Here is a 56335-nt window from a genome sequence, read left to right on the forward strand (position 1 = left end):
CAGGTGACGGCGCAGCTCGGCTTACGCTTCCTCGAGGACAAGCTGACCGTCGGCGGCGAAGTGCAGTATAACGGCAAGCCGAAGGGCAATGCGGTGGCCAAGGATTATACGCTGGTCAATGCCTTCGCCAGCTACCAGGCGACGGACAGTCTCAAGCTCGACTTCCGCGCCGACAATCTGTTCGACGTCAAATACACCAACCCGCTCAACGGAAGCACGACAGCCGTCCTCTACGAACCCGGCGTCACGCTGAAGCTCGCGGCAACCATGCGCTTCGGGGGCTGAGCGAGACATGAAACGCTTGACGGCATCCTTTCGTCTGCTGACCTCGACGTTCGCGATGTCGCTTGCGACGGTGCCGGCGTGGGCCCAGTCCGCGCCGGCCCTCAGCCTCGAGCTCAACGCCGCGCAGCCTTCGGAAAAAGGTTGCCGGCTGACCTTCGTCGTCAACAATGCGCTCGGCGCGGATCTCTCCAAGGCGGGTTTCGAGATCGCGCTGTTCAACGAGGCCGGCGTCGTCGACCGGCTCACCGTGCTGGATTTCAAGGACCTGCCCGCCGGCAAGACCAAGGTCACGCGCTTCGACCTCGCCGGCGCCGACTGCGGCAAGCTCGGCCGCGTGCTGATCAACAGCGCGACCGAATGCGCCGGCGCTGGCGTCGATCCGGCGGCCTGCATGCGCGCGTTGAAGACATCGACCAGGACCGGCATCGCTTTCGGAGTTTGACAAGCAGTGGGCTTCGAGCCGGCACGGACCGCCTTTGCACTATTCACGGCCGGCATGGACCTGGGGCTGCTTGCGGCAACCGATCTTGATTTGACAAGGACGCGTCGCTTGCCGCAGGTCTCCCCGCGAGCCATGCAGGACATCGCCCCCCTCCCCGACGCCGACAGCGAACCGGCGATCCAGTCGCCCGAGCCGCTCGCGCAGGATCGGCGGTCGGCGCACGACCGCAAATGGCCGGTGGCGATTGTCGTCTCCGGCTTGCTCCATGCCGCCGCCGCGGCGGCGTTTTTCATCGCGCCCGCCGGAACATTCGACCCCCTGGACGCGATCCAGGCCGAGGGCAGCAGCCAGTCAGGCGCCGACGCCCAGGGCAGCGCCCTCAATGACGCGACGCCCGGCGCGGTGGATGTAACCTTGGTGGCGGATCCGCAGCCGGTGAAGCGCCAAGCTATCCAGCCCACTCCGCCGGCCGAAGCGCCGCAACCGGCCAGCCAACCTGTAACGCCTCAGCCTCCGGCTGAAGCCGCCCAGGAGCCCGCTTCCACGCCCGATATCCTAACGGCCGCCACAGCGCGCCAAGACGATCAGAGCGTGCCCATGGCCGGCGAACCGGCGCCTGCGACCGAGCCGCAAAGCGCTGCCGCGTCGCCTGCCGAACCCGAACACCCACCGGCCCCGGCGGCAACGTCGGGCGCACCGGCAGGATCGGGCCAACCCGTTGAGACGCGCGGCACGGAAACAGCGGATGGCGACGCGCGCGATGCGCCGACCATCGCCAGCAGGGGTAAGATGAAGGCCGGCGCCGGCAATGCCCTGGAATCCCGCTACAGCGGCGAAATTCAAAAGAGGCTCGCCCGCGCCAACCGCCGCATTTCGAAATCGGTCCAGGCAAAGGCCCGCAACAATGCCAGGGTGGTGTTTGTCGTCATGGCCGACGGCAGCATCAGCGACCTGCAGCTCGCCGAAAGTTCCGGCTCCGCCGAGCTCGATCAATTCGCTTTGACGCTGGTGCGCAAGCAGGCACCGTTCCCTCCCATTCCACCCGAGACAGGAAGATCAAGTTGGGTGTTCAAAGCGCGGATCGGTCCCTTCTGAAGTCTCGGTTGAAGCCATCCTGAACGCCACAATTCATGCAATTCGAAAGGAAACCAATGTACATCGCCATGAATCGCTTCAAGGTCCAGAACGGCTCGGAAGAAGCCTTCGAGGATGTCTGGAAAAACCGCGATTCCAGCCTCTCGGAAATGAAGGGTTTCAGGGAATTCCACCTGCTGCGCGGGCCGGTCAACGAGACCGAGGGCTATACGCTGTTTGCCTCGCATACGGTCTGGGCAAGCCAGGAGGATTTCGTCGCCTGGACGAAGTCGGAAAACTTCCGCGCCGCCCATCGCAACGCCGGCGGCTCGAAGGTTCATTACCTCGGCCACCCGCAGTTCGAAGGCTTTTCGGTCGTCGAAGGCGCTTAGTTTATCTCTGCTGACCAGTAAGGGCGTGTTGAGATTCAGGTCAGGCCGAGTCGAAAACGGTGGCTTCCGAGAACCGGAGCGGAGCGTACTTAAAGTACGTGAGCACCGGAAGCGCAGGACGCCATCGTTTGCAGGCCGGCCTCACCTGAATATCGATACGCCCTATGCTGCAGCCAGCAGGCTGGCGTTCCCTCCTGCCGCCGTCGTGTCGACGCAGACCGCGCGCTCATGCGCGTAGGCGGCCGGGTTGAGCACCTCGCTGACCAGCGGCACGATCGGCCCGGCGCGGTCGGCGATCACCTTGCGCACGATGCGCGCCGCTTCCGGCGTCCCGGAAAAGGCGACGACATCGACGCGCAGCGAGCGCGCCTCGACCGGATCAGGCCGGCCGTCGATGGCTGCCAGCGGCAGGCCCTTGCCGGTCAGCGCCGAGAGTGCTGCCGGCGCGCCCGGCGCCACGGCAAGCACCGCATTGCCGGCCGCGAGCGCCTGGATCGTCTGGGCAAGTAGCGTCTCGGTGTCGGGGCCCAGGCACAACACCCGGCCGCGCGGCGCCAGCGACAAAGTGTTGGCTTCGCCGGTCGGTCCGGGCAGGTCGACCTGGCCGAAATCGAGGCTGGCAGCCGCGGCGATCGCCGCCGCGCCCTTGCCGCGCAGATGCTTCCTCAGGATAGCGACGCGGTCCGGCCGTGTCGACCAGCCGCCCAGCGCCGGATCCGGCAGATTGTCGGCAAGCTCGGTCGCGGTCACCTTGTGGCCATCGGCAACCTCGGTGCCGGCCTCCGGCCCCTTGCGGAAGCGGCGCAGGTAATGCGGTCCGCCTGCCTTCGGCCCAGTGCCCGACAACCCCTCGCCGCCGAAAGGCTGCGAGCCGACGACGGCGCCGATCTGGTTGCGGTTGACATAGATGTTGCCGGCATGGATGCCGTCGACGAAATGCTGGACGCGTCCCTCGATGCGCGTGTGCAGGCCGAAGGTGAGGCCGTAGCCCTTGCGATTGATGGCGGCGATCACCTGGTCGATCTCGTCGGCGTCGAAGGTCGCGACATGCAGCACCGGGCCGAACACCTCGCGCTCCATCTCCTCGATGCCTTTGACGCGGAAGACATGCGGCGCGACGAAACGGCCGGTGGCCGGAGCTTCGATCCTGGCGATCAGCCGGCCTTCCAGCCCCTTCTTCTTGCAATAGTCGCTGATCGAAGCCTGCGCCTCGTCATCGATGACCGGGCCGACATCGGTTGAGATGGCCCAGGGATTGCCGACGTTGAGCGCCTCCATCGCGCCCTTCAGCATCTCCAGCATCTTCTTCTCGACGTCCTTCTGGACGTAGAGCACGCGCAGCGCCGAGCAGCGCTGGCCGGCGCTCTGGAAAGCGGACGCCAGGATGTCGCGCACCGCCTGCTCCGGCAGCGCGGTGGAATCGACGATCATCGCATTCAAGCCGCCGGTCTCGGCGATCAGCATCGCATCGGGAGCCGCGGTCTCGGCCAGCTGCTTCTCGATCAGCTTGGCGACCTCGGTCGAACCAGTGAAGCAAACGCCTGCGATGCGCGGGTCGGCGGTGAGCGGCGCGCCGACCGTGGGGCCATCGCCCGGCAGAAGCTGGATGACGTCCTCCGGAACGCCTGCCTCGCGCAGCATCTCGACGGCGCGGAAGGCGATCAGCGGCGTCTGCTCGGCGGGCTTGGCGATGACCGAATTGCCGGTGACCAAAGCCGCCGCGATCTGGCCGGTGAAGATCGCCAGCGGGAAATTCCACGGCGAGATGCAGACGATCGCGCCGCGCGCCTCGGTGCCGGCTTCCGCATTCGCCGCCTCGGCCGCGTAGTAGCGGAGGAAGTCGACCGCCTCACGCACTTCCGCCACGCCATCGGCCAGCGACTTGCCGGCCTCGCGGGTGGCGAGAGCGAAGAACTCGGCTGCATTGGCCTCGTAGAGATCGGCGGCGCGGTTGAGGATCGCGGCGCGCTCGGCAACCGGGCGCTTCGCCCAGGCGGCTTGCGCGTCGACGGCGATGCGCACGGCGGTCGCCACTTGCTTGGCCGCCCCCTCATGCACGGTGCCGACGATCTCGTCGGGCTTGGCCGGATTGACGATCTGGCGCTGCTTGCCGTAGCCGGCGGCGCGCGTGATCGGCTTGGCATGCCAGCGGTCCGCTCCGGCAAATTCCGCCCTCGCCTTGTCGATGGCTGCGAGCGTCACCGGATCGGTGATGTCGAAGCCTTTGGAGTTGCGGCGCCCGGCGCCGAAGATCGCGGCGGGCCGCGCGATCGCCGGATTGGCCGCGGGCCCTTGCGTCTCGACAACCGCGAGCGGATCGCGCGCGATCTCCTCCGGCTCGACTTCCTCGTCGGTCAGTTGGTGCACGAAGGAGGAGTTGGCGCCGTTCTCCAGCAAACGCCGGACCAGATAAGCGAGCAGGTCGGAATGCGCGCCGACCGGCGCATAGATGCGGCACCGCGTGCCTTCGGCCTTGCGCACCGTCTCATGCAGCGCCTCGCCCATGCCGTGCAGGCGCTGGAACTCGAAGCTGTCGCGGTCCTTCGCCATCGACAGGATCGCAGCGACCGTGTGCGCGTTGTGCGTGGCGAATTGCGGATAGATGCGGTCGGTCATCGACAAAAGCTTCTTCGCGCAGGCCAGATACGAAACGTCGGTGTTGGCCTTGCGGGTGAAGACCGGATAGCCGGTAAGACCCAGCGTCTGCGCCCGCTTGATCTCGGTGTCCCAATAGGCACCCTTGACCAGCCGCACCATGATCCTGCGGTCGTATTTCTTCGCCAGCGCATAAAGCCAGTCGATGGCGAAAGCCGCGCGCGGGCCATAGGCTTGGACGACGACGCCGAAGCCGTCCCAGCCGGCAAGTTCCGGCTCGGCCAGCACGCGTTCGATGACATCGAGCGACAGGTCGAGGCGGTCGGCCTCCTCGGCATCGATGTTGAGGCCCATGCGCGAGTGCCGGGCGGCAAGGGCCAACGACAGAAGACGCTCGGCCATCACCGGCAGCATGGTCTCGCGCTGCGCCACCTCGTAGCGCGGGTGCAGCGCCGAGAGCTTGACCGAAATGCCGTGATTGTAGCGGATGTCGGGGCCGTTCGACCCGGCATCGAGCGACGAGATCGCATCCGCATAGGCGCGGTGGTAGCGCAGCGCGTCGGCCTCGGTGCGGGCCGCCTCGCCAAGCATGTCGAAGGAATAGAGATAGCCCTTCTGCGTCATCGGCCGGCCGCGTTTGACGGCCTCGGCGATGGTGCGGCCGAGCACGAACTGCTCGCCCATCTCGCGCATCGCCGCGGCGACCGCCTTGCGGATCACCGGCTCGCCGAGCCTGCGCACCATGGCGCGCAGCGTGCCTTCGATGCCGCCCTCGCCTTCGTCGAGCACGCGGCCGGTGAGCATCAGCGCCCAGGTCGAGGCGTTGACGAAGATCGAGCTTGAGCCGCCCGAATGCGCCGACCAGTCATGCGGCGCGATCTTGTCGGCGATGAGATCGTCCATCGTCTCCGTGTCGGGCACGCGCAGCAGCGCTTCGGCCAGGCACATCAGCGCCACGCCTTCCTTGGTCGACAGGCCGTAGGCCGAGAGGAAGACCTCCATTAGCCTGGGATCGGTCGAGCCGCGCACCGCGCGCACCAGATCGGCCGCGCGCGCCGAGATCGCCTTGCGCTCCTCGGCCGACAACCCCGCCGTCGCCGACAGGCGCTTCACCGCCTCGTCTTCGTCGGGCAAATAATTGGCGCGGATCTGCTGGCGGATGGCGTCGAGCGGCATATCGGGTCCATGAAAGCGAGCGTGAGCGAACGGTCAGGCGGTCGCCGGACCGAATGGCGCAAAGCTAGCACAGCTTCGGATTCCAGTCGGTCCAAAGAAATCGACATGGCGGGCCAATTGAACTATCATAGAAGCTGAATTCCTATCATTTCGGCTGCCAAATCGATGATCGAAGATCAATTGGACCGCATCGACCGCAACATCCTGGCCGCGCTCGGGCGCGACGGGAGGCTTTCCATGTCGGAACTGGCTTTGAAGGTCGGCCTGTCGAAGACGCCGGTGCAGGCGCGCGTGAAACGATTGGAGAAGGACGGCTACATCAGAGGCTACCGCGCCATCATCGATCGCGAACGCATGGGCGAAGGCCATGTCGCCTTCGTCCAGGTAAAGCTGTCGGACACGCGCTCGGCGGCATTGGACGCCTTCAACCGCGCGGTTCAGGGCGTGCCGGAGATCGAGCAGTGCCACATGATGGCCTCGAGCTTCGACTATCTGCTGAAGGTCCGCACCACCGACATCGCCGCCTACCGCCGCGTGCTCGGCGAGCGCATCTCCGCACTGCCCCACGTCGCCCAGACCTCCACCTTCGTGGCGATGGAGACGGTGAAGGACAGGTAGCTAGTCGGACAGCGTCTTCAAAAACGCCACCAGCGCCGCGCGCTCGCGATCGGAGAGGTCGAGCGGGTGCACTTCCGATACACCTTCAACGCTGGGCGGCGCCTTCGAATAATGTGCAACCACCTCGTCGAGCGTCGAGAATTGGCCGGCATGCATGTAAGGCGGGCGATCCGCCGCGCCCCTGAGCGACGGCGTCTTGTAGGCGCGCATGATTTGCGGACCATCCTTGACCATGAAGCGCAGCTCGCGGCAGGCGCTCTCGTCGCCGTCGCGGAATTTGCCGAGGCAGTTGAACGGGTCGGCCTGAACTTGGGCCACCGCATCGACCCGGCCGCGATCCGGCGGCAAGCCGTCGACCGGCGGTACGCCGGTGTTGTGGAAGGCGCCGTCGGTGAAGCGCGGACCATTGTGGCAGGTCACGCAATTGGCCTTGCCGATGAAGAGCTTCAGCCCGAGGATTTCTTCCGGCGAGAGAGCCGCGTCCCCTTCCGGCTTGGCGCCGGTCGCCAGATCGATGGCGAATCGGTCGAAGCGCGTCTGCTCGGGCTCGATCGATCGCTCGAAGGCGGCGATCGCCTTGCCGATATTGGCATAGACGCGGTTGATATCGTCCTGCTGAGAGGCGGGCATCGCGTTCCACGCCGCCTTCTCGGCGTCGCTGCCGAGCGGGCTGGCATTGGCCGGCGCGGTGGAAAGATCGGGCAGCCGCCCAAAAATGCGCTCGTAGCGCTCGCCGAACCGCTTCTTGATGTAGTGCGCGAAGGCTGCCCGGTTGCCGGCCTGCTCCAGCGGGTTTTCGAGCGGCGTCAGCGCCTGCGCCCACAGGCTGTCGCGCCTGCCGTCCCAGAAGAACCACGGATTGCGCGCCACTCCTGCCAGCGGCATGGTGCGCCGGTTGGTACGGCCGACGCCGACCGCCTGCGGCAGGTCGTCCTGGAACTGCCGGTCGATCTTGTGGCAGGTCGAGCACGACACCGTGCCGCCACGGCTCATGCCGGCATCGAAGAACAGCGTCGAGCCGAGCGCGGCAGCCGCCGGCACATCCGCATACTGGTTCGTGGTGTCGGGTTTCAATGACGGCAGCGTATTCAGCGCCAGTGAGGCGATGGTCTTCTTCTCGGCGTCGCTGAACTGCGGCTCGCCGCAGCCACCCAGCAAGGCGAGAGCAGCCAAAGCCACAAGGCATGCAACGCTCATCAGACGCCTCATCGCCCGCTCACAGCACGATGTTGAAGACGACGGAATCGGAACCCGCTGCCGCCGAGATACCGAAGTGCAGCTGCCACCAGCCGCTCATCGTGAATTTCACGCCGTCGATGCGGTAGCGCCCCTCGCCAAGATAATCGGTCGCCTGCGGACTGGTCGGCAGGCCATGATTGTGCTGCGGCATCCCGCCGGAAACGGTGATCGCCGCCCCCTCCACCGGCGCGCCGGCGGCGGTCTTCAGCGTCAGCAGCCAGGATTGCAGCTCGCCCTGCCGGATGACGCCGCGCTCCGGCTCGAAGCTCGCGACGAACAGCCCGTTCGCCGTCTTCTTGGAGCGCGACAGGTCCGGACCGGACGCCGAATGCGGCAGCGTCAGATAGACGACGGCCACGATGCCGACCAGCAACGCGGCCAGGCCGAGCCCCGCAAGGATGTAACGCCATATCGATGCCAAACCCGTTCCTCTTCGGCTGCTAACGTCGCGGGCCGCTCGCCGCGTCCCGCCCTGCCTGTGGGAAATCGTTTCTGGCGCAAAATTCGCCGGCAGCCAAGCATGGCGCTGCCGGCCGCAAAAAGCTACAGCAACAAGACCTTAAGAAGGATAGAACCCACATGGCCGCCAAGGGTATCGCGTCGATCGGCGAATGCATGATCGAATTGTCGGGACAGACCGGCGACAGCTGGCGCATGGGCTTTGCCGGCGACACCTTCAACACGCTGTGGGCATTGCACGCGCTGAGCCCGGAGCGCCCCGCGACCTATGTCTCGGCTTTCGGCGACGATCCCTTCTCGCGCGACCAGATCGCCTTCTTCGGCCAGAACGGCATCGGCATCGGCAACAGTCCGGTCATTGCCGGCGCGCGCCCAGGCCTTTACGCCATCACGCTCACCGGAGCCGAACGCGCCTTCACCTATTGGCGAAGCGACGCGGCCGCGCGCCATCTCGCCTCCGAACCGGCGGCGCTGGCGAAAAGCCTTCAAAACCAGGCGCTTGTCTATTTTTCCGGAATCACCCTGGCAATTCTGGACGAGGCCGCGCGGAAAACTTTGCTGACGGCCATAGTTGCGGCCCGGGCCGCCGGCTCGCTCGTCGCCTTCGACCCGAATTACCGGCCGCGTCTGTGGCCGAGCCGCGAGGCAGCCCAGGCCGCTATCCTGGAGGCGCTTGCCGTGGCCGACATCGCGCTGCCGACCTTTCCGGACGAGCAGATGCTGTTCGGGGATCCGACGCCGCAGGCAACCGCGAAGCGCCTTGGCAAGCTGACTGGCGAGGTCGTGGTCAAGAATGGCGAGCAGCCGGCCCTGATCGCGTTGAACGGCGCTTCGCAAACCGTGGACGCGGTGCACGTGGCCGCCCCGGTCGACACCACGGGGGCCGGCGATTCCTTCAACGGCGGCTATCTCGCCGCGCGGCTTGCCGGCCACGCGCCTGCCGACGCGGTGCGCCGCGCGCATAAAGTGGCCGCCGCGGTCGTGCAGGTTCGCGGCGCGCTTGCTCCATTCGCGACGTTGAGGGCAGTATTCGAGAGTTAAGCGCCGTCGAAGCTTTAGCGCACATTACTTCAATATCGAAAAACCTTAAGGCAAACGGAAGCGGTATTCCGTCACCTGATGATAGATCTGCCCGGGCCACAGCGTCGCCTGCGGGAAATAGGGCCGGTTCGGCGCGTCCGGCCAGGTCTGCGCTTCGAGGCAGAGGCCTGAAAACGCCTTGTAGTGGCGGCCGTCGAGCCCCGGCGATGTCGGCGCGACGAACTGGCCGCTATAGAGCTGCAGTCCAGGCTCGGTGGTCCAGACTTCCATCTCGACGCCGGAATTGGCGCCTTGCACCCAGGCAGCCTGGTGCAGCGGTCCACGGCTGGAGGCGAGGCAGTAATTCAGGTCGTATTGAAGCTGCTCGCCTTCCATTTCCATGCGCAGCGCCCGCGCCTGCCGGAAATCGAAAGGCGTGCCGTCGACCGGCTTCACGACACCTGTCGGGATCATCTCGTCATCGACGGGCGTGTAGGCGCCGGCGTTGAGCATCAGCCGATGGTCGAGGATGTCGCCAGCGCCGCCATCGTCGAGGTTGAAATAGGAGTGTTGCGCCAGATTGCAGAGCGTCGGCTCCTCGCAAGTCGCGGTCAGTTCCATGCTGAGCGTGCCGGGGATCTTCAGCCGGTAGGTGCAGGTGACGTCGAGCGCGCCGGGAAAACCCATCGCGCCGTCGGGATCGTGCAGTGTCAGCGTCACGAAATCGCGGCCATGCAGCGAGACGGTCCATGGCCGGTGGAAATAGCCTTCCGAACCGCCATGCAGCGTGTGCTTGCCGAGAAAATTCTGCTCGGTCTGGTAGCGCTGGCCGGCAATGGTGAAACGGCCGCCGCCGATGCGGTTGGCGAAGCGGCCGACCACGGCGCCGAAGAAGGCGCGGTCGGTCTCGTAAGGTTCGAAGCGGTCGTAGCCCAGCACCAGCGGCGCGTCGTGGCCGTTCAGTCGAAGATCCTGGACGATCGCGCCCAGTCCGATGATGTTGGCGGTCAAGCCGCCGCCCCGGATCGTGAATCGGCGTACGGCCTCGCCCGCCTGCGTCGTGCCGAAGACCTCGCCGTCCTTCATCGCCATGCCCGAAAATGTAAGTTGTCGATTAATGGATTTAGGCCGGCTATGGATGATCCGGCAAGGGCAGGCTCAGCCAATTCCAGGTGTCTGACTGTTTTTCGACCGGGATTTCGCTGAACCAAACGGATAAAGCCGCCCATCGTTTCAGTGAGACGACGGACGGCTCTTCAAAACCTATCCAGTACGGCCGATCGATATCAGAGCCCCAGGCCACCGAAGCAGGCATATTTGGTGTCGAGATAGTCCTCGATGCCCTGATGCCCGCCTTCGCGGCCGAGACCCGATTCCTTGACGCCGCCGAACGGCGCCTCCGGCGTGGTGATCAGGCCTTCATTGACGCCGACCATGCCGTATTTCAGACCTTCCATGACCCGGAAGGCGCGGCCAAGATTGCCGGTGTAGAAATAAGCGGCGAGGCCGAATTCGGTGTCATTGGCCAAGGCCACCGCCTCTTCCTCGGTCTCGAACTTGAACACGGGCGCGATCGGTCCAAAAATCTCTTCCTTCATGAATCGCATGTTCGGCGTGGCGCCGGAGATGACCGTCGGCTGGAAGAACGAGCCGCCAAGCGCATGGCGCTTGCCGCCGGCGACGACTTTGCCGCCCTTGGACGTGGCGTCGGCGATGAATTCCTCGACCTTCTCGACCGCCTTCTCGTCGATCAGCGGTCCCTGCTGCACGCCTTCCTCCAGGCCCGAGCCGACCTTGAGGTTGTTGCTGGCGGCGGCGAGCTTCTTGACGAACTGGTCATAGATGCCTGCCTGGACGAGGAAGCGGTTGGTGCACACGCAGGTCTGGCCGGAATTGCGGTATTTCGCGGTGATGGCGCCGGCCACCGCGCGGTCGACATCAGCGTCGTCGAAGACCAGGAACGGCGCGTTGCCGCCGAGCTCCATCGACACTTTCTTGACCGTCGCCGCGGATTTCTGGATCAGGATCTTGCCGACCTCGGTCGAGCCGGTGAAGGTGATCTTCTTGACCAGCGGATTGGTGCAGAGCTCGTCGCCGATCTCGCCGGCCGAGCCGGTGACGACGTTGACGACGCCCTTCGGGAAGCCGACTTCTTCGGCGAGCGCGCCCCAGGCGAGGCCGGAATAAGGCGTCTGCGAGGCGGGCTTCACCACCGCGGTGCAGCCGGCGGCCAAGGCCGGGCCGATCTTGCGGGCGAGCATCGAGGACGGGAAATTCCACGGCGTGATGGCGGCGATGACGCCGACCGGCTCCTTGGTCACCAGGATGCGGCGGTCGCCCCATGGCGAGGGCACGATGTCGCCATAGACGCGGCGGCCTTCCTCGGCGAACCACAGGATATAGGCCGCGGACGAGCCGATCTCGCCCTTGGATTCGGTGAGCGACTTGCCCTGCTCGATGGTCAGCAGCTCGGCCAGCACGTCCTGATTGTCCATCATCGCGTCATGCAGCTTGCGCAACAGCTTCGAGCGCTCGAGCGCGGTGGTCTTGCGCCAGCTCTTGAAGGCTTCCTCGGCGGCTTCGATGGCGCGGCGGGTCTCGGCCTTGCCGGCCTTCGGCACGGTGCCGATCTTCAGGCCCGTCGCCGGATTGTTGACGTCGATCGTCTGGCCGCTGTCGGCCTGCACCCATTCACCATTGATGAGATTGGCCTGGCGCATGATATGGCTGGTTTTCTGAAGCATGATCTGGCCTCCGTTCGGCGCGCTGATCGGCCGTTTTTCTGGATATCCGTTGAAGCGTGCTTCAAGAGCCGCACGCCGGCGCATTGCTCTTACCTAGGGAAAGGCAGGCAAGCAATCACAAGATGGCATATAGGGGTTGGGCCAGCAAAGGCGAGCCGCGTTCGACGGCGTTATCCGAAGACGTGAATGACCACCGTCAGCCAGAACGACGTGGTCAGCACCGCGCTTGCGGTGGCGAGGGTCATCTGGTTCGAGGCCAGCGCCTGGCCGGTGTTGAACTGGACGGCGATCAGGTAGGAATTGATGCCCGACGGCAGCGCCGCAACGACGACCGCGACCTTGGAGGTCAGCGGCGGCAGGCCGAGCAGCCACACAAAGGCCAGCACCAGCGCCGGCATCAGGAACAGCTTCAGCACCGACAGCGTCAGCGCCGGTCTGATATTGCCGGAGACGCCGAAGCGGCGCAGGCTGAGCCCCATGGCGAACAGCGCCACGGGACCGGCCGTGTCGGCAAGCGTGTCGACCAGCCGCTCGACGAGGTCCGGCAGCGCCGCGCCGGTGAGGCGCCAGGCGAGCCCTGCCAGGATGCCGATGATCAGCGGATTGATGAACAGTCGCCTGAGGAAGCTTTTGACGACACGCAGCGGATGCACCGTCTCGCCGCTGCCGCGTCCGAACATCTCGAACAGCACGATCGAGGCCATCATCATGATCGGAAGGTGGACCGAGACCAGCAGCGACAGCACCTCGAAGCCGCTGACGCCGAATATGCCGAGGATGAACGGCGCGCCGAGCAGCACGACATTAGAATAGGCTGAGGAAACGCCGCCGACGATGCCCGCGCGGGCATCTCGCCCGAAGACGCGTGTCATCACCAGATGGCCCGCGGCCCAGGTGATGGCGACGGCGGCGAAATAGGCGCCCCACAGCGACCATGGCGCCACACCGTGGAAATCCGATTTAACCATGGTCTGGAACAGGAGCAGCGGCATTGCCACGTTGACGGCGAATTCGGAAATCCCCTCTCCGCTCGCCGGCTTCAGATAGCCGGTGAGCCCAGCCAGATAGCCGAGCGCCACGAGGCTGAAGACGAAGAGGACGGTTTCGGTGAGCGGAGTCATTTTGCGGGCGCAGACATCTCTTCCGTGATAGGCGAGCCCCGACCGCCGTGCAATTGGCACGGCGCGCCTATCTCCGACGCCTCTGCTTGTTTTCCGGACGGCTTTGCGATCCCTATATGCCGATCACGGCCTCGGCCCGCCCGGGCCGCCATAGGACTTCCGATGCTGCGACTTGTTCTGGCGCTTTTTCTCCTGGCTGTTCCGAGCCTTGCCCACGCGACCGATGCCGGCTGGGCGCTGCTGCGCGACGGTGGCCATGTCGTGCTGCTTCGCCATGCCTTCGTCACCGGGGCGACCGACCCGGCGAATTTCGACATCGGCAATTGCGCCACGCAGCTCAATTTGTCGGAGCGCGGCAAGCAGCAGGCAAGCCGCATCGGCGCGCTGTTCGCGGCGCGCGCGGCGCCCATCGACCATGTCCTCTCCAGCCGCTACTGCCGCTGCCTCGACACCGCCCGCATCGCTTTCGAATCCGAGCCGCAGCCTTTCGCGCCGCTCGACCTGCTGAAGACCGACCCGGCTGAGAAAGCCGCCCAGATGGCGGCAATCATGAAGGAGATCCGCGGCTATTCGGGCTCGGACAATCTGGTGCTGGTCACGCATCTCGAAGACATCGAGGCGCTCACCGGCGTGGCGCCGCGCGAGGGCGAGGCTGTGGTCGTGGCGCCTGACGGCGACGGCCTCAAGGTGCTGGGGCGCGTGACTTTCTAAGCCGTTGCGCCGGCCGGTGTTGCCGAAATACAACTCCCGGAAGAAGCCGCAAATTTGCCGCGACAATGCCGCTTGCGACAACCCGTCGCAGGGTCTATAGGCGCGCTCCCGGTCACGAAACCGAAGCGAGCACAACGGTTGGAGCTTACGTCTCCGCCCGCGCAGGCGGCTTTGCCGCGCTGTGTACGGCGCCGTTTCGGGGATAGGGATTGCGGGTGTAGCTCAGAGGTTAGAGCGCCGGATTTGGGTCCGGAGGTCAAGGGTTCGAGTCCCTTCATCCCACCACGGATAGCTCAGGTTGGGTAGAGCATCAGACTGATAATCTGACGGTCGAAGGTTCGAATCCTTCTCCATTGGCCTCGAAAGCCAGCACCCTCTCACGGTGTTATTCGAAAATCGGTCCGGGGACCGGAATGCGAGGACTTCACGGACGGCAGGGCTTCGGCCTCGCCGGGCGGCGACGTCCTGCGCCATCGGCGCGCGGCCAGGCCCGCGGTGACGATCAAGGCGCGGCGCGGCCGGCAAGGGAAGCTTCGGCTTCCGGCGCCCGCTTCGCCGCCCCGCGATCCGCTCCCGAAGGCCCGCTTCGCGCGGATGCCACTGGTCTCCGGATCATTCGTGCCCGGGAACATGAAGTACGACGACGTGAAACGAAAAACGAAAAGGATGATCGACGCATGACGTGACGCCTCGCATGGGGCCATGCCCGACAGGAGTAAGACAATGAAGACCATTCTCGAAAAGGCTCTTGGACGCCAGCGCGTCCTCGTAAAGGAAAATGAGCGTGCCGTCGCCCTCTACAAGGGCGAGATCCAGGCGATCCTGATGCCGGGCGAACATTGGCTCGCCAACCGGCGCGGAAACCTGGAAATCTCCAGGCACGACCTGAAGAACCCGGAATTCGTTTCGGCTTACGAGAAGGCATTGTTCGACAAGCTCCCGGACGTGGCCGCGCGTCACTTCACCGTCGTCCGCACCGGACGCATGGAGATCGCCGTGGTCGAGCGTGACGGCGCGCTGCATTCTGTGCTGTCGCCGGACCGCAAGCTGGTGCTGTGGACGGATGCCGGTCCGTGGAAGATCACGACCGTCGACACGGCGGCCGATCTCGCCATCGATCCGGCGCTGATGCGCCGGCTCGGCCAGGCCCGGAAGACGGAACACATGTTCCTCAACCCGGTCGTGGACGGCCAGGTCGGGCTGCTCTTCGTGGATGGTGTGCTCGTCCGCACGCTCGAAGCGGGCGTGCACGCCTTCTGGAATGTCGGCCGCATGGTCCAGGTGAAGGTCGTCGACATCAAGCGCCAGTCGCTCGATGTCGCCGGGCAGGAAGTGCTGACCAGGGATCGCGTGACGATCCGCGTCAACATCGCCGCAGAATACCGGGTCGTCGACCCGGTCCAGGCGGTGAGCACGGTGAAGGACTTCTCGGAAGCCCTCTACCGCGCCCTGCAGTATGCCTTCCGCAAGACGCTTGGCGCGCTCACGCTCGACCAGATCCTCGATAAGAAGGTCACGGTCGACGAGGATGCGGCGGCCAAGGTGCGCGACGACATGGCCGCGATCGGCGTCGAGGTCAGCGACATCGCTCTCAAGGATGTGATCCTGCCGGGCGACATGCGCGAGATCCTCAACCAGGTGGTTTCGGCCGAGAAGCAGGCCGAGGCCAACGTCATCCGCCGCCGCGAGGAGACGAACGCCACGCGTTCGCTGCTCAACACGGCCAAGGTGATGGCCGAGAACCCGGTGATGCTGCGGCTGAAGGAGCTCGAGGCTCTGGAGGCCATCGCCGGCAAGGTCGAGCGGCTCACCGTCCATAACGGGACGGGCGGGCTGCTCAACGATCTGGTCAAGCTCCGCGACTGATGCATGTCGCCAAGCTGACGCAGCGTAAAATGGGAAGGGCCGCCGGTTCGAACGGCGGCCCTTCTTGCGTTCCCAAAGCCGGCGTCTCATCTGCTCCCGGCGCATCAGGCCTTTTCCTGCCGGGAAAAACCGATTAGACAGCGCCCAAAGCAAGATGCGGTCAGATTCCGCCTGCAACCCGAAGGAAGAGCCCTTGTCCACCACGTTCGAGAAAGTCGCCAAGATCATTGCCGATACCAGCGAGATCGATATCGACACCATCACGCCCGAGAGCCACACCATCGACGATCTCGGCATCGACAGCCTCGATTTCCTCGACATCGTCTTTGCCATCGACAAGGAATTCGGCATCAAGGTGCCGCTGGAAAAGTGGACGCAGGAGGTCAATGACGGCAAGGCCTCGACCGACGACTATTTCGTCATGAAGAACCTGTGCGCCAAGATCGACGCGCTGGTCGCGGCCAAGGCCGCCTGATGCCCGCAGAGCGCGCGAACTTGACGCGCTCCGCGCATGACCCCGAAATCGGCATCGATTTTCGGAAAGGATCATGCGCAAAATCAAAAAGCCAGCTGACCCACAACAGCCGCCCATGAGTTCCCACGACGTCGTCATCACCGGCATCGGCCTTGTCTCCTCGCTGGGAGAGGGGCCGGACGCCCATTGGCAAAAGCTTACGCAGCCTGGGTTCCAGCCGGTGCTCGATGCCGAGCGTTTCGCCCCCTATACCATTCATCCCCTGCCCGAGATCGACTGGAACCTGCAGATCGCCAAGCGCGGCGACCAGCGCCAGATGGAAACCTGGCAGCGTCTCGGCACCTATGCCGCCGGCCTGGCGCTGGACGATGCCGGCATCAAGGGCAATGACGAGCTCTGCACCACCATGGACATGGTTGTGGCGGCCGGCGGCGGCGAGCGCGACGAGGCCGTCGACGCCGCGATCCTTGCGGCTTCCGAAACCCGCAACGACCGCGACGTGCTGCTCAACGAGAAGCTGACGACGGAACTGCGGCCGACTTTGTTCCTTGCCCAGCTTTCCAACCTGCTCGCCGGCAACATCTCGATCGTCCACAAGGTCACCGGTTCCTCCCGCACCTTCATGGGCGAGGAAGGCGCCGGCGTCTCGGCCGTCGAGACGGCAGCCGCCCGCATCGGCTCGGGACAGTCGACCCATGTTCTGGTTGGCGGCGCCTTCCAGACCGAGCATTCCGACATGCTGCTGGGCTACGAGCTTGCCGGCTACCTGCATCGCGGCCTGTGGAAGCCGGTCTGGCAGCGCCAGGGCTCCGAGGGCGGCGGCGTGGTCACCGGTTCGGGCGGCGCTTTCCTGGTGCTGGAGCAGCGCGAGCACGCGAAAAGCCGCGGCCGAAGGATCTATGCCGAGCTCGGTCCCATCGTGTCCGGCCGCGCCCGACGCCGCCTGGGCGAGTTGGATGCCGAGATCGTAGCCCTGCTGAAGCAGGCCGAATTGCCCGCCGGCGAACTGCTGACGATATCCGGCGCTTCGGGCGCCCATGCAGCCACGGCCGCGGAGAAAGCGGCGCTCGACGCCAATCCGGCGCTCGCCGTGCGCGGCTTCTCGACCCTGACCGGCCATATGAAGGAGGCCCAGTTCCCCTTCGCCGTGGCGCTAGCGGCCATGGCGATCGACCGCAAGGCCGGTTACCCTGTTTTCGATGCCACAGCCGAGAAGCAGTTCGACGGTGCGCCGAAGGCAGTCCTTGCAACGGCGATCGGCTATCACCAATTCGAGGGCATGGGGCTGATCAAAGCGGCCTGAGGTACTATCGAGGCTGTCAGGACAAAACATGGCCAATCTCAAAGACCATATGGGCAGGCCGGTCGTGGCCGTCACCGGTATCGGCGTCGTGACGTCGCTGGGCGTCGGCAAGACCGACAACTGGGCGGCGCTGACGTCCGGCAAATCCGGCATCCATCCGATCACCCGCTTTCCGGTCGACCACCTCAACACCCGCATTTCCGGCATGGTCGACTTCCTGCCGTCGAGCTCGAAGGGCGCAAGCCACCTCACTTACGAGCTGGCGGAGACCGCGGCCCAGGAAGCCGTGTCGGAAGCAGGGCTCGATTCCGGCGATTTCGGCGGCCCGCTGTTCCTCGCCTCGCCGCCGGTCGAGCTCGACTGGGCCGACCGTTTCTCGCTCTACAATTCCGACAAGAAGGATGGCGGTTCCGAGAGATTGCTGCGCGTCGCTCGCGCGTTGAAGGAGCTCGACATCTTCGAAACCACTCAGTTCGGCTCGATCGCCGACCGCCTGGCCGACCGCTTCGGCACGCGCGGCCTGCCGATAACGCTCTCGACCGCATGCGCTTCAGGCGCTACCGCCATCCAGCTCGGCGTCGAGGCGATCCGGCGCGGCGAATGCGACAAGGCGCTGTCGATCGGCGCCGACGGCTCGGCCACAGCCGAGGCGCTGATCCGCTTCTCGCTGCTTTCTGCCCTTTCCACCCATAACGACATCCCGGAAAAGGCGTCGAAACCCTTCTCCAAGGATCGCGATGGCTTCGTGCTCGCCGAGGGATCGGGCGCGCTGGTGCTGGAATCGCTGGAAGCCGCCCTGGCCCGCGGCGCGACGATCCTCGGCATCATGCGCGGCTGCGGCGAAAAGGCGGACGATTTCCACCGTACCCGCTCCAAGCCCGATGCGTCGCCGGCGATCGCGGCGGTGCGCGCCGTCCTTGCCGATGCGGGCATGAGCGAGGACGAGATCGAATATGTCAACGCGCACGGCACCTCGACGCCGGAAAACGACAAGATGGAGCATCTGTCGCTGTCCACCGTGTTCGGCGAGCGTATCGGCTCGATGCCGGTCTCGTCGAACAAGTCGATGATCGGCCACACGCTGTCGGCCGCCGGCGCGGTCGAGGCCGCCTTCTCGCTGATGACCATGCGCGAAAGCGTCATCCCGCCGACCATCAATTACGACAATCCGGATCCGGCTATCGTCCTCGACGTCGTGCCGAACAAGAAGCGCAACGCCGAGGTCGGCACGGTTTTGTCGAACTCTTTCGGCTTCGGCGGCCAGAACACCTGCCTTGTCATGGCGCGGGAACCGGTCTAAGCGGACGTTTTCCCGCTTTTGACAACTGACAGGCCCTATGCGCGCATTGCAACTTATCGAGGATCGCCGTCTCGAAACGGTGGACCTGCCGCCTCCCCCGCCGCCTTCGCTCGGCGAAGTGACGCTGCGCATCAAGGCAGTAGCGCTCAACCATATCGACGTCTGGGGCTGGCGCGGCATGGCTTTTGCCAAGCGCAAGCTGCCGCTGGTCGTCGGCGCCGAAGCTTCCGGCGAGGTCGAGGCGGTCGGCCCAGGAGTCTCCAACCTGCTGCCGGGGCAGTTGGTGTCGATCTACGGCGCGCGCACCTGCGGCCTGTGCCGCGCCTGCCGCGAAGGCCGCGACAATCTCTGCGAGCACGTTTCCGGCGTCCACGGCTTCCATCTTGATGGCTTCGCCCAGGAAAAGATCAACCTGCGGGCGCGCCTGCTGGTACCCGCTCCTCCCGGCGTCACCGAGATCGGCGCGGCGGTCGCGCCCGTGACTTTCGGCACGGTCGAGCACATGCTGTTCGACAACGCCAAGCTGGAACCCGGCGAGACCATCCTCGTCCATGCCGGCGGCTCCGGCATCGGCACCGCTGCCATCCAGTTGGCCAAGAAGATGGGCTGCACGGTCATCACCACGGTCGGCTCGAACGACAAGATCGACAAGGCGAAGGCGCTCGGCGCCGACCATGTCATCAACTACCGCGAGGACCGCTTCGAGGGCGTCGTGCGCAAGCTGACGAAGAAGAAGGGCGTCGACGTCGTCTTCGAGCATGTCGGCGCCGACACTTTCGCCGGCTCGATGCTGTCCCTGAAGCGCGGCGGGCGTCTCGTCACCTGCGGTTCGACCTCGGGCGTGTCGACCCAGGTCAACCTGATGCAGCTTTTCCAGCAGCAGCTGAAGCTGCTCGGTTCCTTCGGCTGCCGCATGGAGAACATGGCCAACGCCATGCAGAAGATGGCCGCCGGTCTTGTCGCCCCCGTCATCGATACCGAGGTGGGTTTCGACGACATCGATGCGGCACTGAAGCGCATGGAAGGCCGCGACGTCTTCGGCAAGATCATCCTGCGCGTTTCCTAACACAGTTCCAGGAAAAGCGGATGGTCGGCAACGCGCTCAGGAAAGCCCGCCGGGACTTCATGTTCCGCTACGGCCTGCGGCTGCGCCAGATGGAGCACTGGCTGGTCGCCAGGCTCGCCATGGTGTTGCTCTGGCTGCTGCGCCTGTTGCCGCCGGACAGCGCCCTCAACTTCGCCGACCGCGCCGCCCGCCGGGTCGGTCCGCTGGTCGGGCGCCACCGGGTCGCGGTCAACAATCTGCGCCTGGCCTATCCGCAGAAGAGCGACGCCGAAATCGAGGCCATCGCGCGCGACATGTGGGGCAACATGGCCCGTCTCGCGGCCGAATACATCTTCCTCGATGCATTGTTCGACTTCGACCCGGACGCTTCGGGACCGGGCCGGGTCGAGGTTCGCGGCATCGAGCATTTCGTCGCGATCGCCGGCGAGAAGAAGCCGCACATCCTCTTCACCGGCCATCTCGGCAATTTCGAGCTGCTGCCGGTGGCCGCGGCCACGTTCGGCATGAACATCACGGCGCTGTTTCGCCCGCCGAACAATCCTTATCTTGCCGACTACATCCATTCGACGCGCCGCTCCTCGATGGGCGCGCTGCTGCCCTCCGCCGCCGGTGCCTCCTTCGCCCTCGCCGCCATCCTGGAAAAGGGCGGCAATATCGGCGTGCTGGTCGATCAGAAATTCTCAGGCGGCGTCGAGACGACTTTCTTTGGCCGCCCGTGCCAGACCAACCCGATGCTTGGCATGCTGGCCCGCCACTACGACTGCGATGTCTACCCCGCCCGCTGCGTCAGGCTGCCGGGCAACCGCTTTCGTCTGGAGATCGAGGACAAGCTGGCCCTGCCGCGCACCGCAGACGGCAGCGTCGATGTCGACGCCACCACCCAGCTGCTCACCGATGTGGTCGAGCGCTGGGTGCGTGAGGACCCAGGACAGTGGATGTGGTTCCACAAGCGCTGGGAAATCAGCGGCCGCCGCCGCAAGCGCGCAAAGGCGAAGGCGGCAGCTGGCCAATAACTGGCCGGCATTATCGCAATCAGTTGGTCACGACGATCCGCGTGTTGCCGAAGCCGGCTTCCTTGACCATCGCGTAGAAGGTCGCGGCGTTGGCCGGATGCAGGCGCACGCAGCCATGCGACGCCGGGCGCCCGAGATGTCTCACCGCTCCGGTGCCGTGAATGGCGTAGCCGCCGTGGAAGAACACGGAATACGGCATCGGCGAGTTGTCATACTTGCGCGAATACCACATCCGGGCAGTCCATTGCGGCCGGTAGCTGCCGCGCGGCGTGAAATAGCCAGGTCGCGCCGTCGACACGCTCCAGCGGTAGAGCACCTGGCCATATTTGCTGACGGTCATGGTCTGCGACGAGACGTCGATATTGGCGACCAGGTTGGCTGCCCGGCTTGCGACGGACATGCCGAACAACGCTGTCGCCAGCACGGTTGCCATGAGAACGAACTTTTTCATGCGATCAAACCCCTTTGATTGCCCCTGCCATTGACGCGGTTTTTCCATCTTTTTGCCGGCAGATGCGTTAAGTACCACACACTCCTTGACGAATCCGCCAATCCAATCCGATGAATTTGAACGATTTTCCCGGCATAGTTGCCGCCTCGACACGCACCCTCTGAGGTTTAAGCCTGGCCTTGGGCCATGCCCGGATCGTCCTGTGGCAATGAGCGACTCGTTGCTTGCAAAAGTGCTGCGTTCCTTCTTCAATCCACCGAATGAGTGAACGACTTCGCATGAATGAGCGACTTCTCGGGGCGGTCGAGGACCGGGCCGACGACCTGGTTGCCCTGACCGCGGACCTGATCCGCTTCCCGACCGTCAATCCGCCCGGCGAAGCCTACCGGCCATGCGCCGAGTTCCTGGGCGCCCGCTTGAAGAAACTCGGCTTCGAAACCGAATTCATCCGCGCCGAGGGCGCGCCCGGCGACAGCGACCGCTATCCCCGCGTCAACGTAGTCGCCCGCTTCGACGGCCGCTCGCCCGGCCCCTGCGTGCATTTCAACTCGCATATCGACGTGGTCGAGGCGGGCGACGGCTGGACCGTCGATCCCTTTGCCGGCGTGGTGAAGGACGGCAGGGTCTATGGCCGCGGCGCCTGCGACATGAAGGGCGGCCTGGCGGCCTCCATCATCGCCGTCGAAGCCTTCATGGAAGCCTATCCGGATTTCCCCGGCGCCATCGAGATCTCGGGCACGGCTGACGAGGAATCGGGCGGCTTCGGCGGCGTCGCCCATCTGGCAAGGCTCGGCTATTTCTCCAAGCCGAAGGTCGACCACGTCATCATCCCGGAGCCCTTGAACAAGGATCGCATCTGCCTTGGCCATCGCGGCGTCTGGTGGGCCGAGATCGAGACCAAGGGCGAGATCGCGCATGGCTCGATGCCGTTCCTCGGCGACAATGCGGTGCGCCATATGGGCGCCGTGCTGCAGGCCTTCGAGGAGGAACTATTCCCGGCGCTCGACCGCAAGATGACGCGCATGCCGGTGGTGCCGGAAGGCGCCCGGCGCTCGACCATGAACATTAATTCCATCCATGGCGGCCAGACCGAGGATTTCCGGCCGGGGCTTCCCTCGCCCAACGTGCCGGATTGGTGCCGGCTCACCATAGACCGGCGCTTCCTGCTCGAAGAGGACATCGCCACCGTCAAGGGCGAGGTCACCGGCATCCTCGAGCGGCTGAAACGCGAGCGCAAGAAATTCGACTACGAGATCCGCGACCTGATGGAGGTGCTGCCGCTGATGACCGAGCGCGACGCGCCAGTGGTGAAGGCCGTCGCGAAAGGCATCATGGAGGTGTTCGACCGCGAACCCGACTATGTGATCTCGCCCGGCACCTACGACCAGAAGCATGTCGCGCGCCTCGGCCACCTCTACGACTGCATCGCCTATGGCCCAGGCATTCTCGACCTCGCGCATAGGCCGGACGAATGGGTGGGCATCGCCGACATGGTGGAATCGGCCAAGGTGATGGCGATCGGGCTCAATGTGCTCTTGCGCGGCACGACCGGCTAATGGGCAAAAACATTCCGCCTGGCGCCGCCCGGCAGCACGAAACGCAATTTACTCGCGCGCCAAATCACGCTTCTATCCGCCAGCTTGAGCAAGTTTGAGCAATGGGAGTTCAGCGATGAGACTGTGGAAGACCATCCTGGCCGCGGCTGTGCTGTCGCTTGCCGCCGCCACCTCGGCCTTTGCCGCGCGCACCGACCTCACGCTCGGCATCGTGCTCGAGCCGCCACATCTCGATCCAACCGCCGGCGCGGCCGCGGCCATCGGCGAAGTCACCTATGCCAATGTCTTTGAAGGGTTGACCCGCATCGACGACAACGGCCAGGTTCAGCCCGCTCTCGCCGAGAGCTGGGCAGTCTCCGACGACGGCAAGGCCTACACGTTCAAGCTGCATTCCGGCGTGAAGTTCCACGATGGCTCGGCCTTCAGCGCCGACGACGTGAAATTCTCGCTGGATCGTGCGCGTGCCAAGGATTCGCTCAATCCGCAAAAGCAGCTCTTTGCCCACATCACCGATGTCACGGTGGTCGATCCGGCGACCGTCAAGGTCACTCTCGACGGGCCGCAGGGCAGCTTCCTTTACGACATGGGCCAGGTTGCGGCGGTGATCGTGGCGAAGGGGTCGGCCGACGGCAACAAGGACAAGCCGATCGGCACCGGTCCCTTCAAGCTCGATCACTGGGCCAAGGGTTCCGAGATCACGCTCGTCAAGAACCCGGACTACTGGGGTACAGCCGCCGCGCTCGACAAGGCGACATTCCGTATCGTCCCCGACGTGGCCGCGGCCGTCCCCGCCTTGCTCTCGGGCGACATCCAGGCTTTCGCCAACATGCCCGCGCAGGACGCGCTCGGGCAGATCCAGTCCGACCCGCGCTTCAGTGTCGTGATCGGTTCGACCGAGGGCGAGACGATCCTGTCGATCAACAACAAGAAGCCCCCCTTCGACAAGCTCGCAGTGCGGCAGGCGCTTGCCTCGGCGATCGATCGCAATGCCATCATCGCAGCCGCCTCGAACGGTCTTGGAAAGCCGATCGGCTCTCATTTCTCGCCAGGCGACGCGGGCTATGTCGATCTCACCGGCGTCTACCCGCACGACATCGCCAAGGCCAAGGAGTATCTGAAGGAAGCAGGGCTGGAGAACGGCTTCTCGGCCACGATCAAGCTGCCGCCTGTGCCCTACGCACGCGACGGCGGCCAGGTGATTCAGTCCCAGCTGAAGGAGATCGGGATCGATCTGCAGATCATCCCGGTCGAATGGGCGGAGTGGCTGAGCCAGGTCTTCACCAACAAGGACTACGACCTGACGATCGTTTCCCATGTCGAGCCCAATGACATCGATATCTATTCGCGGCCCGGCTACTATTTCCAGTATGACAACCCGAAGTTCAACGATGTGATCAAGGCGCTTGGCAGCACGGTCGACAAGGACAAGAGGCTGGAGCTGCTGGGCGAAGCGCAGAAGATTCTCGCCCACGACGTGCCCGCCGTCTACCTGTTCGAGCTGCCCAAGATTGGCGTCTGGGACGCCAAGCTGCAGGGCATGTGGACGAACTGGCCGATCGAGGCGGATGATCTCACCAAGGTGAAGTGGACGGATTGAGCCCGGCGCGATCACCGGATCGCTTCCCATGACCGCCTACCTCCTGAAACGCCTCATCATCGCAGCCCTAACCCTGGTGCTGGCCTCGATGGTGGTGTTCGCCGTCATGGAGGTCCTGCCCGGCGATCCGGCGCGCCTGATGCTGGGCCTCAATGCCGGCGCCGACCAGGTGGAGTTGCTGCGCAACCAGATGGGGCTGAACGCGCCGCTGCTGCTGCGCTACCTGCACTGGGCGGGCGGCTTGCTCAGCCTCGATTTCGGCCGCTCCTACACCTATTCGGTGCCCGTCATCGACCTGGTGCGTGAACGCATCGCCGTCTCCCTGCCCCTGGCGCTGATCGCGCTGGCGCTCTCGACCATCATCGCCATTCCGGTCGGCGTGTTCTCGGCCAGCCGCCAGGGCCAAGCCGGCGATACGCTGGCCATGGGCGCGGCCCAGCTCGGCGTCGCGGTGCCGAATTTCTGGTTCGCGCTGATGCTGATCTATCTCTTCGCCGTCTGGCTGCGGCTCGTGCCGGCCGGCGGCTTCCCCGGTTGGGGCGCCGGTGCCTGGACGGCGTTGAAATCCCTGATCCTGCCGGCCGTGGCCCTCGCGCTGCCGCAGGCGGCGATCCTGGGGCGCGTCGCCCGCTCTGCGCTGGTCGAGGTCCTGAACGAGGATTATATCCGCACCGCGCGCGCCAAAGGCCTGCCATACCGCGCCGTGCTCTGGCGCCACGCGCTGCGCAATGCCATGATCCCGGTGCTCACAATCCTCGGCCTGCAATTCGCCTTCCTGCTTGCCGGCACCATCATCATCGAGAATGTCTTCTACCTGCCCGGCCTCGGCCGGCTGATCTTCCAGGCCATCACCCAGCGCGACCTGATCGTGGTCGAGAGCATTGTCATGCTTCTGGTCGCCGCCGTGATCCTGATCAACCTCCTCGTCGATTTCTCCTACGCCATCGTCGACCCGCGCCTCAGAGGCCGGCAATGACCATGCGCGTCGACCTTCCCGAGGAAACCCTTGCCGGCGTGCTGGCCAGGGCCTTCGGCAACCGCTCTTTCCTGATCGGTCTGGTCATCACGTTGCTAATTCTGGCTGTCGCGCTCGTCTCCTTCGTCTGGACGCCTTACGACGTCACCAGGTTGGTGATCGCCGACAAGGCCCAGGCGCCCTCCTGGGCGCATTGGTTCGGCACCGACCATTTCGGCCGCGACATCCTGTCGATGGTCATGGTCGGCGCCCGCAATTCGATCGCAGTGGCGCTGGTCGCGGTCGGCATCGGCATGGGCATCGGCGTGCCGCTCGGCGCTCTGGCCGCCGCGCGGGGCGGACTGGCCGACGAGGCGCTGATGCGCGTCAACGACGTCGTCTTCGCCTTTCCTGCCCTGCTTTCGGCGATCATGATCACCGCGATCTTCGGCCCCGGCGCCGTCAACGCCATCATCGCCATCGGCATCTTCAACATACCTGTCTTCGCGCGCGTCGCCCGCGCCGGCGCACTGGCGATCTGGGCGCGCGAGTTCATCCTCGCCGCGCGGGCCGCCGGCAAGGGCATGACGCGCATCACCGTCGAGCACATCCTGCCCAACATCGCGACGCTGCTGCTCGTCCAGGGCACCATCCAGTTCGCGCTCGGCATCCTCGCCGAAGCCGGGCTTTCCTATGTCGGCCTGGGCGCGCAACCGCCGATGCCGAGCTGGGGCCGCATGCTGTTCGACGCCCAGACGCGCATGGTGACCGCGCCCTGGATGGCGATCTTTCCCGGCATGGCGATCGTCATTACCGTGCTCGGGCTGAACCTTCTCGGCGACGGCATCGCCGACATCCTCGATCCGAAATCGCGGCGGCGCCGATGAGCCTGCTCGAGATCGAGAACCTGTCGCTTACGATCGGCGCCACGCCGATCCTCAAAGGCGTCGAACTGACGGTCGCGCCCGGCGAAGTCGTCGGCCTTGTCGGCGAATCCGGCTCCGGCAAGTCAATGACGGCGCTGACAATCATGCAGCTCCTCCCTCATCTGGCGCGCGCCGAGGGTCGCGTGACCTTCGACGGCATCGACATCCTCGGCGCCACCGAAGACCAGATGTGCGCCTTGCGCGGCGACGATATCGGCATGGTTTTCCAGGAGCCGATGACGGCGCTCAATCCGGTCAAGACGATCGGCGAGCAGGTCGCCGAAGGCATCCGCTGGCACACGAAGACGAGCCGCGCCGAGGCCGAGGATCGCGCGCGAAAAATCCTCGACCGCGTCGGGCTGCCGGAAGCCAAATTCCCGCTGTCGCGCTATCCGCACGAACTGTCCGGCGGCCAGCGGCAGCGCGTCGTCATCGCCATTGCCTGCGCGCTGAAGCCAAAGCTCCTGATCGCCGACGAGCCGACGACGGCGCTCGACGTGGTGCTGCAGGCTCAGATCCTCGACCTGTTGCGCGATCTGGTCCGCGAGAACCGGATGGGATTGCTGCTCATCTCGCATGACCTCGCGGTGGTGACCGAGATGGCCGATCGCCTGACCATCCTGCGCCATGGCGAGGTGACGGAAGCCGGCGACACGGCACGCACGCTATCTGAGCAGCAGCATCCCTATACGCGCGAGCTGGCGCTCGCCTCCATGCATGTGCCGGCGCGGCCGAAACCGCATCTTGCCGGCTCGGCAAGACCCTTGCTCGAAGTCGAAGGCGTCGGCCGGGACTATCCGGGCCGGCGCACATCCCTGTTCCGGCCGGCGCAGCCGATCCGCGCCGTCGACAATGTCTCGCTCACCATTGAGCCCGCGCAATCCGTGGCGCTCGTCGGCCGCTCGGGCTGCGGCAAGTCCACGCTTGCCCGCATGATCCTCGCCTTGGACAAGCCGACGGCGGGCACGATCCGCTTTCGCGGCGAGGCCATCACCGGAAAAGCGGAGGCCGAGCTGAAGCCGGCCCGGCGCGACATGCAGGTCGTGTTCCAGGATCCCTACGGCTCTTTCGACCCGCGCCAGAAGGTGCAGAGACTGGTGGCCGAACCGCTGCATCTTCTGGAAAAGCAGCCGGCGCAGGCCGAGCGCCGCGAGATGGTCGCGCATGCGCTGCACGAAGTCGGGCTCGGTCCGCGCGACATGGACAAATATCCGCATGAATTCTCGGGCGGCCAGCGCCAGCGCCTGTCGATCGCCCGCGCCATCATCACCCGCCCAAAGCTGGTGGTGGCCGACGAGCCGGTCTCGGCGCTCGATGTCTCGATCCGCGCCCAGATCCTCGATCTCTTCGCCGAGCTCAATCAGAAGCTCGGCATCGCCTATCTGTTCATCACCCATGACCTGACGGTCGCCCGCGCCATGGCGGACGAGGTGCTGGTGATGCATGAAGGCAAGATCGTCGAGCGTGGCCGGACCGCCGACGTGCTCGACCATCCGCGCTCCGAAGCGGCGCGGGCGCTGGTCGCGGCGGCGCCCGATCTTCACCGAGCCATCGCGCGACGCATACAGGAACAGGGCTAAGCCAGCCGGCGGGGCAGGCTATTCCTCTGGCTTCACCAGATCGACCGGACTGATATCGAGCAGGTCGAGCGTGCGGCGCAGCAGCTTCACCTCGCTCTCAGCCAACCTGGCATCGGCCTTTGCGATCTCGGCCATGTGGCGCGCGAGCAGCTTCCGGCGCTCGACATCGAGGTCGCGGAACAGCGCGATCGCCTGCGAGCCGTTGGTTTCGTAGCCATAATCGTTGAGATATTCAATGACGCTGTCGATCGAGGCCTCGGGGATGCCGAAGGCTTCCCTACATATGCGACGGAAGACGACCATCTCGCTCTCCGAGACCGAACCGTCGGCCAGGATCATGCGGAACAGCATCAGGAGTTCCGCCGACAGCACCGGATCGTCCGCCACCTTGCGCACGCCCGGGTCACCGTCGAAGATCGAACGTATCTGGTCGAGCAGCGCCATCGCCATCAAGCTCCCCTTTCCGATTCCACCTGATTGTTAGAGCAATTCCAGGAAAAGTGTGAAGCGGTTTTCCGTCCGGAATTGCGGCAAAGCAGCGGACAGAGCGGTTCGGCGTGTAACGGCGAGCCGCTCTGTCTCGGAATCGCCCTTGCGCAAACGGGGCGAGCGTGGTGGAAGCTGCGGCTTCCTCCAGGCATCCCTCCCCGATGATCGATCTTACCCTGCAGACCGTCCTCATCCTGATTGCTGCCGCCTTTGCGGCCGGCTTCGTCGACTCGATCGCCGGCGGCGGCGGGCTGATCACCATCCCGGCGCTGCTGCTCGCCGGCTTTTCGCCGGTCGCAGCCCTTGGCACGAACAAACTGCAAGGCATGTTCGGCTCCGGCTCGGCCACCATTCATTATGCGGCCAACGGCCAGGTCGACCTGCGCCGCCAGCTGCCGTCGGCGCTGCTGGCGCTTGTCGGTGGCGCGGTCGGGGCGCTTTTGGCGACGGTCGTTCCCGGCGACTTTCTGCGCGCCATCCTGCCGCTGCTCCTGATCGCCATCGCGCTCTATTTCGCGCTGAAGCCGAACATGGACGATGTGGACCGCGCCGAGCGGCTGTCGCCTTTCCTGTTCGGGCTGATCATCCCGCCGCTGGTCGGCCTCTATGACGGTGTCTTCGGCCCCGGCGCAGGCTCCTTCTACATGCTCGCCTTCGTCACGCTTGCCGGCTACGGCGTGCTCAAGGCGACGGCGCACACCAAGCTGCTCAATTTCGCCTCCAACATCGGCGGCTTCGTCGTCTTCGCCGCCGTCGGCGTCATCGACTGGAAGGTCGGCCTGATGATGGGCGTAGCACAATTCATCGGCGCCCGCGTCGGCGCGAGCCTTGCCATCCGCATCGGCGCCAGGCTGATCAAGCCGCTGCTTGTGGTGGTCTGCCTGGCCCTAGCGATCAAGTTGTTAGCCGATCCCGCCAATCCGCTGCGCCAGCTCATTGGTGTATGAAGCGCCTGCTGGTAGACTCCAGGCGTTGCGAATCATGTTGGAGGGACCAGACATGAATCTCAGTGCACCCACCCAGATCGTGTTCATTATTTCGTTGGTCATCGCCGTCATCGGCCTTCTTGCCGCTCTTGGCGTTCTTGCATTCATTCCGCTTGCGTCCGTTTGGATCATGCTCATCGCCTACATCGTGCTCGCCGCCGGCTGTTTGATGCGCGGCGCTTGAAATTCGCAGATCTCAGGCAACTCGGAGCGCCCGGCCCTGCCGGGCGCTTTTGATGTCTCGCCAAGGCAACGACTCCAGCGATGCGGGAAAGTTGCCGTCAAACCTTCTGCATCGAGCACCTATCGCGCCAGCCCAAAAATCGCGTCGCAGTCGAGATGTCGTTCCAGCTCGGCCGCGACCTCGTCCAGCGCCTTCTCGACGGCCGCTCGATAGTCGATGCCGCCGCCCTTGACGCCAAGGCTCCCCAGGTAAGCGGCGCGAAAGGCGTCGGCGGAAAACAGCCCGTGCAGATAGGTGCCGATAACCTTGCCGTCGGCGGACACCGCGCCGTCCTCAGCGCCGTTGAGGATCGTCGACGGCCGCGCCGTGTCCGGACCTGTGGTGCGGCCGAGATGGATTTCATAGCCTTCGAGCGGCAGGCCGAACTGCACCGACTGGGCGCTTGAATTGCGTACGGTCTTTTCCGGCTCCATCACCGTTTCGATATCGAGCAGGCCGAGGCCCTCGGCCTCTCTCACGCTGCCCTCGATACCTTCGGGATCGCGCACCATACGGCCGAGCATCTGATAGCCACCGCAGATGCCGACGACATGGCCGCCGCGCTTGCGGTGGGCGGCAAGATCGCGATCCCAGCCGTTCTCGCGGAATTTGATGAGATCGCCGATGGTCGATTTGGAGCCGGGGATGACGACCAGCCCGGCATTCTCCGGCAGCCTCTTGCCCGGCGGCACGAACACCACCTCGACCTGCGGCTCGGCTTTCAGCGGATCGAGATCGTCGAAATTGGCGATGCGCGCCAGCATCGGCACCGCCACTTTCAGCGCCCGCTTCTCGCCGGAAGCGAGGCGTTCGAGCACGACGGAATCTTCGGACGGCAGCCGCCCGGCCGCCTTCAGCCAAGGCACGACGCCGAAGCAGCGCCAGCCGGTGAATTTCTCGATCGCCTTGATGCCGTCGTCGAACAGCGAGACATCGCCGCGGAACTTGTTGATGAGATAGCCGGCGATCATGCGCCGGTCTTCCTCCGGCAGGATGAGATGCGTGCCGGCGACCGAGGCGATGACGCCGCCACGATCGATGTCGCCGACCAGGATCACCGGCACATTGGCGCGCGTCGCAAAGCCCATATTGGCGATGTCGCGGCTCCTGAGATTGATCTCGGCCGGCGAGCCCGCGCCCTCGACAATGACCAGGTCGGCCCCCTCGCCGACCTTGGCCCAGGAATCAAGCACCGCGTCCATCAGCTTGGCTTTCATCGCCTGATAGTCGCGCGCCCGCGCCTCGCCAAACACCTTGCCCTGCACCACCACTTGCGAGCCGACGTCGCTCTGCGGCTTGAGCAGCACCGGGTTCATATACACGGTCGGCCGCACGCCGCAGGCCAGCGCCTGCAGCCACTGCCCGCGGCCGATCTCGCCTTCGCCGGCTGTATCGCCCGGAATGTCGGCGACGGCGGCATTGTTCGACATGTTCTGTGGCTTGAACGGTCGGACCTTCAGCCCGCGATTCTTGGCGGCGCGGCAAAGCCCCGCCACCAGCACGGTCTTGCCGACATCCGAGCCGGTGCCCTGGAGCATGATCGCATTTGCCATCAGCCCCTGCCTCCCGAGCCGATGATCGACTTCTGCGCCAAGGGTCCGCCGCGCCAGAGATAGAGCGCCATCAGCGGCTCCTTGCCCGTGCGCATGGCATGGCTGACATTCGACGCATGGTGGATCACCTCGCCGGCATCGCGAATATGAAAATCCCCCTCGCCCATTCGCCACTCGGTGCCGCCGGTCAGTGGAATGTAGATTTCTTCCGCGATGTGGTGATGGTCGGGATAGACGATGTCCGGTCCAAGGATCAGCAGGCCGCCCGCGACCGCGTCATTGACGAAATGGCCGCGCGTGCCGAACACTTCCAGCCAGCCGTAATTGTCGACGAAACCCTGCCCGAAATCGGCGGCGCTATAGCTCTGCCCCCAGCGCAGCTCGTTCCGATGGTCGGCAACGAACCGCGCCAGCTGCCTGGCGTCCGTCGGTGCAAGCGCGGCGATGCGCTCGAGATGGCCAAGGCAGGCAAGCGCACGCGGTTCGAGAGAACGGGCCGGCATGTCCCAGCCGATGCGCGCGACTTCGTCGGCGACCAAGTCGTTGTCAACGCCGGCGAGATAGGCGTGGAATCGCCCGAGCAACTCATCGAAAATTGTCGGCACGCAAGAGCTCCGTTAGTCATTCCATGCACAGCCGGTTCTCAACGGCCCGGGTTGCGCGGCGGCATCATTGGTCTAGATTGAACGGCGCGCAAAGCCAAAAACGACAGGCCACAAGGCCTGAAACGACAGGGAGCACGCCATGGACGCGGCAGTCGATGCGGGCACTGGCCAATTCGAACTCACCGAGGAACAGCGCGCCATCCAGGAGATGGCCCAGGCCTTCGCGGCGGACCGCGTCGCGCCCAATGCGCTCGACTGGGACAAGGCAAAGCACTTCCCCGCCGATGTGATCCGCGAGACCGGCCCGCTCGGCCTCGGCGGCATCTATGTACGCGACGATGTCGGCGGCTCGGCGCTTGGGCGGCTGGACGCCGTGCTGATCTTCGAGGCGCTCGCCCACGCCGACCCGGCTTTTTCCTCCTTCATCTCGATCCACAACATGGCGGCCTCGATGATCGACCGCTTCGGCTCGGACGACCAGCGCCAGCGCTTCTTGCCGAAACTGACCTCGATGGAGTGGCTGGCGAGCTATTGCCTGACCGAGCCAGGCTCCGGCTCGGACGCCGCGGCGCTGAAGACGCGGGCGGTGAAAAGCGGTGGCGATTACATACTCAACGGCGCCAAGCAGTTCATTTCCGGGGCCGGCGACAGCGACCTCTATGTCGTGATGGCGCGCACCGGCGGCGATGGCCCGAAGGGCATTTCGACCTTTGTCGTGCCCAAGGATGCGCCGGGCCTGTCCTTCGGCGCCAACGAGCACAAGATGGGCTGGCACATGCAATCGACCCGCCAGGTCATCTTCGAGGACTGCAAGGTGCCGGCCGAGAACCTGCTGGCCGCAGAAGGCGCCGGCTTCGGCATCGCCATGGCGGGCCTCGACGGCGGAAGGCTGAACATCGCCGCCTGCTCGCTCGGCGGCGCGCAATCGGCGCTCGACAAGGCGCTCGCCTATACGGCCGAGCGCAAGGCCTTCGGCACCAAGATCAACCAGTTCCAGGCGCTGCAGTTCAGGCTGGCCGACATGGAGACGGAGCTGCAGGCAGCCCGCATCTTCCTCTACGCCGCCGCCTCGAAGCTCGACCGCAAGGCGCCGGACGCCGGCAAATGGTCGGCGATGGCCAAACGCTTCGTCACCGATATCGGCTTCGATATCGCCAACCAGGCGCTGCAGCTGCATGGCGGCTATGGCTATCTGCACGATTACGGCATCGAGAAGCTGGTGCGGGATCTGCGTGTCCACCAGATCCTCGAAGGCACCAACGAGATCATGCGCGTCATCATCGCGCGGGCGCTGATCGGCCGCTGAACAGACCTTGGGAGAGAGATAATGAGCACCATCGCCTTCATCGGCCTGGGCAACATGGGCAATCCGATGGCCGCCAACCTAGTCAAGGCGGGGCATGCAGTCCTGGGCTTCGATCTCGTGCCCGAAAACCTTACGGTGGCGAAAGAGCATGGCGTGACCGTCATGGCGAACGCCGTCGCCGCGGTGAAGGATGCCGATGTCGTCATCACCATGCTGCCTGCGGGCAAGCATGTACTGTCGGTTTACGAAGACATCGCTCCCAAGGCAAAGAAGGGCGCGCTGTTCATCGATTCGTCGACCATCGATGTCGAATCGGCGCGCAAGGCGCATGCGATTGCCGCCAAGCACGACCTGCCCTCGATCGACGCGCCGGTCTCCGGCGGCACGGGCGGGGCCACAGCCGGAACCCTGACCTTCATGGCCGGCGGCTCGGACGAAGCCTTCGCCACCGCCGAGCCGATTCTGAAGCCGATGGCCGGGCGCATCGTTCATTGCGGCGGCGACGGCGCCGGCCAGGCGGCCAAGATCTGCAACAACATGATTCTCGGCATCTCGATGATCGGCGTCGCCGAAGCCTTTGTGCTCGCCGAAAAGCTCGGCTTGTCGCACCAGGCGCTGTATGACGTTGCCTCGACCTCGTCGGGCCAATGCTGGTCGCTGACCACCTATTGCCCGGTGCCCGGCCCTGTTCCGGCCTCGCCGGCCAACCGTGACTACAAGCCGGGCTTTGCCGCCGCGCTCATGCTGAAGGACCTGAAACTGTCGCAGGAAGCCGCGCAGGGCGCGGGCGCCGTGACCCCGCTCGGCGCCGAAGCCACGCAGCTCTATGCGCTGTTCAACGCGCAAGGGCATGCCGGTGTCGATTTTTCCGGCATTATTAATTTCCTGCGGGGCAATCAGGAATAAGTCACTGTTTTTCAAATGTTATTTGAAATATTTGGCTGCGCGAAGCCGGTAAATTTAGATTTGCTTAAGGTCTCGCTAACCCACCGGTAACGATGTGCCTTTAAAACGGATTGCGAGGCGGACAGCGCGTCCGCCCGGCGCTCCGGATCAGGTCTCGCGTACCGGAGCCCGTAAGTTTCGCAAGTATCCTCGTCGCGAAACGCCATGCGTATCTGGCAGAGCCGCGTTCCCGCAGGGACGCGGTTTTTGCGTTTTGAGACATCAGCAGCGACGTTCAGGAGTGGACCGGGCGCCCATTGAGGAGCGCCCGGACAATATCCCCTCAGCGCTTCCGCAAATCAGCGTCCGCGAGATCGAGCGCCTTGGCGATCCGCTCACAGGCCATGTCGATCGTGTCGCGCGTCCAGATCAGCGGCGGCGAGAGAATCATCGTGTCGCCGGTGGCCCGCAGCATCATGCCGTTCGCGATCGCGTGGTCGCGGACCACGACGGCCGCACTTCCCGATGGCAGGTAGCGTTCCTTGGTCGCCTTGTCCTTGACGATCTCGATCGCCCCCATCAGCCCGATCGAGCGAACCTCGCCGACCAGCCTGTGCCCGGCGATCCGCTCCTGCAGCGCCTGCGCGAAATACGGCCCGGTGTCGTTCTTGACGCGCTCGACCAGGCCTTCCTTCTCGATGATCTCGAGGTTCTTCAGCGCCACCGCGCAGGCCACCGGATGACCGGAATAGGTGTAGCCGTGATAGAACTCGCCGCCCTTCTCGACCAGAGTCCTGGCGACGCGGTCACCGACCAGCAGCGCCGACAGCGGCTGGTAGCCCGAGGTCAGCGCCTTGGCGGTGGTGATGGTGTCGGGCTCGATCCCGAAAGTCTGCGCCGCGAACCATTCGCCGGTGCGGCCATAGCCGGTGATCACCTCGTCCAGCATCAACAGCACATCGTATTTGCGGCAAATGCGCTCGACTTCCGGCCAGTAGCTCATCGGCGGGATCTTCACTCCGCCGGCGCCCATTACCGGTTCGCCGATGAAGGCGGCGACGTTGTCGGCGCCGGCTTGGAGGATCGCGTCCTCGACCGCCTTCGCCGCGCGGATGCCGAAATCATGGTCGCTTTCGCCGGGCAGCGCCAGCTCATAGGCATACGGCATCATCACATGGACGATATTGGGCACCGCGCCGCCGAGCTGCTTGTGCATAGGCTCCATGCCCCCCAGCGACGTGCCGGCGATGGTCGAGCCGTGATAGGCCATCTTGCGCGAGATGATGCGGTTCTTCTCGGGCTTGCCTTCGAGCGCCCAATAGTGGCGCACGAGCCTGAGCGCCGTGTCGTTGGCCTCCGAACCGGACGAACCGTAGAAGACCTGGCTGACATGCTTGGGCGCCAGCTCCGCCAGCTTCTTCGACAACAGCACCGGCGTCGGCGTCGAGCATTTGAAGAAGGAGTTGTAGTAAGGCAGCTCCTTCATCTGGGCGTAGGCCGCCTCGGCCAGCTCGTCGCGGCCATATCCGACATTGACGCACCAAAGGCCGGCCATGCCGTCGAGGATCTCCGTGCCGTCGGCGTCGTAGATGAACGGTCCCTTGGCATGGGTGATGATGCGGGAGCCGATCTCGCGCAATTCCTTGTGGTCGGTGAAGGGATGAAGGTGATGCGCGGCGTCGATCTGCTGAAGCTGCTTCAGCGAATAATTCTGATAGGTCATGGATTTGGTCTTTCCTCTTGAATCAATCCGGCAACAGCCGGGGCGGATTCTCAGAGGAAGGCGGGCGGCGAATAGCCGATGCGGGCGCAAAGCCGCAACAACTCGGCGCGAAGGGTCCGCGGTGACGGCGTCACCGCGACCCCGAAGGCGCCTGATGTGCTGAAACGGATCATGGCGGCAGCTTATGCCGCCTGCGGTTAGAAATTCAAGCCGTTCTGGTCAGCGCCTGCTTGAGGAACATGTAGCGCATTGCCGTCTGCGCCGCTTGCGGCCGACGGTCGCCGCGCCCGCCATGACCGCCCTCGGTTTCCTCGAAGAACAGCGTGCGGCCGTGGCCGGCCTCCTTGAGCCGCGCCGCCATCTTGCGCGCATGTCCGGGATGGACGCGGTCGTCGGCGGTCGAGGTCATCAGCAGCACCGGCGGATAGGCGGCATCGGCCGCGACATGCTGGTAGGGAGAATAGGCGGCAAGCCAGGCCGCCTCCTCCGGCTTCGACGGGTCGCCATATTCGGCGATCCAGGAGGCGCCGGGCGGCAGTTCGGTGTAGCGCAGCATGTCGAGCAGCGGCACGTCGATGATGACGGCGCCGAACAGTTCAGGCCGCTGCGTCAGCGACGTGCCGGTAAGCAGGCCGCCATTGGAGCCGCCCTGGATGCCGAGTTGCGCCGCCGTGGTGATGCCGCGCTTGACGACATCCTCGGCCACCGCCGCGAAATCGTCGAAGGCGTTCTGGCGCTTGCCTTTCAGCGCCGCCTGGTGCCAGGCCGGACCGAACTCGCCACCGCCGCGGATGTTGGCCTGGATATAGGCGTTGCCCTTGTCCAGCCAGAGCTTGCCACGGATCCCGGCATAGCCTGGCAGCAGCGGCACTTCGAAGCCGCCATAGCCGTAGAGCAGCGCCGGCACCGGCCCCTTCTGGTCGCGGCGCCGCACCACGAAATACGGGATCATCGTGCCGTCCTTCGAGCGCGCCTCGAACTGCTCCGAAACATAGGGCGAGGCATCGAAGCGGGCCGGCTGCGACTTCACGGTCTGAAGCGTCTCGCCATCGTCGTCCGACCAGATGATCGAACTCGGCGTCAGGAAATCGGTGAAGGAGAAGGAGACGCTGGAGCCGAAATGCTCGACATGGCTGATGCCGACATTGCCGATGGCGGGCAATGCCACCGGCTTCAGCGACCAGCCTTCGGCGGTACGGTCACAGGCGATGACCTTGCCGCGCACATTGTCCATCAGGTTGATGAACAGCCGGTGCTGCGTCCCAGCTAGCCCCGCGATCGAAACGCGATGCGCCGGCGCGAGCACGGTTTCGAATGGACCGAACTCGCCCGTGTCGATCCACTGGTCGAAATCGACCGAGTAAAGTCCGTCGGGCAAGCATTGGGTGCCGTCGGGCGCCGTCCAAGGGCTGCGCACGCCGAAGATCAGCTGTCCCTTGAAGATCGCCGTGTCGGTGGCGTCGTCGGGCAGCGGGATGCGCCGGTTCTCGCCAGAAGCCAGCCGCAGGAAACTGTGCGAGGTGAAGAAGTCGAGCGTCTTTCCGAGCAGCACATGCCGCTTGTCGCCGTCATACTCGACACCGCCGCCGACCGCGAGATGCTGCTTCTCGCCTTCGAAGATCGGCGTCGCATCCTCGAGCCTCGTGCCGCGCCGCCAGAGCTTGATGACGCGCGGATAGCCGGACTGGGTTTTGTCTTCCTCCTCGAAAGCCGCCGAGACGAGCACCGTGTCCTTGTCCAGCCAGGAAAAGCCCGACTTGGACGCGCGCGCGGAAAAACCGCCCTCGACAAAGGATCTCGTCGCGATGTCGAACTCGCGCATCTCGCTGGCGTCGCCGCCGTCCGGCGACATGTAGAGCAGGCAGCGGTCGAAATCTGGATAGAGCCGGCTGGCGCCGCCGAACACCCATTTGATGCCTTCCTTCGCCGAGAGCTGATCGAAATCGATGATCGTCTCCCAATCCGGCTTCTCGGTCTTGTAGGAAGCGACAGGCGTGCGCCGCCATAGGCCCAGCGCATTGGTCTTGTCCTGCCAGAAATTATAGACGTGACCGGCAAGTGCGGCCCCGACCGGCATATTGTCCTCGGCCGTCATCAGGTCGAGCGCGGTCTCGAAGGTCGCCTGATAGGAAGGATCGCCCTGCAATTCGGCGACGGTCAGCGCATTCTGGCGATGAACCCAGTCCAGCGCTTCCTCGCCGTTGCGGTCCTCCAGCCAGAGGAAGGGATCGTCAGCCGTTGACTCGGGCTGTGTTTTGGTCATCGAGCTGGTCATGCGGGTCTCCATCTGGCGGCCCCGCCTACATCGCGTTCGCTGCTTGGATATTCAAGAGCCTTGGCGAGATCGGTCAGAAAACCCGCCGGCGCAGGACCGTCGCCACCGCCAAGGCGGCGCAAATCACGCCCAGCGTGACCGGCAGGCCTGGGGCGCCGATCACATCCATGACGCCGCCGGTGAGGGGCGGCACGACGATGCCGCCGAGGCCCCACATCAGCGAGAAGGCGGCATTGCCGGCGACCAGCGCCGAGCCTGTAAAACGTTCGCCGAGCTCGATGATCGACATGGTGTAGATGCCGTAGGAAACGGCGCCCCAGACAAAGACGCAGAGCCAGATCAGCGGCGTCTCGATCAGCGCCGGCAAAAGCACGCAGCCGAGGATCGCCACCGCCACACAGCCGAAGCGCACCAGGCGCGCCGTCAGCCTTTCGGCGAGCAGGCCGAGCGGCACCTGCATGGCGATGTTGCCGGCGATCATCACCGACAGCAGCGCCGACATGCGCGCCTCGGGAATGCCGTGATGCGTACCGTAGACCGGCAGCAGCGCCAGGATCGCCTGCTCGAACCCTGCCGCGACGACGACCGCCGACAGAAGCAGCCAGGCTAAGGGTATGAAGCCCAGGACCGAAACCTTGTTCTCTGCCTCCTCGACCTTGGGCAGGCGGCGCACCACCACGGCCAGGCAGCCGCCGCAGAAGAGGAAGGCGCCGATGCCTACCAGGAAAGGCGGCCAGCCTTCGGTGCCGACGGCAAGCAGGCAGAGCGGCCCGGCCGCGAAGCCGGCCGAGATGATGGTGGAATAGATGCCCATGACGCGGCCGCGCCGCGTCGGCGGCGCCAGCGCGATTACCCAGATCTCGCTCAAGACATAAAGCGGGTTGGTCACCACGCCGATCAGGAAGCGCAGCGGAAACCACAGATAGACATTCTGCGTCCAGCCGATCAGCGCCAGCACCAGTGCCGAGAGCGCGGCGCAGGTGAGCGCGGTCCGCCCTGCCCCGAACCGGCGCGCCAATGCCGGGATCGGCGGCGAGGAAACGATGAAGCCGATCGGCGTCATTGCCGCCGAGAGCCCGATCATCGCCGGCGAAACGCCTTGCCGCTGCAGGATGAAGCTCAGCAGCGGATAGGAAAGTCCCTGCGCGACGGCGAACACCGAAACCGTCGCGATCACGCCTGTGATCGCAGCCAACTGCACAGTCTCGCTGCTCTCTGAATCCGCCAGAGCCATCGTTTCCTGATCCAACCCGCTGGAGGCTTAGCCGTTGCGGCCGGCCGCTGTAAGGGCCAACTGGCTGCGAAAGCGTATGTTCCAGCCACTCCCTGTCAGGAGCCCCGGCGCTGCCATAAGCCCGCGCATCCTCCCCTTCCGTCATGTCGCTTCCCTCGCCCTAGTGGTCGCCGCCTCCTCACCGGCTGCATGGCCGCCGGTCCATTATGCCGGCCAATTTCGCATTCTCACGAGGCTTCTCATGACCGCCGCCCTTCATCCCGCCGAGCCGGCACCGGCTACCGATCGCGCCCGCCGTGGCGGCCGCGCGGGCAAGCGCGCCGGCGGCGCGGCCTCTTTCGAACAGCCCGCCTTCCGGCAGTTGAAGAATCCGCTGACGCCGACCAAGTTCGTGTCCGACGACGAGCTGGAATCGATCCACCTCGCCTCGCTGCGCGTGCTGAAGGAGATCGGCGTCGACGTTCTGCACGAGGAAGCCCGCCGCATCATGAAGGCGCGTGGCGCCGATGTGCGCGAAGGCTCGGAGCGCGTGCGCTTCGACAGCGACATGATCCTCGAGCTCGTCTCGCACTGCCCCTCGGAATTCACGCTGCACGCCCGCAACCCGGCGCACAATCTGCGCTTCGGCGGCAACAACCTCATCCTGTCGATGATGGCTTCCGCGCCCAACTGCTCCGATCTCGACCGCGGCCGCCGGCCCGGCAACCAGGCGGACTACCGCAACTTCCTGCGCCTGGCGCAGATGCACAACATCCTGCAATGCACCGGCGGCTATCCGGTGGAGCCGATCGACATCCATCCGTCGGTGCGGCACCTGGAATGCATCCGCGACCTCGCCATGCTGACCGACAAGGTCTTCCACATCTATTCGCTCGGCAAGGAGCGCAATGTCGACGGCATCGAGATCACCCGCATCGCCCGCGGCATCAGCCGCGAGCAACTGATGGCCGAACCGTCGGTCTTCACCATCATCAACACCAATTCGCCGCTCAAGCTCGACGTGCCGATGATGGAAGGCATCATCCAGATGGCGAGCATGGGCCAGGCCGTGATCGTCACCCCGTTCACGCTGTCGGGCGCCATGGCGCCCGTCACCGTCGCCGGCGCGTTGGTGCAGCAGAACGCCGAGGCGCTTTCCGGCATCGCCTTCGCGCAAATGGTCAAGAAAGGCGCGCCGGTCGGCTATGGCGGCTTCACCTCCAACGTGGATATGAAGTCCGGCGCGCCGGCCTTCGGCACACCCGAATACATGAAGGCGCAGCTCGTCGGCGGCCAGCTCGCCCGCCGTTACAACATCCCCTACCGCACCTCTAACACCTGCGCCGCCAACACGGTCGATGCGCAGGCCGCCTATGAAAGCGTGTTCTCGCTGTGGGGCGCGATCCAGGGCGGCGGCAATCTGATGATGCACGGCGCTGGCTGGCTGGAAGGCGGCCTGCGCTGCTCCTACGAAAAGACGATCCTCGACATCGACCTGTTGCAGATGGTTGCCGAGTTCCTCACCCCCCTCGATCTCTCCGAGGACGCGCTCGGCTTCGACGCCATCCAGTCGGTCGGCCCCGGCGGCCATTTCTTCGGCACCCAGCACACGCAGGAGCGCTACAAGACCGCCTTCTACTCGCCGATCGTCTCCGATTGGCGCAACTTCGAAACCTGGACCGAGGCCGGCTCGCCGACGGCGATGGAACGCACCAACAAGGTGTGGAAGGAGCGCCTTGCCTCCTACGAAGAGCCGTATATGGATCCGGCCATCCGCGAGGAACTCAACGATTTCGTCGAAAAACGCCGCGCCGAAGGCGGCGCGCCGACGGATTTCTGATCACCTTTGTTGGGCCGGATGAGCAGTCGACCCCCACTCCGTCGAGCTTCGCTTAGCCTCCATACCAATCATTCAATTCAGTCTCTATAAAACGGACCTATCTTCATGAAATCCCATGTAAAAGCGGTTGTCATCGGCGGCGGCGTCGTCGGCTGCTCGGTGCTTTATCATCTCGCCAAGGCCGGCTGGACCGACATCATGCTGATCGAGCGTTCGGAGCTGACGTCCGGCTCGTCCTGGCATGCGGCTGGCGGCTTCCATACGCTGAACGGCGACCCCAACGTCGCCAAGCTGCAGGCCTACACGGTCCAGCTCTACAAGGAGATCGAGGAGCTCTCCGGCCAGTCCTGCTCGCTGCATCTGACCGGCGGCGTCATGATGGCGGACACGCCTGAGCGCATGGACTTCCTGCGGTTGGCTCACGCCAAGGGCCGTTATCTCGGCATGGACACCGAGCTGATCACGCCGTCGGAAGCCAAGGCCATGTTCCCGCTGATGGACGAGAAGAACTTCGTCGGCGCCATGTGGGATCCGGTCGAGGGCCATCTCGATCCGTCCGGCACCACCATCGCCTATTCCAAGGCGGCCAAGAAGCTCGGCGCGGAGATCGTGCTGCGCAACCGCGTCGTCGATCTCACGCAGCAGCCGGACGGCACCTGGAACGTCGTCACCGAGCAAGGCACGGTCCACGCCGAGCATGTCGTCAACTGCGGCGGCCTGTGGGCGCGCGAAATCGGCCGCATGGTCGGCGTCGAGCTGCCGGTGCTGGCGATGGAGCATATGTACCTCTTGACCGAGCCGATGCCGGAGGTCGAGGAATTCAACAAGTCGACCGGCCGCGAGATGATCGGCGTGCTCGACTTCAAGGGCGAGATCTACACGCGCCAGGAGCGCAACGGCATCCTGCTCGGCACCTATGAGAAGGCCTGCAAGCCCTGGTCGCCGGTCAACACGCCCTGGGATTTCGGCCATGAGCTTTTGCAGCCCGACATCGACCGCATCGCGCCTTCGCTGGAGATCGGCTTCAAGCATTTCCCCGGCATCGAGAAGGCCGGCATCAAGCAGATCATCAACGGTCCCTTCACCTTCGCGCTCGACGGCAACCCGCTGGTCGGCCCGGTGCAGGGCCTGACCAATTTCTGGTGCGCCTGCGCCGTCATGGCCGGCTTCAGCCAGGGCGGCGGCGTCGGCCTGGCGCTCTCCAACTGGATGGTGCATGGCGATCCGGGCTTCGACGTCTGGGGCATGGACGTCGCCCGCTTCGGCGAATGGGCGACGCTGCGCTACACCAACGCCAAGGTGCGCGAGAACTATTCGCGCCGCTTCTCGATCCGCTTCCCAAACGAGGAACTGCCGGCCGCCCGTCCCGCGCAGACGACGCCGCTCTACGACACCATGCTCGCCAACAACGCGGTCATGGGCGATAGCTGGGGCCTGGAAACCCCACTCTGGTTCGCGCCGAAGGGCACGGAGCCGAAGGACATCGTGTCCTTCCACCGCTCCAACGATTTCGGCCCGATCGGCGAGGAAGTGCGCGCCACGCGCGAGAGGGTCGGCGTCACCGAGATCGCCAACTTCGCCAAATACGAAGTGTCCGGCCAGGGCGCGGAGGATTTCCTCAACCGGCTGATGACGAACCGCATGCCGAAGGTCGGCCGCATCGTGCTGACCCCGATGGTCAACGAGTTCGGCAAGCTGATCGGCGACTTCACCATCGCCAAGTCAGGCGAAGACCGTTTCATGATCTGGGGCTCGTCGGCCGCGCAGAAATACCATATGCGCTGGTTCGAGAAGCATCTGCCCAAGGATGGGTCGGTGCGCATCCACCGCTTCGACCAGACGCTGGTGGGGCTCTCGATCGCCGGACCGAAGTCGAGGGACCTGCTGCAGAAGCTGGTCGATGTCGACGTCTCGACGAAGGCCTTCCGCTTCATGGATTTCCGCGAGATGGCGGTCGGCGGCGCGCCCTGCATGGTCAACCGCATCACCTATACCGGCGACCTCGGCTACGAGATCTGGATGGCGCCAGCCTATCAGCGCCTGGTCTACAAGGCGATCAAGGAGGCGGGCGAGGAATTCGGCCTCGTCGATTTCGGCATGCGCGCGCTGCTGTCGATGCGTCTGGAGAAGAACTTCCCGACCTGGTTCCGCGAGTTGCGCCCGATCTACGGTCCGTTCGAAGGCTCGATGGAGCGCTTCATCAAGCTGGAGAAGAACGACTTCATCGGCCGCGAGGCATCGGCCAAGGAGCAGGCCGAGGGTCCGAAACTGCGCCGCGTCTCCTTCATCGTCGACGCCGTCGATGCCGACGTGATGGGCGACGAGCCGATCTGGGCCAAGGTCAGCAAGGACTATGGCACGGTCGAGAAGCCGCATGGCTACGGCGCGCCGCGCTTCGATGAGACCGGCAAGGAAGTGCGCGGATCGAAGGCCGCCGAAGGCGCCTCCGCCGTGCGCGGCATCGTCGATGGCGAATGGCGCGTCGTCGGCTGGGTGACGTCGGGCGGCTATGCGCATTACGTCCAGAAGTCGATGGCGCAGGGCTACGTCCCTGCCGCTCTCGCCGAGGACGAAAGCGCCGGCCTGTTCGAGATCGAGATTCTCGGCCACCGCCGCCCGGCCCGCATCAATGTCGAGCCGCCCTTCGACCCGAGCGGCGAGAAGATGCGGACCTGACGCGCCCCATTGTTGGATTGCGCCGATTGCTGTGGCATGGTCGATGGCCCGCTATCGGCGCATCAGCATGAGAAGACCACCCCCTTGCGGCAGCTAGAGAAATGGACCGATTGGCTCTGCGATGGACGGGGCGGTCCATTCAGCGCCGCGGTCGCGTCGGTCCTCGTCTACTGCCTGACGCAGATCGTGGCGATGACGCTGTTGTCCCATGTCGCGGGCACCGGCGTCGGCGTCGACGATTCCGAGCAGCTGATGGAGATGCGGTTTTTGGCCGCCGGCTACGGCAGTTCGCAGCCGCCTTTGTACACCTGGCTGGCGATCCTTGCGGCCTCTGTGGTCGGAACCAGCGTCCTTGCCCTCAAGATCGTCAAATACGGCTTGCTGGCGGCGGGGCTGACCGCCTATTTCACCGCCATACGCCGCCTCGGCTACTCGAATCGCGCCGCTGCCGCCGGCATGTTCGGGCTGCTTCTGTTTCCCCAGATCTTCTGGGAGATGCAGCATGCCCTCACCCACTCGGTCGCCATATTCTGTTTCACCTCGGTGCTGCTTCTGGCGCTGGTCGAAGCGGAAAAGCGGCGATCGGCCGTTGCCTATGCGTTTTTGGGCTTGGCGACGGCGGCCGCGATGCTGTCGAAATACAACATCGTCATCTTCCTGGCCGCCCTGTTCCTGGCATCTCTGTCGGTCCGCGAAACGCGTGAGGCGATCTTCGACCGTCGCTTCCTCATCAGCGTGGCGGTAGCGATCCTTGCCTGCCTGCCGACGCTTTATTGGAGCCTCACGCATTTGGACGATCTGCTCTCGCACCAGGGAGGCCTAGGCGTCGCCCAAGGCGGCAGCATCGCGAAAACGGCACTTCTCGGCATCCGCAGATTGGCCAACGCGATCGTCAATTTCGCTGGATTGCCGGTGGCGATCTTTGCCGTCGCCTACGGCCTGGCGATAAGAGAATGGACGGAACCGCCTCAGCCGGTACGGTGGCCGGAAAAACTGTTTTGGCGAGCCATCGTCCTTGGCCTTGTGGTCATGGTGACGGTCGTGCTGGCGGCGGGCATCACTCAGTTTCGCGACCGCTGGATGCTGCCCATCTTTATCCTCCTGCCGGCGGCTCTTGCCATGCGCTTCGACGCCATGGGCCAGAGGGGCCGCAAGACGCAAGCCACCATCGTCTTCGTCGGTGCTCTTCTTGCCGTCCTTGTGCTGCCGCTGAGCTGGTACATGCATCTGCACGGCGGCGACAGCCGCGGAGGCGTCGTGCGTTTGGATTACCGGTCGCTTTACGAGCAGATCAACGCTGACGGACCGGTCAAGACCGTGGTGTCGAGCTGGTTCTGGGTCGGCAATCTGCGCCTGGTCGACGCCGATCTCATCGCGCTCGATGACGAGACACCGGACTTCGCCCCGTCGATCCGCGAGCCGGCGGTGCTTGTCCTGACCGATGACAGGGAATCGTCCTCGGACGTCTTCGAAGAGTTGGCGAGAGCCGGCTATGCGATGGACACTGTCCACCGCACTGTCGAGGTGCCGCAGGCGCTCGGCTTCCCGCCGCGCAAGGTCACGATCACCAAACTGCATAAGAAGATCGCGCCGTAAGGTGTGAGGGGGACGAATGGACAAGCTGGGCTTCGGCCGCCATCGCAAGATCATGCCCTTCGAGCCCGGCTCGGTCGATGCGCTGCGCGGGGCCTCGCGCGACAAGGCGGCTTCGCTCAACCAGCATGTGCTGGGCTACGGCGCGACAGCCGAAGCCGAATGGGCGACCGCCGGCATTGCGGCGCCCAACCTGCCCGCCATGCGGAGCTACCGGCTCGAGCGCATCCGCGCCGAGCTGAAGCGCCGGGACTATGCCGGCGCCCTGCTCTACGATCCGGTCAACATCCGCTACGCGACGGACTCGACCAACATGCAGCTCTGGGTCGCGCACAACCCGACGCGCCACTGTTTCGTCGCCACCGAAGGCCCGGTGGTGCTGTTCGACTATTTCTCCTGCGAGCACCTGTCCGACCATTCGGGCGTCGTCGACGAGGTGCGGCCGGCGGTATCGTGGATGTATCTCTACAGCGGCGAGTTGACCGACGCGAAGGTTCGCCGCTGGGGCGGCGGCATCGCCGAACTCATTGACGAGCATGGCGGCGGCAACCGCCGCATCGCCGTCGACCACATCAATCCCGAAGGTGTCGAGGAGCTCGCCCGCCGCGGCATTTCCGTCGGCAATGGCGAGGCGGTGATGGAAAACGCGCGCCTCATCAAATCGCCGGACGAAATCCTCGCTATGCGCCGCGCCATCGTCGCCTGCGAGGCGGCGATGGGCGAGATGGAAGCTGTGCTCAAGCCCGGCATCTCCGAGAACGAGCTATGGGCGGAGCTGCATCGCGGCAATATCGCGCGCGGCGGCGAGTGGATCGAGACGCGGCTTCTGTCGTCCGGCCCGCGCACCAATCCCTGGTTCCAGGAATGCTCCTCGCGCGTCATCGAGAATGGCGACCTCGTCGCCTTCGACACCGACCTGATTGGTCCCTACGGTTTCTGCGCCGATCTTTCGCGCACCTGGCTTTGCGGCGACAGGCCGCCGTCGAACGAGCAGCGGGATCTGTTCCGCATCGCCGCAGACCAGATCGCCCATAACACGGATCTGATGCGGCCGGGCATCTCCTTCCGCGATCTCGTCGAGCGCTCGGCGGTGCCGCCGCACGATTGCTACCCCACGCGCTACGGCGTGCTCTATCACGGCGTCGGCCTGGCGGACGAATATCCGACACTGCCGCACCCCGGCGATTGGACCACCGACACACCGGACGGCGTGCTCGAGCCCGGCATGGTGCTCTGCGTCGAAAGCTATATCGGCAGGCTTGGCGGGCACGAAGGCGTCAAGATCGAGGAACAGATCCTGATCACCGAGACCGGCAACGAGAAGCTGTCAGCTTACCCGCTGGACGAGCGGCTGCTCTGACGCGCCGCCTTCGACCGCCGCGACGGCCTCGCGCATCGCGGCGACGATCGCGGCCGGGGTGGTCCTGGCGGTGATATAGGGCAGGCCCTTGCGCCGCGCTGTCCAGCCGACGACTTTGACACCCCGCGCGGCCGGCTCGAAGCGCTGCGCCAGCGCCCAGCTTTGGCAGTCGATCGCCGCGATATCGGCCCTGCCCTCGGCGATGGCGATGACCGACGACCGGTGGCCGCCGCTCTCGCCGCGCGAGGCGAAGATATCCAGGCTTTCGCCCATCGCCTCCAGGTCGCGCGTCAGCGCGATCAGCCCGGACATCGAATCGGGATTGTTGAAGATGAAGCGCTTGCCGCGCAGAAGATCGAGCGGGATGACGGCCTTGCCGTCCTGCGGCGAGGCAACCGACGAACCGCCATCCGCGGCCATCACCAGCGCGCTGGAATAAAGTTCGCCCTGCCCGCCCTCGAACGCATCGTAGGTCGGCTGCGCGATCACCTGCACATGCCGGGCAATGCCGAGTTCCATCGGCCCCCAGCAGGTTTGCCCGAACAGAAGCGCCGGGCTCAGCCAGAGCTGGTGGAAATCGAACTCGTCCGGGGGCAGCGTCGCCGGGTCCGGCGCGATCACCTCACCGGCGGCGCCGAGGATCCCGCCGGGCACCGGCGGCAGATCACCATTGCGGCGCACGATCGTTTCCGGCGCGTCGATGCCCCTTTGCCGGAAGGCGTCACGCAGCCGCGCCCATCGCTCATCGACCTCGCCCCGCGCTTCGGGCCAGTCATACATCGGCAGGGCCGCAACGAACTTGCTCATGTCGAACAGCTTTCAAGGACAGGCGAACTTTGGCGCCTGCGTTCCGCCGCGAAAAAAGCGGGCGCGGAAAGTCGAAATTACTCTTTCGGCGGCTCGGCCGGAACCGGCGCCGTGCCAAGCCCGCTCACATTGCGTGCCCTGACGCGCGGCTTGAAGGCGCGGCCGGGCTCCGGCGTGCGCCGCAGCACCGGATGGACGACCGGCTCCTTGGCCTTGAAAGCGTGGGCCTTGAGCATCGCGAAATAGTTCGGATAGGCATAACTGTTGTTCATCCGCAGCCACTCTTCGCGGCGCTCGCGAAACAGCTTTGGCAACCTATACCAGGCAATGGTCGGGCTCTTGTGATGAATGAAATGCAGATTGTTGTTCAGGAACAGGAAGGAGAGCGGCGAACGCTCGACAATCACCGTGCGCCCCTCCGGATGCTCCGACCACTGGTGCTCCGCATAGGTGCGGATCGAGATCAGCGACTGGCCGAACCACACCGGCACCAGGATATAGAGCCAGAGCGGAATGCCGAAGCCAAACGTGACGATCGGCACCACAACCGCGAGACCGATGGCATGCAGCAGCCAAGCCTTGCGGATCACCTTGTCGCCGGCAAGGATCTGCTTGGCGTCGTCGATGAAGAAGCCAACCGAGGACAGCAACGGCCCGAGAATGAAGCGGCCGACCATCGTGTTGTTGATCTTGAGCAGAAGCTTCATCGTCGGCGGCAGTTCCTCGTGCATCCAGAGCGCCTGGTAATAGCTCTCCGGATCGTCGAGCGGATCGGTCAGCCGCTCGTCCGCGTGATGACGAAGGTGGATGGTCTTGAAGCGGCGGAACGGCCACACCATGCCGATCGGCAAGAAGACGAAGGCTTCATTGATCCTGCCGTTGCGGGTCGGATGGCCGTGCGACACCTCATGCATCAGCGAGGATTGCAGAGCCAGGATAAAGGGCAGGATGGCAAGCGCCAAAAGCGGATAAGATGGCCACAGCAGCAAGCCTATTGCGAACCACGCACCGTAGCAGAAGAGAATGAGGCAGACTGTCGGCCATTCGATTGCCGGTGCGCTGCTGCGTCTCTTGTTCATGCCGGTATTCGTGCTTGCCATGCTATCGACCACTGCCTTCCAGTCGCCGGAACCCACCCGATTCCTGACAGCATTGTGTCAGGAGCCTATCGTTGCCGCAACGCGACAAAGCGCACAAACTGTTGCGAGTGCGCATTTTCAGCCGCATATGTTATACATTGTAAACAAATATGGGGATTCATTTCCGCCTGAGCCACGTTCAAGACGCTCCCGGCGCAAATTTTTCCTCTCCGAAGCAGGAGCAGCGTGATGGACAAGCGCGATCTGTCGACTCTCTTCCGGGAGCGGTTGAAAATGCTCTTGACACGATCCGACCTCAACCAGTCGGCCTTCGCGGCCGCGGTCGGCATCGACCGCTCGGCATTGTCGCAGCTCCTGTCAGGCGCCTCGACCCGCCTGCCCCGTGCCGAGACGCTTCTCAACATCGCGGCCGAGTTCAAAGTGTCGCTCGACTGGCTGCTGGGCCTCTCCCAGGATGAAGGTGTCACCGGCGAGATTAGAGAGAGCCTGGAGATCGAGGAGGCGCCGGACGGTTTTGACCGCACGCTGCTCGCCAAATGGCACGCCGAGGCGGCAGGCACGAAAATCCGCTACGTGCCGGCAGGCATCCCTGACCTTCTGCGCACCGAGGCGCTGATCGAATATGAGGCCGGCATCACCAACAAGAGCCGTGAGGCGCAGGCCGGCGAAACGCAATACCGCATCGACTATACAAGGCGGCCGGAGACCGACATGGAGGTCTGCATGCCGCGCCACACGCTGGAGATCTTCGCGCGCGGTCTCGGCGTCTGGGACCGGTTTCCGGAGGCGGAGCGGCGCAAGCAATTGCTGCACATGGCGGCCCTCCTCGACGACCTTTACCCGACCTTCCGCCTGTTCCTCTATGACGGACGCATGCGCTATTCGATCCCTTACACGATCTTCGGCCCCTACCGCGCCGCGATCTATGTCGGTGACATGTACCTGGTGTTGAACGCGACCCAGCCGATCCGCACCCTCACCAGTCATTTCGACAATCTGATCCGCGCAGCCGACATTAATGCGCATGAAGCGGCGAGCTTCGCGCAGAAGCTGGCCGCGACGTCTTTCCCGTCAGGCTCGGTCTGAGCGCTTGCCTGCCCGGTCGACCACCAATGGTGAGGTCTGCATCGAAATCGATGCCGAGATCAATCCGGCCTATAAGGTCTTCTCGGCCGCAAACGCGTTGACTGGACATAAAGACTTCTTTATATCGTTATTTGAATTCGAACACGAAAGCCAAAGCCATGACCGCGACCAACCCGATTGACGCCCTGCTTGCCGAAAAGGGCGTGCTCCTGGCCGACGGCGCCACCGGCACCAATCTGTTCGCTATGGGTCTCGAGGCCGGCGAAGCACCCGAGTTGCTTAATGAGACTTCGCCCGAGACGATTGCCAGCCTGCATCAGAACTTCGTCGATGCCGGCGCCGACATCATCCTGACCAACTCCTTCGGCGGCACCCGCCACCGGCTCAAGCTGCATAATGCGCAGGATCGCGTGCATGAGCTGAACAAGCGCGCCGCCGAGATCGCCCGCTCCGTCGCCGACAAGGCCGGCCGCAAGGTGATCGTCGCCGGCTCTGTCGGCCCGACCGGCGAGTTGCTGGTGCCGCTCGGCGCCCTGACCTATGACGATGCCGTTGACGCCTTCGCCGAGCAGATCGAGGGTCTCAAGGCCGGCGGCGCCGAAGTCGCCTGGATCGAGACCATGTCGGCACCCGACGAGATCCGCGCCGCAGCCGAAGCCGCCATCCGCGTCGGCCTGCCCTATACCTATACCGGTTCCTTCGACACCGCAGGCCGCACCATGATGGGCCTGCTGCCAAAGGACATCCACGCTGTCGCCGACGGCCTGTCGCAGGCCCCGCTCGGTGTCGGCGCCAATTGCGGCGTCGGCGCTTCCGACATCCTCGCCTCGCTGCTCGACATGACCGAGGCGAAGCCGGAGGCGACCGTGATCGTCAAGGGCAATTGCGGCATTCCGGAATTCCGCGGCAGTGAAATCCACTATTCCGGCACGCCGGAGTTGATGTCCGATTATGTGCGGCTGGCGGTTGATGCCGGCGCCAAGATCGTCGGCGGCTGCTGCGGCACCTCCTTCGCCCACCTTGCCGCCATGCGCAAGGCGCTCGACGGCCACACCAAGGCTGAGCGCCCGACCGTCGAGACGATCGTCGAGCGTATCGGTCCGATGCGCAACAAGACGGCAAGCGCCGGGGACAGCGGCGAAGGCAGGCGCGAACGCAGGCGCAGCCGCGCCTGACGGGCCCCGATTATTTGCTGTTTTCGGCGTAGCGCGACAGCGCCGTATTGAAATCGACGACGTTCTGGCTGTCGGCGCCCATCGTCATCAGGGTGCCCGATGCGCCGGGGTCGCTGATCTGTTCCAGCATCACGCGAAAACGGTCGTTGTTGAGCGCCGAAAGCGCAGTGTTGCGAGCCGCATCGACATCGCTCCTGATGCGCGCCGATTCCGCTGAAGGCGCGGACGATCCCCGGACGGACGCATTGGCCGCCGTCGCGTTCGCATTGCCGATTGTCGTGATATGCACTGCTGGTCCCTCAAATCTATCAGCACTGACTAACAGACGCTGATTGCGATGATGTTCCGGAAAAGCCGCGCAATTTAACGATTGCAAAAAGGCCGACGGGACAATGCATGTCGCCCAGAAGTGTGCAGCGGTTCTGGGGCAACGACATGCATCAAAAAACCTAAGCGCGTCACAGCGCGACGCGCTTAGTCCCGCCGGCCTTCGTTCAATTCGCAACGCCCTATTTATTGCCGTCCAGCGATGAGGCCAGACGCACCAGCGACAGGAACTCCGCCCTGTAGCCGAACGGATCGGCGCCCCGCGCGGCATTGGCGATCTCGGCGATCCGGTCGTAGCCGAAATTCGCCGTTTGGTCCTCGTCGCGCAGCTTCTGCCCGAAAGCCGCTACGGCCACCGAGAAACGCTGGTCGGCGCCGGCCGCATCGAAGGACTTGACCTCGTTGGCGGCGGTCACCGGCGTGGTGATGAGCTTGGAGACATTCTCGTTCGGCAGCTTGTAGCGGATCTTGACGAAGGCATATTCACCGGCGTTGGCGACGCCGCCATTGTCGACCTTGGCCTGGCCGTAGCGCAGCGGATCGACCTGCTCGCCGCCGCTGCCCTTCGGCGTGATCTCATAGACAGCCGTCACCGAATGGCCGGAGCCGATATCGCCGGCATCGACGCGGTCATTGTTGAAATCCTCGCGCTTGAGCGCCCGGGTCTCATAGCCGACCAGCCGGTATTCCGAGACCTTGGCCGGATTGAACTCCACCTGGATCTTGACGTCCTTGGCGATGGTGAACAGCGTCGAGGAGGCATCCTCGACCAGCACCTTCTCGGCTTCGGCCAAAGTGTCGATATAGGCGGCCGTGCCGTTGCCGTTCTGGGCGATGGTCTGCATCATCTGGTCATTGAGATTGCCGCGCCCGAAACCGAACACCGAGAGGAAGACGCCGGTCTTGCGCTCCCTCTCGATCAGTTGCTTGAGATCGTCGTCATCGGTCTGGCCGACATTGAAGTCGCCGTCGGTGGCGAGCATCACCCGGTTGACGCCGTCCCTGACGAAGGATTGCTGCGCAAGCTTGTAGGCTTCGCGGATGCCTTCCTCACCGGCCGTCGATCCACCGGGCTCGAGATTATCGATGGCCGCCAGGATCTTCTGTTTTTCCGCCGCCTTGGTCGGCATCAGCACCGTGCCGGCATTGCCGGCATAGGTGACGATCGAGACCGTATCGTCGGGTTTGAGCTTGCTCACCAGCAGGCGGAAGGCGGATTTGAGCAGCGGCAGCTTGTCCGGTTCGTCCATGGAGCCAGAGACGTCGATCAGGAAGACCAGATTGGCCTTCGGCTGCTCGGCCGGCCTCACATCGAACCCCTTGATCGCGACATGCATAAGCTTGGTGTGCTCGTTCCACGGCGTCGGCATGACGGTGACGGTCGAGTTGAACGGCGTCTTGGCCGAATCCGGCCCCTTCCAGTCATAGGGGAAGTAATTGATCATCTCCTCGACCCGGACGGTGTCCGCGTCGGGCAGGCTGCCCTCCTTCAGCGAGCGCCGGACGAAGGAATAGGAAGCCGTGTCGACATCGATCGAGAAGGTCGAGACCGGATCCTGCGCCGTTTCATGCACCGGATTGGTCTTGAAGGTCTCGATGCGGTCGCGGTTTTCCTCCTGCGGCGACATCTGATCAGCCGGCATGGGCGCGGGCTGCACCATGAGCTTGGAATCGGCCATTGCCGGAGGAGATGCCGGAATCGCGGCAGCGACACCGGCCGGTGCCTTGTCGGCCCGCTCCAACGCGTCGGGGCTCCGCTTCGGCGAATAGCCCGCAATTTCCCCGGCCACGTCCTTGCCGCCGGTCGCGAGCTGGCCACTCTCGGCTGGCGCAGGTTGCGGGGCGGGCTCGGCTTCGGGCGTTGCCTCCTGCTTGAGCAGGTTGTCGACCTCGGTCGCCGGCTTGGGCGGCGTTGCCGGCACCGTTTGTGAATTGGTCCGGGTCTCCGCGTCCGCGTCGGTTTTCTTCGCCTTGGCGGGTGCGGCGGCCAGCGGCTCGTTGATCTCCGGTTGTTCCGGCGCGGGCTTCTGGGCCACCGGCTTGTCGGCCAGCGTCTCGGTGATCTTGCCGTTGGCTGTAATGACGGCCGGCTGTTCCTTCAGCATCTCGAAAGCGGCGTAGCCGGCGATAGGCAGCGCGACCAGCGCGGTGATGGCCGGCGTGGCAATGAGTTTCCGTTGCATGATGTCTCTCCAGAGCTTTTGTGCTCGCTCCGTGAGACGAAGGCCTGCGGACGTTCCTTGGGAGGCCGTCGATTTTTTTCCATCGAGGTCGAACGCCTGCATTGCGGCGGCCATCGCACGCGCCTTCGCTTCGCCGTCCGGCGCAGGTATTGCGAGATCGCGCAGCCTTTCGAGTTCGTTGTCGTCGACCATGGTCACACTTCCCCGGCTGAACGCATCAGCACCTTCAGCCGTTTCTTCGCTTCATGGATGTGCCAGGAAACCGTTGTCTCCGAGATCGCCATCACCTCCGCCGCCGCCGCGTGGTTGAGACCTTCGCCATAGACGAGCAGCACCGCATCGCGCTGCTTGTCGGGCAGCAGCCGCACCGCCGTCCACAACGCCTCGGCGGGATCGTCCGCCGGCACCTCGCCCGCGATCGACGCATAGGCGCCATAGGCATCGGCCTTGGCGGTATCGCGGGCGCGCTTGCGCATCATGTCGCGCGAAGCATTCAGCGTCATGGCATAGAGCCATGTCGTGAAGGCGCCATTGCCCTGATAGTCGCGGATCGCGCGGCCGAGCCGCACGCAGACATCCTGAGCAATGTCCTCAGCGTCGGCCTTCCTGCCGCACCAGCGATAGGCGGCGCGATAGACGAAGCCATAGTGCCTTTCGAGCAGTTTGCCGAAAGCCCCCCTGTCTCCGCCCCTGGCCCGCCCGATCAACTCGGCATCGGAGGCTTCGCTGTCGTCCAGCATCATCGCCGTCATTTGCCCGTTGGACGAAGGCTAATGACCAATCCTTGGGGCGATGAAAAGATTTTTTTGCGGCGGCACCATTTCCTATGCGGTGCCCTCTCGGCGATCTGCGGGCTACCCCAGCGTCTCTTTGAAAAACGTCGTCAGCCGCTTCCAATGCCTCTCGGCGCCCGCCTCGTCATAGACGCTGTGATCGGGCACGCACCAGCCATGGCCGACGCCGACATAGTTCTCGATCGTATGGTCGACCTCTGCCACCCTGAGCGCCTCCGCCAGCCGCGCCGACTGCTCGGGCGGGAAGCTGCCGTCGACGCCGGCGACGCCGACATAGACGCGCGCCTTGATCGAAGCCGCCTTGCGATGTGGGCTGTCGGCCGCTTCGCTGGCCAGATTACCGCCATGGAAGCTTGCCGCGGCAACGATCCGGTCCGGATAGCTCGCCGCCGCGTTCAACGCCCGCGCGCCGCCCATGCAATAGCCGACGACGCCGATCGGTCCGTCAATGCCTTCGGCGGCGAACGCGTCGAGGAAGGCGCTGCCGTCGCGGATGGTCATGCCCTGCGTCGTACCGCCGCTCAGCATCAACAGCAGGGCCTTGGTCTTTGCCTCGGTGAACGCGGTTTTGGGATCGAACGGGCCATAGGGCGCATAACGGTAGAAGAGATCGGGCACCAGCACGGCATAGCCATGCCCAGCGAGGCGCTCCGCCATCTGGTCGAGCACCGGACGCGGACCGAAAATATCCATGTAGAGGATGATTCCGGCCTTGCCCGGCGCGGCTGGACGAAACAGCCGAGCCTTCGCCGTGCCGTCCAGGGTCTTGATCTCGATGTCCCGCTTCGTCATTGCGCGCTCCGCTTGTTGCCACGCGATAGATATCTGCGCCGCCCGCCAGGGCAAGCCACGACATCTCAATGGCGGTCAAGTTTCCGTGCGGTCCGGAAGAATGTCTACACCCCGGCGAACGCCGCCATATGGAAGGCCTGGATATCAGCCGGATAGCGATACTCAGCGCCATAGGGACAGGCGTTGCGGTCGAGGCAGCCGCCGCTCCGGCAGGGCTCGCCTCGCGGTCCGCGCACATGCGCCAGGCACGCCTGGTGCGCAAAGCCATCCACCGAATAGGCGTCCACCGGACAGGATTTCAGGCAGGGTTTTTCGACGCATGTGTCGCAAAGATGAATCGCTGCATAAGGTTCTGGAACAGAAATCTCGTCCTCGAACAGCAACGCGCCGCGATAGGCGTGCCAAAGCCCATACTGAGGATGCATGAGGATGCCGAGCGGCGACGGCCTCAGCCCTTCCGCCCGCATCGCCCATTGCTGGAACGGCAGGTAAGGCCGGTCTGAAGGCGAAACGGCACGCGCGCCGAATTCCTTCGCCACGCCGCCGATCACCTCGCGCGACCAGCTGTCGAGCGGGTTGGCGATGGGCCGAGGCTGTCCCTCGAGCCAGCGCTGGAAATATGGCCATGGCGCCGCGCCCGCCTGTCCAACAAGGAGCACCGATTTGGCTGGAAAGCCGGAAAGTCCGGCTGGCGCCATCTCATCGTCGCCAAAGCTGAAACCGCTACGCAGGATCAGCCCATTAGCCGCAAGCGCACTCGCGACCTCCTCGAGCCGATCGCGGGAAAAAAAAGTCATCCCTTCCGGTCCGGGTCGGAGAACGCGCTCCGCCAGACTTCCTTATGGATGATGTCGGCCACTTTAGCCCGGCCTGAATCGGGCTCCTTTCAAGTGAAGGCGTCGGGCATCGAGGCTTTCTTCTTGGCGATGAAGTCCTTCAGCGCCTCGTCGATGGCCGGATCGAGATGCGGCGCCTCGTAGCTCTCCAGCCAGCGGCGGGCGAGCTCGTTGGCGCGCTGCGGTGCGGTCTTCTCGCCCTCGGCCAGCCACTGCTCGTAGGAATTGTTGTCGGCGATGTTGGAGCGGTAGAAGGCTGTCTGGAAATTCGCCTGGGTGTGGTCGCAGCCGAGATAATGGCTGCCCGGACCGACCTGGCGGATGGCGTCCATCGCCTGGCCGTTTTCCGACAGGTCGACGCCCTCGCAGAATTTCTGCTGCATGCCGAGCTGGTCGATGTCCATCATGAATTTCTCGTAGCAGGAAGCCAGTCCGCCCTCGAGCCAGCCCGCCGAATGCAGCACGAAATTGGTGCCGGCAAGGATCGTCGAGTTGAGCGTGTTGGCGCTCTCATAGGCTGCTTGCGCATCCGGAACCTTCGAGG

50 protein-coding genes and 2 tRNA genes (2 of these 52 cut by a window edge) are annotated in these 56335 nt (G+C 64.7%); 30 read left to right on the forward strand and 22 right to left on the reverse strand.

The window, feature by feature from the left end; all coding sequences use genetic code 11:
- The 4 genes in view from E5X34_RS07645 to E5X34_RS07660 are tightly spaced (at most 56 nt apart) and all read left to right on the forward strand, a layout consistent with a single transcriptional unit that may run on beyond the window.
- Nucleotides 1-285, forward strand: partial view of a TonB-dependent hemoglobin/transferrin/lactoferrin family receptor gene (locus tag E5X34_RS07645; protein ID WP_292562742.1) — the 3' portion only. 1866 nt of this gene lie to the left of the window's left edge; the window shows 285 of its 2151 coding nt (coding positions 1867-2151); its start codon lies off the left edge, out of view; it ends in the stop codon at nt 283-285.
- 7 nt (nt 286-292) lie between these two features.
- The gene (locus E5X34_RS07650) at nt 293-727 is read left to right on the forward strand and encodes a hypothetical protein (protein WP_292562744.1); all 435 of its coding nucleotides are present in this window, start codon (nt 293-295) and stop codon (nt 725-727) included.
- Nucleotides 728-733: 6 nt separating this feature from the next.
- A complete protein-coding gene (locus tag E5X34_RS07655) occupies nt 734-1822 on the forward strand; it encodes a TonB family protein (protein ID WP_292562746.1) in 1089 nt (362 codons plus the stop codon).
- 56 nt (nt 1823-1878) lie between these two features.
- Nucleotides 1879-2193, forward strand: coding sequence for an antibiotic biosynthesis monooxygenase (locus E5X34_RS07660; protein ID WP_042644923.1), 315 nt, complete (start codon nt 1879-1881; stop codon nt 2191-2193).
- Between the two features lie 162 nt (nt 2194-2355).
- Here the strand turns inward: E5X34_RS07660 and putA are convergent, their stop codons facing one another.
- Nucleotides 2356-5964 (reverse strand): bifunctional proline dehydrogenase/L-glutamate gamma-semialdehyde dehydrogenase PutA, encoded by a 3609-nt coding sequence (gene putA / locus E5X34_RS07665; RefSeq protein WP_292562748.1) that lies wholly within the window; start codon nt 5962-5964, stop codon nt 2356-2358.
- A 165-nt stretch (nt 5965-6129) separates the two neighbouring features.
- Here putA and E5X34_RS07670 point away from each other — a divergent pair, with 165 nt between their 5' ends.
- The gene (locus tag E5X34_RS07670; protein WP_127306490.1) at nt 6130-6582 is read left to right on the forward strand and encodes an Lrp/AsnC ligand binding domain-containing protein; all 453 of its coding nucleotides are present in this window, start codon (nt 6130-6132) and stop codon (nt 6580-6582) included.
- Here the strand turns inward: E5X34_RS07670 and E5X34_RS07675 are convergent, their stop codons facing one another.
- Both E5X34_RS07675 and E5X34_RS07680 read right to left on the reverse strand, forming a co-directional pair.
- Nucleotides 6583-7791, reverse strand: coding sequence for a cytochrome c peroxidase (locus E5X34_RS07675; RefSeq protein WP_292562751.1), 1209 nt, complete (start codon nt 7789-7791; stop codon nt 6583-6585).
- Nucleotides 7792-7798: 7 nt separating this feature from the next.
- The gene (locus E5X34_RS07680; protein ID WP_292314646.1) at nt 7799-8242 is read right to left on the reverse strand and encodes a FixH family protein; all 444 of its coding nucleotides are present in this window, start codon (nt 8240-8242) and stop codon (nt 7799-7801) included.
- 158 nt (nt 8243-8400) lie between these two features.
- Between E5X34_RS07680 and E5X34_RS07685 the strand changes: the two genes are divergently transcribed.
- On the forward strand, nt 8401-9321 hold the full coding sequence (locus E5X34_RS07685; RefSeq protein ID WP_292562754.1) for a sugar kinase: 921 nt from the start codon (nt 8401-8403) through the stop codon (nt 9319-9321).
- A 45-nt stretch (nt 9322-9366) separates the two neighbouring features.
- Here the strand turns inward: E5X34_RS07685 and E5X34_RS07690 are convergent, their stop codons facing one another.
- From E5X34_RS07690 to E5X34_RS07700, 3 genes are all read right to left on the reverse strand, one after another.
- Nucleotides 9367-10392: an aldose epimerase family protein gene (locus E5X34_RS07690; protein WP_292562756.1), complete on the reverse strand. Its 1026-nt coding sequence runs from the start codon at nt 10390-10392 to the stop codon at nt 9367-9369.
- A gap of 194 nt (nt 10393-10586) precedes the next feature.
- Nucleotides 10587-12044, reverse strand: a complete 1458-nt coding sequence (locus E5X34_RS07695) for an NAD-dependent succinate-semialdehyde dehydrogenase (RefSeq protein WP_292562758.1) — start codon at nt 12042-12044, stop codon at nt 10587-10589.
- A gap of 170 nt (nt 12045-12214) precedes the next feature.
- Nucleotides 12215-13165, reverse strand: a complete 951-nt coding sequence (locus E5X34_RS07700; RefSeq protein WP_292562760.1) for an AEC family transporter — start codon at nt 13163-13165, stop codon at nt 12215-12217.
- Between the two features lie 162 nt (nt 13166-13327).
- Between E5X34_RS07700 and E5X34_RS07705 the strand changes: the two genes are divergently transcribed.
- The 3 genes from E5X34_RS07705 (at nt 13328) to E5X34_RS07715 (ending at nt 14233) form a co-directional block, all read left to right on the forward strand.
- Nucleotides 13328-13876: a histidine phosphatase family protein gene (locus E5X34_RS07705; protein ID WP_292562762.1), complete on the forward strand. Its 549-nt coding sequence runs from the start codon at nt 13328-13330 to the stop codon at nt 13874-13876.
- A 211-nt stretch (nt 13877-14087) separates the two neighbouring features.
- A tRNA-OTHER gene (locus E5X34_RS07710) sits at nt 14088-14161 on the forward strand.
- A gap of 2 nt (nt 14162-14163) precedes the next feature.
- Nucleotides 14164-14233 (forward strand) — tRNA-Ile (locus E5X34_RS07715).
- Nucleotides 14234-14253: 20 nt separating this feature from the next.
- Here the strand turns inward: E5X34_RS07715 and E5X34_RS07720 are convergent.
- Nucleotides 14254-14610, reverse strand: coding sequence for a hypothetical protein (locus tag E5X34_RS07720; protein ID WP_292562764.1), 357 nt, complete (start codon nt 14608-14610; stop codon nt 14254-14256).
- Here E5X34_RS07720 and E5X34_RS07725 point away from each other — a divergent pair.
- The 6 genes from E5X34_RS07725 (at nt 14600) to E5X34_RS07750 (ending at nt 20899) form a co-directional block, all read left to right on the forward strand.
- A complete protein-coding gene (locus E5X34_RS07725; RefSeq protein ID WP_292562766.1) occupies nt 14600-15742 on the forward strand; it encodes a slipin family protein in 1143 nt (380 codons plus the stop codon). The genes E5X34_RS07720 and E5X34_RS07725 overlap by 11 nt on opposite strands.
- A 193-nt stretch (nt 15743-15935) precedes the next feature.
- Nucleotides 15936-16217 carry an acyl carrier protein gene (locus E5X34_RS07730; protein WP_027167184.1) on the forward strand — a complete coding sequence of 94 codons (282 nt, stop codon included), beginning with the start codon at nt 15936-15938 and terminating at the stop codon, nt 16215-16217.
- 115 nt (nt 16218-16332) lie between these two features.
- Nucleotides 16333-17520, forward strand: coding sequence for a beta-ketoacyl-ACP synthase (locus E5X34_RS07735; protein WP_292562768.1), 1188 nt, complete (start codon nt 16333-16335; stop codon nt 17518-17520).
- Nucleotides 17521-17548: 28 nt separating this feature from the next.
- A complete protein-coding gene (locus E5X34_RS07740; RefSeq protein WP_126060315.1) occupies nt 17549-18820 on the forward strand; it encodes a beta-ketoacyl-ACP synthase in 1272 nt (423 codons plus the stop codon).
- Nucleotides 18821-18857: 37 nt separating this feature from the next.
- Nucleotides 18858-19886 (forward strand): zinc-binding dehydrogenase, encoded by a 1029-nt coding sequence (locus tag E5X34_RS07745; protein ID WP_292562770.1) that lies wholly within the window; start codon nt 18858-18860, stop codon nt 19884-19886.
- A gap of 20 nt (nt 19887-19906) precedes the next feature.
- Complete coding sequence (locus tag E5X34_RS07750; RefSeq protein WP_292562772.1) at nt 19907-20899, forward strand: lipid A biosynthesis lauroyl acyltransferase; 993 nt, start codon at nt 19907-19909, stop codon at nt 20897-20899.
- A 19-nt stretch (nt 20900-20918) separates the two neighbouring features.
- On the opposite strand, the gene E5X34_RS07755 is transcribed toward E5X34_RS07750, so the two are convergent.
- Entirely contained in the window at nt 20919-21350 is a 432-nt protein-coding gene (locus E5X34_RS07755) for a L,D-transpeptidase (protein ID WP_126060311.1), read from the reverse strand.
- Nucleotides 21351-21628: 278 nt separating this feature from the next.
- On the opposite strand from E5X34_RS07755, the gene E5X34_RS07760 reads away from it, so the two are divergent.
- The 5 genes from E5X34_RS07760 to E5X34_RS07780 all read left to right on the forward strand — a co-directional run bounded on the left by E5X34_RS07760 (nt 21629) and on the right by E5X34_RS07780 (nt 27964).
- Nucleotides 21629-22906: an acetylornithine deacetylase/succinyl-diaminopimelate desuccinylase family protein gene (locus E5X34_RS07760; protein ID WP_292562774.1), complete on the forward strand. Its 1278-nt coding sequence runs from the start codon at nt 21629-21631 to the stop codon at nt 22904-22906.
- 115 nt (nt 22907-23021) lie between these two features.
- The gene (locus E5X34_RS07765; RefSeq protein ID WP_292562776.1) at nt 23022-24503 is read left to right on the forward strand and encodes an ABC transporter substrate-binding protein; all 1482 of its coding nucleotides are present in this window, start codon (nt 23022-23024) and stop codon (nt 24501-24503) included.
- A gap of 28 nt (nt 24504-24531) precedes the next feature.
- Nucleotides 24532-25479 (forward strand): ABC transporter permease, encoded by a 948-nt coding sequence (locus E5X34_RS07770; RefSeq protein ID WP_292562778.1) that lies wholly within the window; start codon nt 24532-24534, stop codon nt 25477-25479.
- Nucleotides 25476-26345: an ABC transporter permease gene (locus E5X34_RS07775; protein WP_292562780.1), complete on the forward strand. Its 870-nt coding sequence runs from the start codon at nt 25476-25478 to the stop codon at nt 26343-26345. Before E5X34_RS07770 ends, E5X34_RS07775 begins: the two co-directional genes overlap by 4 nt.
- Nucleotides 26342-27964, forward strand: a complete 1623-nt coding sequence (locus tag E5X34_RS07780; RefSeq protein WP_292562782.1) for an ABC transporter ATP-binding protein — start codon at nt 26342-26344, stop codon at nt 27962-27964. The genes E5X34_RS07775 and E5X34_RS07780 overlap by 4 nt, the downstream gene beginning before the upstream one ends.
- A gap of 18 nt (nt 27965-27982) precedes the next feature.
- Here E5X34_RS07780 and E5X34_RS07785 read toward each other — a convergent pair whose 3' ends face one another.
- Nucleotides 27983-28414, reverse strand: a complete 432-nt coding sequence (locus E5X34_RS07785) for a TerB family tellurite resistance protein (protein ID WP_292562784.1) — start codon at nt 28412-28414, stop codon at nt 27983-27985.
- A gap of 200 nt (nt 28415-28614) precedes the next feature.
- On the opposite strand from E5X34_RS07785, the gene E5X34_RS07790 reads away from it, so the two are divergent.
- On the forward strand, nt 28615-29400 hold the full coding sequence (locus E5X34_RS07790) for a TSUP family transporter (RefSeq protein WP_292562786.1): 786 nt from the start codon (nt 28615-28617) through the stop codon (nt 29398-29400).
- Nucleotides 29401-29452: 52 nt separating this feature from the next.
- Nucleotides 29453-29623: a hypothetical protein gene (locus tag E5X34_RS07795; RefSeq protein ID WP_108702979.1), complete on the forward strand. Its 171-nt coding sequence runs from the start codon at nt 29453-29455 to the stop codon at nt 29621-29623.
- 119 nt (nt 29624-29742) lie between these two features.
- Here E5X34_RS07795 and E5X34_RS07800 read toward each other — a convergent pair whose 3' ends face one another.
- Both E5X34_RS07800 and E5X34_RS07805 read right to left on the reverse strand, forming a co-directional pair.
- Nucleotides 29743-31215, reverse strand: coding sequence for a cobyric acid synthase (locus E5X34_RS07800; RefSeq protein WP_292562788.1), 1473 nt, complete (start codon nt 31213-31215; stop codon nt 29743-29745).
- A complete protein-coding gene (locus tag E5X34_RS07805; RefSeq protein ID WP_292562790.1) occupies nt 31215-31820 on the reverse strand; it encodes a dimethylsulfonioproprionate lyase family protein in 606 nt (201 codons plus the stop codon). Before E5X34_RS07805 ends, E5X34_RS07800 begins: the two co-directional genes overlap by 1 nt.
- Before the next feature lie 139 nt (nt 31821-31959).
- Here E5X34_RS07805 and E5X34_RS07810 point away from each other — a divergent pair, with 139 nt between their 5' ends.
- Nucleotides 31960-33126: an isobutyryl-CoA dehydrogenase gene (locus E5X34_RS07810; RefSeq protein WP_292562792.1), complete on the forward strand. Its 1167-nt coding sequence runs from the start codon at nt 31960-31962 to the stop codon at nt 33124-33126.
- Between the two features lie 21 nt (nt 33127-33147).
- Nucleotides 33148-34032: a 3-hydroxyisobutyrate dehydrogenase gene (gene mmsB, locus E5X34_RS07815; RefSeq protein WP_292562794.1), complete on the forward strand. Its 885-nt coding sequence runs from the start codon at nt 33148-33150 to the stop codon at nt 34030-34032.
- A 322-nt stretch (nt 34033-34354) separates the two neighbouring features.
- Here mmsB and E5X34_RS07820 read toward each other — a convergent pair whose 3' ends face one another.
- The 3 genes from E5X34_RS07820 to E5X34_RS07830 form a co-directional block, all read right to left on the reverse strand.
- Nucleotides 34355-35734, reverse strand: a complete 1380-nt coding sequence (locus tag E5X34_RS07820; protein ID WP_292562796.1) for an aspartate aminotransferase family protein — start codon at nt 35732-35734, stop codon at nt 34355-34357.
- Nucleotides 35735-35939: 205 nt separating this feature from the next.
- A complete protein-coding gene (locus E5X34_RS07825) occupies nt 35940-38009 on the reverse strand; it encodes a prolyl oligopeptidase family protein (protein WP_292562798.1) in 2070 nt (689 codons plus the stop codon).
- Between the two features lie 73 nt (nt 38010-38082).
- Nucleotides 38083-39243: an MFS transporter gene (locus E5X34_RS07830; RefSeq protein ID WP_292562800.1), complete on the reverse strand. Its 1161-nt coding sequence runs from the start codon at nt 39241-39243 to the stop codon at nt 38083-38085.
- 241 nt (nt 39244-39484) lie between these two features.
- Here E5X34_RS07830 and E5X34_RS07835 point away from each other — a divergent pair, with 241 nt between their 5' ends.
- From E5X34_RS07835 to E5X34_RS07850, 4 genes are all read left to right on the forward strand, one after another.
- Nucleotides 39485-41062 (forward strand): trimethylamine methyltransferase family protein, encoded by a 1578-nt coding sequence (locus E5X34_RS07835; RefSeq protein WP_292562802.1) that lies wholly within the window; start codon nt 39485-39487, stop codon nt 41060-41062.
- 105 nt (nt 41063-41167) lie between these two features.
- Nucleotides 41168-43738, forward strand: coding sequence for an FAD-dependent oxidoreductase (locus tag E5X34_RS07840; RefSeq protein WP_292562804.1), 2571 nt, complete (start codon nt 41168-41170; stop codon nt 43736-43738).
- 36 nt (nt 43739-43774) lie between these two features.
- Nucleotides 43775-45334 carry a glycosyltransferase family 39 protein gene (locus E5X34_RS07845; protein ID WP_292562805.1) on the forward strand — a complete coding sequence of 520 codons (1560 nt, stop codon included), beginning with the start codon at nt 43775-43777 and terminating at the stop codon, nt 45332-45334.
- Nucleotides 45335-45350: 16 nt separating this feature from the next.
- Nucleotides 45351-46691: a Xaa-Pro peptidase family protein gene (locus tag E5X34_RS07850; RefSeq protein ID WP_292562806.1), complete on the forward strand. Its 1341-nt coding sequence runs from the start codon at nt 45351-45353 to the stop codon at nt 46689-46691.
- Here E5X34_RS07850 and E5X34_RS07855 read toward each other — a convergent pair.
- Together E5X34_RS07855 and E5X34_RS07860 are read right to left on the reverse strand one after the other, a co-directional pair.
- Entirely contained in the window at nt 46659-47498 is an 840-nt protein-coding gene (locus tag E5X34_RS07855; protein ID WP_292562807.1) for a PhnD/SsuA/transferrin family substrate-binding protein, read from the reverse strand. The genes E5X34_RS07850 and E5X34_RS07855 overlap by 33 nt on opposite strands.
- Before the next feature lie 77 nt (nt 47499-47575).
- The gene (locus E5X34_RS07860) at nt 47576-48577 is read right to left on the reverse strand and encodes a fatty acid desaturase (protein WP_292562810.1); all 1002 of its coding nucleotides are present in this window, start codon (nt 48575-48577) and stop codon (nt 47576-47578) included.
- Between the two features lie 249 nt (nt 48578-48826).
- Between E5X34_RS07860 and E5X34_RS07865 the strand changes: the two genes are divergently transcribed.
- Together E5X34_RS07865 and bmt are read left to right on the forward strand one after the other, a co-directional pair.
- Nucleotides 48827-49684: a helix-turn-helix transcriptional regulator gene (locus tag E5X34_RS07865; RefSeq protein WP_292562812.1), complete on the forward strand. Its 858-nt coding sequence runs from the start codon at nt 48827-48829 to the stop codon at nt 49682-49684.
- A gap of 158 nt (nt 49685-49842) precedes the next feature.
- Entirely contained in the window at nt 49843-50859 is a 1017-nt protein-coding gene (bmt, locus tag E5X34_RS07870; RefSeq protein ID WP_292562813.1) for a betaine--homocysteine S-methyltransferase, read from the forward strand.
- A gap of 10 nt (nt 50860-50869) precedes the next feature.
- Here the strand turns inward: bmt and E5X34_RS07875 are convergent, their stop codons facing one another.
- From E5X34_RS07875 to E5X34_RS07900, 6 genes are all read right to left on the reverse strand, one after another.
- Nucleotides 50870-51148, reverse strand: a complete 279-nt coding sequence (locus tag E5X34_RS07875; RefSeq protein ID WP_292562815.1) for a hypothetical protein — start codon at nt 51146-51148, stop codon at nt 50870-50872.
- A 220-nt stretch (nt 51149-51368) separates the two neighbouring features.
- The gene (locus tag E5X34_RS07880; protein ID WP_292562817.1) at nt 51369-53561 is read right to left on the reverse strand and encodes a VWA domain-containing protein; all 2193 of its coding nucleotides are present in this window, start codon (nt 53559-53561) and stop codon (nt 51369-51371) included.
- Between the two features lie 2 nt (nt 53562-53563).
- The gene (locus E5X34_RS07885) at nt 53564-54121 is read right to left on the reverse strand and encodes an RNA polymerase sigma factor (protein WP_292562818.1); all 558 of its coding nucleotides are present in this window, start codon (nt 54119-54121) and stop codon (nt 53564-53566) included.
- A gap of 102 nt (nt 54122-54223) precedes the next feature.
- Nucleotides 54224-54955, reverse strand: a complete 732-nt coding sequence (locus tag E5X34_RS07890; protein WP_292562820.1) for a dienelactone hydrolase family protein — start codon at nt 54953-54955, stop codon at nt 54224-54226.
- A gap of 104 nt (nt 54956-55059) precedes the next feature.
- Nucleotides 55060-55752 (reverse strand): 4Fe-4S dicluster domain-containing protein, encoded by a 693-nt coding sequence (locus tag E5X34_RS07895; protein WP_292562822.1) that lies wholly within the window; start codon nt 55750-55752, stop codon nt 55060-55062.
- Nucleotides 55753-55841: 89 nt separating this feature from the next.
- Nucleotides 55842-56335, reverse strand: partial view of a trimethylamine methyltransferase family protein gene (locus tag E5X34_RS07900; protein WP_292562824.1) — the end only. Its footprint extends 1081 nt past the window's final position; 494 of the gene's 1575 nt are visible here — the last part of the coding sequence; its start codon lies off the right edge, out of view; it ends in the stop codon at nt 55842-55844.

Source organism: Mesorhizobium sp. (assembly GCF_004963255.1).
Classification (GTDB): domain Bacteria; phylum Pseudomonadota; class Alphaproteobacteria; order Rhizobiales; family Rhizobiaceae; genus Mesorhizobium.

What these genes read in the sequence shown, in the direction of transcription:
- E5X34_RS07650 (WP_292562744.1), top strand. Translation starts at nt 293, where the DNA reads ATGAAACGCTTGACGGCATCCTTTCGTCTGCTGACCTCGACGTTCGCG.
- E5X34_RS07660 (WP_042644923.1), top strand. Translation starts at nt 1,879, where the DNA reads ATGTACATCGCCATGAATCGCTTCAAGGTCCAGAACGGCTCGGAAGAA.
- putA (WP_292562748.1), bottom strand. Translation starts at nt 5,964, where the DNA reads ATGCCGCTCGACGCCATCCGCCAGCAGATCCGCGCCAATTATTTGCCC.
- E5X34_RS07670 (WP_127306490.1), top strand. Translation starts at nt 6,130, where the DNA reads ATGATCGAAGATCAATTGGACCGCATCGACCGCAACATCCTGGCCGCG.
- E5X34_RS07675 (WP_292562751.1), bottom strand. Translation starts at nt 7,791, where the DNA reads ATGAGGCGTCTGATGAGCGTTGCATGCCTTGTGGCTTTGGCTGCTCTC.
- E5X34_RS07685 (WP_292562754.1), top strand. Translation starts at nt 8,401, where the DNA reads ATGGCCGCCAAGGGTATCGCGTCGATCGGCGAATGCATGATCGAATTG.
- E5X34_RS07690 (WP_292562756.1), bottom strand. Translation starts at nt 10,392, where the DNA reads ATGGCGATGAAGGACGGCGAGGTCTTCGGCACGACGCAGGCGGGCGAG.
- E5X34_RS07695 (WP_292562758.1), bottom strand. Translation starts at nt 12,044, where the DNA reads ATGCTTCAGAAAACCAGCCATATCATGCGCCAGGCCAATCTCATCAAT.
- E5X34_RS07700 (WP_292562760.1), bottom strand. Translation starts at nt 13,165, where the DNA reads ATGACTCCGCTCACCGAAACCGTCCTCTTCGTCTTCAGCCTCGTGGCG.
- E5X34_RS07705 (WP_292562762.1), top strand. Translation starts at nt 13,328, where the DNA reads ATGCTGCGACTTGTTCTGGCGCTTTTTCTCCTGGCTGTTCCGAGCCTT.
- E5X34_RS07725 (WP_292562766.1), top strand. Translation starts at nt 14,600, where the DNA reads ATGAAGACCATTCTCGAAAAGGCTCTTGGACGCCAGCGCGTCCTCGTA.
- E5X34_RS07720 (WP_292562764.1), bottom strand. Translation starts at nt 14,610, where the DNA reads ATGGTCTTCATTGTCTTACTCCTGTCGGGCATGGCCCCATGCGAGGCG.
- E5X34_RS07735 (WP_292562768.1), top strand. Translation starts at nt 16,333, where the DNA reads ATGAGTTCCCACGACGTCGTCATCACCGGCATCGGCCTTGTCTCCTCG.
- E5X34_RS07740 (WP_126060315.1), top strand. Translation starts at nt 17,549, where the DNA reads ATGGCCAATCTCAAAGACCATATGGGCAGGCCGGTCGTGGCCGTCACC.
- E5X34_RS07745 (WP_292562770.1), top strand. Translation starts at nt 18,858, where the DNA reads ATGCGCGCATTGCAACTTATCGAGGATCGCCGTCTCGAAACGGTGGAC.
- E5X34_RS07750 (WP_292562772.1), top strand. Translation starts at nt 19,907, where the DNA reads ATGGTCGGCAACGCGCTCAGGAAAGCCCGCCGGGACTTCATGTTCCGC.
- E5X34_RS07755 (WP_126060311.1), bottom strand. Translation starts at nt 21,350, where the DNA reads ATGAAAAAGTTCGTTCTCATGGCAACCGTGCTGGCGACAGCGTTGTTC.
- E5X34_RS07760 (WP_292562774.1), top strand. Translation starts at nt 21,629, where the DNA reads ATGAATGAGCGACTTCTCGGGGCGGTCGAGGACCGGGCCGACGACCTG.
- E5X34_RS07765 (WP_292562776.1), top strand. Translation starts at nt 23,022, where the DNA reads ATGAGACTGTGGAAGACCATCCTGGCCGCGGCTGTGCTGTCGCTTGCC.
- E5X34_RS07770 (WP_292562778.1), top strand. Translation starts at nt 24,532, where the DNA reads ATGACCGCCTACCTCCTGAAACGCCTCATCATCGCAGCCCTAACCCTG.
- E5X34_RS07775 (WP_292562780.1), top strand. Translation starts at nt 25,476, where the DNA reads ATGACCATGCGCGTCGACCTTCCCGAGGAAACCCTTGCCGGCGTGCTG.
- E5X34_RS07780 (WP_292562782.1), top strand. Translation starts at nt 26,342, where the DNA reads ATGAGCCTGCTCGAGATCGAGAACCTGTCGCTTACGATCGGCGCCACG.
- E5X34_RS07785 (WP_292562784.1), bottom strand. Translation starts at nt 28,414, where the DNA reads ATGGCGATGGCGCTGCTCGACCAGATACGTTCGATCTTCGACGGTGAC.
- E5X34_RS07790 (WP_292562786.1), top strand. Translation starts at nt 28,615, where the DNA reads ATGATCGATCTTACCCTGCAGACCGTCCTCATCCTGATTGCTGCCGCC.
- E5X34_RS07795 (WP_108702979.1), top strand. Translation starts at nt 29,453, where the DNA reads ATGAATCTCAGTGCACCCACCCAGATCGTGTTCATTATTTCGTTGGTC.
- E5X34_RS07800 (WP_292562788.1), bottom strand. Translation starts at nt 31,215, where the DNA reads ATGGCAAATGCGATCATGCTCCAGGGCACCGGCTCGGATGTCGGCAAG.
- E5X34_RS07810 (WP_292562792.1), top strand. Translation starts at nt 31,960, where the DNA reads ATGGACGCGGCAGTCGATGCGGGCACTGGCCAATTCGAACTCACCGAG.
- mmsB (WP_292562794.1), top strand. Translation starts at nt 33,148, where the DNA reads ATGAGCACCATCGCCTTCATCGGCCTGGGCAACATGGGCAATCCGATG.
- E5X34_RS07820 (WP_292562796.1), bottom strand. Translation starts at nt 35,734, where the DNA reads ATGACCTATCAGAATTATTCGCTGAAGCAGCTTCAGCAGATCGACGCC.
- E5X34_RS07825 (WP_292562798.1), bottom strand. Translation starts at nt 38,009, where the DNA reads ATGACCAGCTCGATGACCAAAACACAGCCCGAGTCAACGGCTGACGAT.
- E5X34_RS07830 (WP_292562800.1), bottom strand. Translation starts at nt 39,243, where the DNA reads ATGGCTCTGGCGGATTCAGAGAGCAGCGAGACTGTGCAGTTGGCTGCG.
- E5X34_RS07835 (WP_292562802.1), top strand. Translation starts at nt 39,485, where the DNA reads ATGACCGCCGCCCTTCATCCCGCCGAGCCGGCACCGGCTACCGATCGC.
- E5X34_RS07840 (WP_292562804.1), top strand. Translation starts at nt 41,168, where the DNA reads ATGAAATCCCATGTAAAAGCGGTTGTCATCGGCGGCGGCGTCGTCGGC.
- E5X34_RS07845 (WP_292562805.1), top strand. Translation starts at nt 43,775, where the DNA reads ATGGTCGATGGCCCGCTATCGGCGCATCAGCATGAGAAGACCACCCCC.
- E5X34_RS07850 (WP_292562806.1), top strand. Translation starts at nt 45,351, where the DNA reads ATGGACAAGCTGGGCTTCGGCCGCCATCGCAAGATCATGCCCTTCGAG.
- E5X34_RS07855 (WP_292562807.1), bottom strand. Translation starts at nt 47,498, where the DNA reads ATGAGCAAGTTCGTTGCGGCCCTGCCGATGTATGACTGGCCCGAAGCG.
- E5X34_RS07860 (WP_292562810.1), bottom strand. Translation starts at nt 48,577, where the DNA reads ATGAACAAGAGACGCAGCAGCGCACCGGCAATCGAATGGCCGACAGTC.
- E5X34_RS07865 (WP_292562812.1), top strand. Translation starts at nt 48,827, where the DNA reads ATGGACAAGCGCGATCTGTCGACTCTCTTCCGGGAGCGGTTGAAAATG.
- bmt (WP_292562813.1), top strand. Translation starts at nt 49,843, where the DNA reads ATGACCGCGACCAACCCGATTGACGCCCTGCTTGCCGAAAAGGGCGTG.
- E5X34_RS07880 (WP_292562817.1), bottom strand. Translation starts at nt 53,561, where the DNA reads ATGGTCGACGACAACGAACTCGAAAGGCTGCGCGATCTCGCAATACCT.
- E5X34_RS07885 (WP_292562818.1), bottom strand. Translation starts at nt 54,121, where the DNA reads ATGACGGCGATGATGCTGGACGACAGCGAAGCCTCCGATGCCGAGTTG.
- E5X34_RS07890 (WP_292562820.1), bottom strand. Translation starts at nt 54,955, where the DNA reads ATGACGAAGCGGGACATCGAGATCAAGACCCTGGACGGCACGGCGAAG.
- E5X34_RS07895 (WP_292562822.1), bottom strand. Translation starts at nt 55,752, where the DNA reads ATGACTTTTTTTTCCCGCGATCGGCTCGAGGAGGTCGCGAGTGCGCTT.